Raw genomic sequence first — 43,745 nt, 5'->3', positions numbered from 1 at the left:
CTCCCGGGGCGGGCCCCTTCCCTTGGAGCGGCGGCGTGAAGCCGCCGCCCTCCCTTTCCCAGGCCGCCGCCCGCATCCCCGGGCGGCGGCCCTTTTGCATTTGGGGGGGATGATGCCCCGGTGCGGGGCCCGCCCGGACGCTTCGGGGGACGTGGCGCTATCTGTCCAGGTTTCGATTGGGATAAGGTTCTTCGGCCCGCGCGGCGCGTCCCGGACGCTTCGGGGACGTGGCGCCAGATGCCCGGCAGCCGGGCGCATGGCGCTACGTTCCCGAAGCGTCCGCTTGAAGCGCCCGGATGGACTCGAAAGCGCCTCGAAGCGGCCGCTTTGGGGAGTCCGGGCACATAGCGCTACGTCCCCGAAGCGTCCGGGGCGGTGACGGGCCGCTTCTTCTGCGGGCGGCAGCCCCGTCACCGTATTGCGCCTTTATCCTCCGAGGGAATGCCTCTTCTGGCCGTGGAGCTCGCGGATAATCGCACGTTTTGTCCAGCCGTGGCCAAAACGTGCGATTATTAGCAGCTTGCGGGGGCTGAAAAGCTGTTTTTGGCCCTGTTTCCCTGCTAAACGCCGAAGAATCGCGAGTTATGTCCGCTTTACGGTTTGGTTTGCGCGAAGAATCGCCTGTTTTGTCCTCAACTGGCCAAAACAGGCGATTCTTCGCGCAGGCAGCCCGCCGCCCGGCCTTCGCGCAGGCAGCCCGCCGCCCGGCCTTCGCGCAGGCAGCCCGCCGCGCGATCCTCGCGCTCGCAATCGTGTAGTCCGGGCGTTGTGTGCAATCGTGCCGCTCCTATGTCGTTGCTGGTGCAATCGTCGTGCGCGGCGTACCATGGATGTGTTCAAACCCGGGCTGTATTGCCGGCTTTTCTGTCCTGAAGGAGGATGCTATGGATGCAAAGGTGTACGAGCTGATCAACGATCAGATTCGCAAGGAGCTGTATTCGGCGTACCTGTACCTGTCGTTTGCCGATTACTATGAGGAAGAGGGCCTGGAGGGTTTCGCTCATTGGTACGAGATCCAGACGCAGGAGGAGCGCGACCATGCGCTCATCTTCCGCAAGTATCTGCACGAGAACGGCTGCAAGGTGAAGCTGCAGGCCATCGACCAGCCCGACAAGACTTTCAGCAACCACCTGGAGCCGCTTGAGGCCGCGCTGGAGCATGAGAAGTACATCACCAGCACCATCAACGACATCTACACCGCCGCCTTCGAGGCGAAGGACTATCGCACCATGAAGTTCCTGGATTGGTTCATCGAGGAGCAGCAGGAGGAAGAGGACAACGCCGAGAAGCAGGTGTCGCGCATGAGGCTGTTCGGCAGCGATGCCAAGGCGCTCTACGACCTTGACCGGGAAAATGCCGCTCGCGTGTACACCGTTCCCAGCCCGCTGGCCAACGCGTAGCTTCACGGCGAAGGCGGTCTTGCCGGGTTTGCGGGCGTTCCGTTCGGCTCCGGCACATGCGAAAGCACGCCGGCATGGCGTTCCGCTCTGGCGATTCCGGATGCCTGCTGGCATTGCGTTCGAGCCCGGCACATGCGAAAGCACGCCGACAAGGTGCTCGAACCCGGCGATTCCGAATGCATGCCGACATGGCGTTTCGCTGTGGCGATTCCAAATGCAAAGCTACAATGAAAAGACGCTCCGATGCGAATCGGGGCGTCTTTTGCGTTCGGGTCGAAACAGTTGAGGGTGCGCAGGAGGCAGCATACCCCGTTTCTTGGCGGGTACGGATCTTGCCGGGTACGGATCTTGAGGTTTGGAAGGCGTCGCGCTCGCGTTTCCTGCGACGGAGCGGCGGGTATCCCTTGCTTTTGCAGCTGAACACGTTGCATCATTCACGGGGCCTATCGATTGAGCGTCCTTTTGAGTGGTTTATGCATAAATCATGAAGTATTATGCATTTCTATAAAAACTCATAATTGCCAGTATCTATGGCTATAACACCAGGTCAAACGTCGAAAAATGACTATTTCAGCCGGGTAAACAGGTGATTTGAAAGGTTGCATGAAACAATATTGCATGCAAGAATATTCATTGTCCGACAGAAGACAAATTGCAAAACTCAAACGACTATCTTCGCCAAATCGACTGTCTCGGGTTTGCAGGTTCCGTCGCCAAGCGGAACGCGGGTTGCCAAGACCCCGCACATTGCCTGTCGGGATTCCTTTCGAAAGCCGGGTCCTTCCTACCCGGCTTTATTTTTTTCCTTGTGCACCTGCAAGAAATCGCTTCGCCTTGCGTCAGCGTTCGCTTCCGTCGAAAAAGGAGGGGACGATAGCGCGGCCGCGCTCGGAACATCTCATCTTCCTTTCGGTTGGTCATTCTGGAAGGCGGTTGCGTGACTCGCGCTCGTATGCCATGGTGCTGAGCGATTTGCGGCGTTGCAAAACCGCCTTTTATCGTACCGGGCATCGCGCAACTATCTATGGTGCTGGGGCGGTTATGCGACATCGCGCAGCTATCTATCGTGCTGGGCGGTTATGCGACATCGCTCAACTATCCTTTATCGCATGAGCGCGGCAATCTTCAGCCGATAGCGCCGGGCACCGGGTTCGCGCGTTATACTGAGCGCATCGTGCTGCTTGCGGGCGAAGGTGGGCGGCGCGGCATCCCGAAACCGAGGAAGGCGGTTCCCATGGAAGACTTCGAGTTCGTTTCCCCTACGCATTTCGTGTTCGGCCACGACGCCGAAAGCAAGGTCGGTCCCATGTTGGCCGAGCGCGGCGCGCGTAAGGTGCTGCTGCACTATGGCGGGCAGAGCGCCATCAAGTCGGGCCTCATCGACCGCGTGTGCGCATCGCTCGAGCAGGCCGGCATCGAGTACGTGAAGCTGGGCGGCGTGCGCCCCAATCCCGAGATCGGCCTGGTGCGCGAGGGCGTCGCGCTGTGCAAGGAAAACGGCGTGGACTGGGTGCTGGCCGTGGGCGGCGGCTCCGTGGTCGACTCCGCGAAGGCCATCGCCAACGGCGCCTGCATCGATTACGACGTGTGGGAGCTCATCACCAAGAAATACCCGAACACCGAGGTGCTGCCCATCGCCGTGGTGCTCACCATCCCGGCAGCCGGCAGCGAGGCGTCGAAGAACACCGTCATCAGCAACGACGAGCTGGGCATGAAGACCGGCTACGCGAGCAACTACCAGCGCCCGAAGCTGGCGTTCATGAACCCCGAGCTCACGTTCACGCTGCCGCCGTTCCAGACGGCCGCCGGCATCACCGACATGTTCTGCCATCTGCTCGAGCGATTCTTCGACGACGTGGGGGCCGTGCCCGTCACCGACGGCATGAACCTGTCCGTCATGCGCACCATCCGCGCCGAGGCCCCGCGCGTGCTGGCCGAGCCCGAGAACTACGATGCCCGCGCGAACATCATGTGGGCCGGCATGCTGTGCCATCAGGGTCTTTTGGGCATGGGCCGTCACGAGGACTGGGCGACGCATGGCCTAGAACACGAGCTGTCCGCCTATGACACCACCGTTACGCACGGCGCCGGCCTGGCCTGCCTGTTCCCGGCATGGATGGAATACGTCTACGACGCCAACCCGGCGCGCTTCGCGCAGTACGGCTACGAGGTGTTCGGCTTGGCGCCCACGGGCGACATCGAATCCGACGCGCTATCTGCCATCGACGAGACGCGCATGTTCTTCGCCAGCCTGGGCATGCCCATCAGCCTGGGCGAGCTCGGCCTGGACGAGGACAACATCGAGGACGCCATCGCCGAGATGATCCCCACCCTGCGCGAGAACAAGGGCGAGCCGTTCGGCAGCTTCAAGAAGCTGACCATGGAGGATGCCGCCGAGATCTACCGCTTGGCGTTGTAAGGGAAAACGTCCGCCTGCCGAATGCCGGCAGGCGGACGTTTGCGAATAGGGAAGGGCCCTGCGGCTCCCGCTCGCTTCTCAAGCCGCATGGCGTGGCCGGAAGGCCGGCGCCGTGGTTGGAGACGCATTCGGGGGCTGCAGGGCCCTTTGCGGTTTTCGGCGGGGTTTCCGGGGGCCGAGGCGGGGTTCGGATCCGCGGTTTCGGCCCGTTGCCTGCGTGCCGGGCCCCGAGTGCGCCCAGGGGAGCCGGGTGGGCCCCTGGTGGGCAACGGGTGTGCCAACGAAGCCGCGCGGCACACTACATAAAGCAGCCGGCGATTATCACGATGGCGGTGGTGAGCAGGCCCGATACGGCGATGCTCACGCCGGACATGGCGCCTTCCAGCTCGCCCATCTCAAGGGCTTTCGTGGTGCCCACCGCATGGCTGCAGGTGCCGATGGCCACGCCCTTGGCGATGCGGTTGTTCACGCGGAAGATCTTCGACATGAGCGGCGCGAAGATGGCGCCGAGGATGCCGGTGATGATGACGGCAGCCACGGTGATGGACGTGATGCCTCCCAGCTGCTCCGACACGGCGATGGCGATGGGGGTGGTCACGGATTTGGGGATGAACGATGTGGCCATCTCGTCGCCCAGGCCGAGCAGCTCGCAGAGCGTGTATGCGCTGATCATCGACACGACCGAGCCTACCAGGCAGCCGCAGAAGATGGGGATGAAGTGCTGCTTGAGGATCTGGCGTTGGCGGTAGACCGAATACGCCAAGGCGACCGTCGCCGGCCCCAGCAGAAACGAGACGAGCTGAACGCTGGACTCGTAGGAATCCAGCGGGATGTGGAAGACGCACAGGAGCGCGATGATGACCGCCACCGTCACCAGCAGCGGGTTGAGCAGCGGTGAACGCACCTTCTTGTACAGCGCCACAGCCAGCTTGAACACGATGAAGGAGATGACGGTGCCTAAAGCCAGGGTTGCGATGAGTTTCAGCATAGATTAAGCCTCCTTGCCGGAGACGGTGCCGAAGGCGCCGCCGGGCGTATGCGGATGATGCTTGCCGGCGCCCTCGCCATGCGCGTTGCCGGAATCGGCGTTTTTGATATTCGCCTTCGCCGCGTTCTCCGCCTCAACAGCGGGGGCCAGCGCGGTGTCCTTGCCCAGCTTCGCCATGATCCAGGACACGAACAATACCGTATAGGACGTGGCCAAGAACACGATGACGGTAGTGGCGATGCAGACGAACGCGAACTTCGCCGCCGCCGCTTCCAGCATGGAGAAGCAGCCCATGATGGCCACGCCGGCGGGAATGAAGAACACGGACATGTTGTCGATGAGGTAGTCGCACGCCTCGCTGATGTATTTCGTCTTCAGGATGTGCGTACCCAGCAGTACCAGCAGCAGCACCATGCCCAAGATGTTGCCGGGAAGCGTGATGGGCAACACGGATGCCAGTGCGCAACCGGCTGCGTATACGCCCATGATCAGGCATAACTGGGCCAGCAGCAGCAAACCGTGCTTGACGGAGCGCTGTAGGCGCTGTTTGGGGGTGTCGGCTCCCTGGAACATCTCGTCGTGCGTTTCCTTCAGGTCGCTTTTGACGGAGACGACGAATTCCTTGAAGTGCGCCCAGATTTTGCGCGCACAACACTTGACGCTTGCGGCGTCGTTATTCGATTTCATGATTCGTGGAACAACCCCTTGGTGGTTTTTGGGAATAGATACCGTTTGTGTAGAGTTTCATACTAGGACGCTTATCCGGCATTTCAAAAGTTTGCCGGGGAATCCACGCGACCGGCACAAGCCGTGCAACGGAACCCCACAAAACCCGGGCACGCGAAAGGGGGCGACGGGAGTCGTTTCCCATCGCCCCCTTCGAGAAGTTGGCGGATCGGTTGTCGGGTTCTCGGCGGGTTGATCGGCCGTCGGGCTCTCAGCCGGAGACTCGTTTTGCGTTCTCGGCTGACTGATCAGTTGCTGGGCGATCGGCCGGTAGATCGCCCATGCGTTCTCGGCCACAAGGCTGGTTGTCGGGCGCCTGGGTCGCGGCTTGATTGGCCGGTTTCCAGGCGTTCGGCCATCAGGCTGGCGGCGTTAGCGCTCCCGAGCCTTCCATCCCAGCGCGGCCGCGGCTATGACGAGCGCCGCCACCGTTGCCGCCAGGCCTATGGTGGGCGCCTTGTAGCCTACCAGCATGACCGCCGTGCCGAACAGCGCCATGACCAGGCACAGGATACTCAGCCATTTCATGTAACCCCGCGCGTCCATCTAATAGTTCACATCCTTATCGTCCAGACGCCCGCGGAAGACGCGGTACGCGATCACGTGGTACGCCAGCACCAGCGGCACGCCCACGCAAGCGATGCCGGTCATCCACGCCAGCGACGTATCGGAGGAAGCCGCGCTCATCAGCGTGATGGATGCGCCCACGCTGCCGGGAGCTGCCACCACCAGGTTGGGGAACAGCGTGACCGCGGCAAGCGCCACCAGGCATACGGCTGCAACCGATTGCAGAAGGAACGCCACCAGGTCGTTGCCCTTGCGGCCGAGCACGATCGATGCGACGACGCATACAAGGAACACCAGGGCGATCACCGCGCCGGCGGCGAACATGCCCGGCGCGAACACGGGTTTCACCACCGCGAACACCAGGGTCGTGGCAACGGCGAACAGCGCCAGGGCCGCGATTTGGCAGGGCACGCGCAGCTTCGCGACGCGCTTATGCACGGCGGAGCCGGCGGGCGCCTTCAACGCTACCCATGCCGAACCGGCGGAAAGGCACATGGCCAAGCCGAGCAGGCCGGCGACCAGGGTGAACGGCGACAGCAGGCCCAGCAGCGGCACGCCCGCGTAATCGCCGTTGGCGGCCATGGGGATGCCGGCGATCACATTGCCGAGCGCCACGCCCAGCAGCAGCGCCGGCAGGAACGAGCCGACAGTGAAGCAGACGTCCCATGCGCGCGCCCATTTCGGGTCGTGAGCGCGGAACTCAAGCGACACCGCGCGGACGATCAGGCCGAACAGCACCAGCATGACGGCCAGGTAGAAGCCAGAGAACGTGGTGGCGTACGCCGCGGGGAACGCCGCGAACAGCGCGCCGCCGGCGGTGAGCAGCCACACCTCGTTGCCGTCCCATACCGGGCCGATGCTGCGGCGCACGAGCGCCCGCTCGCGCTCGTCTTTGGCCAGCGCGCGGTACAGGACGCCCACGCCCAGGTCGAACCCGTCGAGCACGAAGTACCCGGCGATCAGCACGAAGATCAGAAAGAACCAAAGGACTGCAAGCGCGCTCATGGCTATTCCCCTTCCTTGACGGCGGCGGTTGCTTTGTCGGCGGAGCCGGCCGCGGGGGCGGCGTCGCCGACGGGCCCGCGCTTGATGAAGCCCGAGATCACGCGCGCCCATCCGACGAACAGGAACACGTACACGGCTGCGAACAGGGCCAGGGTCAGCAGAAGCTCAGGGGCGGAAACCGACTGCGAGATGGCGTTGTTCGTCAGCAGGCTCACGCCGTCGGGGCCGGACGTGGAAGGGTAGACGACCCAGGGTTGACGGCCGACTTCGGCGGTGATCCAGCCGACCTGGATGGCGATGAACGGGAACAGCGGGCTTACCAGCAGCAGCTTCTGCAGCCAGCGCATGGAGCGGATGCGGCCGCCGCGCAGGCTGAACACCACGGCCAGGATCGCCGTGATCATGATCAGGCCGTACATGGCAACCATAAGGTGATAGGACTGGAACACCAGGTTCACGGGCAGGTCGGCAACGTCCATGTCGCCGTACTTCTCGGTTTGCGCCAACGAGTTCAGGCCCTGGTACTGGGCGTCCCACGTGCCCGTTGCCAGGAAGCTGGTGCCGCCGGGGATGGAGAACGGGGTGACGACCTGCTGGTTCCCCTCGTCGACCCAGCCAAATGCGTACAGCGGGGGCACTTCGTCGTCGTACATTCCCTCCATCATGGCAAGCTTGGTGGGCTGCTCCTGCGACACCTCGACGGCGGAGGAGTGCGCGGTGACGATCAGGGCGCACGAGGCCACGATGCCCACGACGGCGCCTACGCGGATGGTCTTCATGGCGAAGTCGGCGTGCTTGCCGCGCAGCAGGTACCATGCGCCCACGGCTAGGGAGGCGAACGCGCCCAGGATCAGCAGCGCCACCACCACGTGGGTGTAGCGCGGCAGCGTGGACGGGTTGAACGCCGCAGCCAGGAAGTCGGTGATGACGGCCTTCGAGCCGTCGGCGGCCAGCTCGGCGCCGGCGGGCGTCTGCATCCACGAGTTCGCGATGAGGATCCACAGCGCGCTCAAGCACGAACCGGCCCACACCAGCCACGCGGACACGGTGTAGAACAGGCTGGACACCTTGTTGCGCCCGAACAGCAGCACGCCCAGGAACACCGATTCCAGGAAGAACGCGAACAGGGCCTCGGCGGCAAGCGGCGCGCCGAAGATGTCGCCCACGAAACGCGAGTAGTCGGCCCAGTTCGTGCCGAACGAGAACTCCATGGTGATGCCCGTGGCCACGCCGATGGCGAAGGTGGCGGTGAAGATGCGCACCCAGAAGCGCATGGCGTTGCCGTCGGCCTCGCTGCGGCTTCGATGGTACTTGGTGGCGAAGATGGCCAAGATCAGGCCCAGGCCGATGGATAACGGGACGAAGATGAAGTGGTACGCCACGGTCAGCGCGAATTGGATCCGCGAGAGCAGCGCGACGTCGGATAGCATATCCATGAGAACCCCCTCCTATGTTCATATGCTACTAAACTAGTAACATAATACGTCGCGAAACGAGAAAATGGAAGTATTAACAAGATTTTGTATCGATTATTTTTGCAAGAGCGCTCTGTCGGCCGTTCGTTTGAGCTCAGCGAGCCGCGCGCAGCGTTTCGGCGCGTGCGGCTTGCTGCGGGAGAGCGCAGCGTGGTGGGTTTTAGAGCTTGCTCGGGCAGCAGCGGGTTTGGCTTGCTTGGACGATGATCGGGGCAGCAGGGTAGTTGCCGGAGCCGCGTCCGGGCGCATCGTGACGCGCCCGGACGCGTTCGCCTAGTTGTCCGCGACGATGGAGTTCATGATGGCGGACACGATGCTGATGACGATGGACGCGAAAAACGCGCTGCCGAAGCTGGAGATGTAGAACCCCACGTTGAACATGCCGTTGCTCAGCCAGGCGGCCAGGTACAGCATGGCGGTGTTCACCACCAGGTAGAAGATGCCGAACGTCAGGCACGTGATAGGCAGGCTGAGCAGCTGCAACAGCGGTTTGATGCTCATGTCGATGAGCGATAGCGCCAGGCCGGTGATGGCCACGGCGATCCAGCTTTCGGTGGTGCCCAGCACGGCGATGCCAGGGACCAACCATACGGCGGCTCCTACGGCGACGGCGGTGGCCAGCCAACGGATGATGAATTGCATGGCGTCTCCTTTCGATGCGGTGGGGCATAGGGTCAAGGCGGTTCGCTTCCGATTATAGCCCCGCGTTGTGCGCAGCGCGCGTAGGGCGCCGCCGGACAATGCCCGGGTCGTGCGGGGTGCCGCCGGGCAATGCCGCGTGGCGTCGCGGCATTGCTGCAGGGGTGCCGCGGCACCCCTGCGCCGTTAGCGATCGTCGCCGCGCTGCAGCTCGTCGAGGGCTTTCGCCAGGTCGGCGATCTTGAACGGCTTGCCCACGTGGGCGTTCATGCCCGAGTCCAGCGCCTTCTTCACGTCGTCCGCGTAGGCGTTGGCGGTCAGCGCCACGATGGGCGTGGTCTGCGCGTCGGGGCGCGGCAGCTTGCGGATGGCGCGCGTGGCCTCGTAGCCGTCCATCACGGGCATCATGGCGTCCATGAGCACGGCGTCGAAGTGCTGCGGCTCGCTTTCGGCGAACAGCTCCACGGCTTCCTTGCCGTTTTGCGCCTGTTCGAGGGTCGCCCCGCGCTCGGTGAGCATCTCGGCTAGGATGATGCGGTTGATCTGGTTGTCTTCGGCAACCAGGTAGCGTCGGCCCTTGAACGCCTCGGTATAGGAGGGGCGCTTCTCGTTCGCGTCGCCCTTCGCGCGTCCGCGCTCGGCATCCTTGCCCGTTCGCTTGTCCTTGCCGGGGTCGTTCTCAGCGGCCTTGCACGGACAAGGCTTCGCGCCTTCGCCCTCGCCAAGCTTGAACTTCAGCTTCACGGTGAACGTGGTGCCGCGGCCCTCCTTGCTCTCCACATCGATGGTGCCGCCCATGGCGTCTACCAGGGCCTTCGTGATGGTCATGCCTAGGCCGGTGCCCTGGATGCCCTGCATTTGCCTACCTTCGGCGCGCTCGAACGGGGCGAAGACATGGTCGATGAACTCGGGCGGCATGCCCATGCCGTTGTCGCGCACGATGAAGCTCAGGCGCACGAAATTCGGGCTGGTCTGCTCGTGCTCCTCTACGTGCAGGGCCACCATGCCGCCGTCGGGCGTGTACTTCACCGCGTTCGACAGCAGGTTCAGCAGGATCTGGCGTACGCGCAGCTGGTCGGCGGCGAAGCTGCGGTGCTGCACGTTCACCGCGTCAAGCGTGAGCAGCTGCCCCTTTGCGGCGGTTTGCGGCCGCATGATGGCGTCCACGTCGCGCAGCAGCGTGTCCAGGTCGCAGCATTCCTCCTGCAGCTCGATGGCGCCGCTTTCGATCTTGGACATGTCGAGCACGTCGTTGATAAGGCTGAGCAGGTGTTGCGACGAGGTCTGGATGGTGGCGAGGCATTCGTCGGTCTTGTCCCAGTTGCCGGCGTTGTCGCGCGCTATCTGCGTCATGCCCATGATGGCGTTGATGGGGGTGCGGATATCGTGGGACATCTTCGCCAAGAACGTGCTCTTCGACTGGTTCGACTGCTTGGCTATGGCCAGTGCTTGCTGCAGGCGTTCGCGGCTCTCGGTCTCCTTCGTACGGTCGAACAGCACGTACACCAGCTTCTCGGTGTCGCCCACCTTCGCGCGGAACAGCGTCTCGTGGTACCAGCGCAGCTCGCCGGTCTCCTGGTGGCGTCGCGTGCTGTCGCCATCGCGGTGGTCGTTGCTGGGAAGCGAGTACATGTTGGTCTCGAGCAGGCTTACCGACCCCGGCTCCAGCGAGCGGTCGATGTTGCGCACGTCCTTGGCGATGTCGGCGGCGGGGATGCCCAGGATGCGCTGCGTGTTCGGGCTGACGTAGTCCACCGAGCCGTCGTCGGGGCTGAACATGATGAAGATGTTGTCGGTGCTGCCCGACAGCGCGCTGAACAGCTGCTCGCGGTATTTCACCTCCCGGACCTGCTGGTCGAGCACGCGGCGCCCGTGCTGCACCAGGATGACCACCACGAGCGCGGCGAGCGCGAACAGCACTACAGACACGGTGGCGATGGTGAGCAGCTGCACCTCCGACATGCTGGCGTTGACCACGTTGCTGGGGACCACGCCCACCATCACCCAGTCCTGGAACCCGACGGGCATGTAGGTGAGGTAGTACTGGTTGGTGGTGGTGGAGAACTGCGTGGTGCCGCTCTGACCTGCATTGATGTCGGATCGAATGGAATCCATGCCGTCGTCTGCGCCGAACGAGGCTATCTGGCCGAGCCAGTCGAGCAGGTTCGACGACTGCGAGTACTGGTCGGTGGCGGAGAACAGCAGGTTGCCGGCCGGCGTGATGACGAAGCAGCTGGACTGCCCGTCGAAGGCGTTCACGTCAAGGGCCGCTTCCATGTCGTGGTTGTTGTAGCTTATGGCGATGGCCGAGTATTCGAACCCGTCGAACGAGGCGGGGGCCACAGGCGTGGCGAACACCGTGAGCCCCGTGCCGCTGGTGGGGACGGTGTCCGCCACGATGCTGCTCCCGCCGTTCAGCTGATCGAGCTGTTGACCCAGGTTCAAGGTGCCGCGCTCGCCGTCGGGGGTGGCGTAGGCGCCCTGCGAGTTGATGAAGTAGAAGTCGGTGAAGCCCCATTTTGCCTGTTCGCCGTCTATGAACTCGCGCGCCTGCTCGGCGTCGTCGCCGGAAACGGAGCCGTCGGGCGAGTGGGCGGCGGATTCCTCGAACATGGTGTTCCAGGTGCTCAGGTGGTTCCAGTTGTCGGATACCAGCATGGAGAACGTGTTGTTGACCTGGGAATAGATCTCCTTCAGGTGGTCGGCGCTCTCGTCGTGCACCTTCTCTTGTATGAAGTGGACGTACAGGCCGCACACGCAGGCAAGCGTCACGATGACGATGCCGATGGCGGCGGCGAGGGATCGTCGTTGCATGGGACCTCGTTTCGGGCAAGCGCGGGCGATGCCCGCGCGGGGCGTATGGGTGGGTTTCGGCGGCCGGCGCCGGCGTATGCGCGCCGGGCCCGTCGCGCATACGAGCCTGGCGCGCATGCGTTGGGCGAGCCGTCGTCCGCACCATCATATGCGCTCCGGACGCGGCGTGCGGCGGCGCGGGCGAACGTGCGCCGAACCGTGCCGCGTCCGTTGCCGGCCCGTTACGGGCAGGCGTGGATTCTGCCTTGAGGTTGCCGGCGGCGCAGCCTCGCCGGCCGCGCATGTGCGTATACTGGGTAGTTACGGTTTTATGCAAGCGGACAAGGGGAGCTCATGAAGGAAAACGGCCAGAAGCGCGCAGGCGGGCAGGGCGGGAAGCGTCCGCGGCAGGCGGTACGGCCCCAGGCCGGTCCTCGGCGTCAGCGGGAGCGCAGGCAGGAGGGCAACGTGGCGGCAAACGGTCTGCCGCAGTGCCCGGTTGCGCGCCAGTGCGGCGCCTGCCAGCACGTCAACCAGCCCTACGATCAGCAGCTTGCGGCGAAAGACGAGCGCGTGGCCCAATTGTTTTCCCAGGTGGCGGACCCTGAGGCGCTGCGTCCCATCCTGGGCATGCGGGACCCGTATGCCTATCGCAACAAGGTGATGTCCCCGTTCGCCCCCGGCGCGCCGCGCAAGGCCGCGCCCGGCAAGCGCGGCGGCGGCAAGCGCCCCAGCCGCCCTGCCTCCCCGCAGCGCGACATCCTGTGCGGCATGTACGCCGCCGGCACGCACCGCATCATCGACACGGGGGAATGCCTGATCGAGAACGCCCAGGCCAAGCAGGTCATCCGCGCGGTGCGCAGCCTTATGTTGAAGTTCGGCATCCCGCCCTACGACGAGGACCGCGGCACCGGCTTCATGCGCCACGCCGTGGTGCGCGTGGGCCACACCACCGGCGAGGTGCTGGTCACGCTGGTCACCAACGGCCAGCAGTTCCCCGGCGCGAAGAGCTTCTGCCGCGAGCTGGTGCGCCGCTGCCCGTTCATCACCACGGTGGTGCAGAACATCAACGAGCGCCAGACCAACGTGGTGCTCGGCCAGCGCGAGCAGGTGCTCTACGGCCCCGGCTTCATCCTGGACAAGCTGTGCGGGCTGAGCTTCCGCATCTCGTCGCAGTCGTTCTACCAGGTGAACAGCGTGCAGACCGAGGTGCTGTACCGTCAGGCCATCGAGCTGGCGGGCTTCACCGGCGCCGAGCACGCCATCGACGCGTACTGCGGCACGGGCACCATCGGCCTGGTGGCGGCCTCCATGGGCGCGGCGCAGGTCACGGGCGTGGACTGCGTGGAATCCTCCATCCGCGACGCGCGACAGAACGCGCGCCACAACGGCGTGGACAACGCGCGCTTCGCGGTGGCCGACGCTGGCGCGTTCATGCGCGACATGGCGGCGCAGGCAGCGGCGGTAGGGCGCGCGGGCACCGACGAGGAGGGCCGCCCGCTCGTGTTGCTCATGGACCCGCCGCGCGCCGGCTCCACCGAGGAGTTTCTGCGCGCCGCGGTGCAGCTGGCGCCCGAGCGCATCGCCTACATCTCGTGCAATCCGGAAACACAGGTCCGCGACCTGGACTTTCTCAAGCAGTTCGGCTACGGCGTGCGAACGGTGCAGCCCGTGGACATGTTCCCGCACACCGACCACATCGAGACCATCGCGCTCATCGAGCGCATGTAGCGGCAACCATATATATAGGTAGGGAAGGAAATGGCAGAGCAACAGCGAACGGGGAACGAGCGCGCCGCGGCAAGCGATGCCGGGGTCGGCGCCGATGCGGCCGCGCGTCCCAAGGACGTGCTCGCCGCGGCGCGGCGCACCATCGAGCAACGCGGGCTGGCGAACGCCGACACGCCGGTGCTGCTCATGGTGTCGGGCGGCTCGGACTCCACGGCGTTGGCGTACGTTGCGCGCCAGCTGGCCGATGAAGGGTCCATCGGGCCCATCGCCATGCTGCACGTAAACCATCGGCTGCGTCCCGGCGCCGCCGATCAGGACGAGGCGTTCACGGCGCAGCTGGCGGAGCTGCTGGGAATCCCCCTGTTCAGCTGCCAGATCGACGTTGCCGGCCAGGCGCAGCGCGAGGGCGGCAACGTGGAGGCCGTCGCCCGCCGCGAGCGCTACCTCGCCGCCAACGAGGCGCTCGCAAGCCTGTGCCGCCATGCGGCCGCGCCGCTGTCCGAGGGCCGCATCTTCACCGCCCACACCGCCGACGATCGCGTGGAGAACTTCTACATGCGCTCCATGGTGGGCACCGGGCCGGGCGGCTTCCGCGCCATGAAGTACGCCAACGGCCCCGTCGTCCGCCCGCTGCTCGACGTCGGCCGCCAGGACCTGCGCGACTACGTGCAGCAGCGCGAGTACGAAGGCCTGCCCTGCGCATGCGATGCCGAGGGCTGCCTGTGGCGCGAGGACGCCACCAACGCGCACACCGACCGCTTCCGCGCCTACGTGCGCCACGAGGTCATCCCGCACGTGAAGGAGCGCAGCCCGCAGCTGCTCGAGGTGCTCGGGCGCACCATGAACCTGATCGCCGACGAGGACGACATGCTTGAGGAAATGGCATCCGACCTGGTGAAACGTCATATGGCATGGAACGAGGTGCTGCCCGATCGACCGCCGGCGTACGAGGAGGGCGGCGTGCTCGCCCCCGAGCTGGGCGTCCAACCCGTGCCGCTGCAGCGTCGCGCGGCCGTGCAGGTGCTGCAGGCCATGCTGGGCCCCGACGCACGCGTCGAGACCGCATCGGTCGATGCGGTGCTGGCGGCGTGGGACGAGCCCGGCACCCCGCAGGCCGCCCCGCACGGCGGGTATGTGGCCAACATCCAGGGCAACCTGGCAATCAGCGCGAACAAGCGCGGCGTGAGGCTCGAGCCCATGGCCGCATTCAGAGCAAGGAGAAGGAAATGAGCGAACAGCCCATGCCGCAAGATGCGGCGCAGGAGAACGAGCAGGCCGCAGCCGAGCAGGCGCAGGCCGCTGAGCAACCTATGACCGTCGATGTGATCCTTGCCAGCGGCAGCCCGCGTCGCAAGGAGCTTCTGGAGCGCGAGGGCGTGAGCTTCACCATCCGCGTATCCGAGGTGGACGAGTCGTTGGAGCCCGACCTTGAGGCCAACCCGCCCGAGGCGGTGAAGAAACTGGCCGAGCGCAAGGCCGGCGCCGTGGTGCAGGAGGTGCTCGGCGAGGGCTACACGGGCATGGCGGCCATCGTCGGCGCCGACACCATGGTGGTGTGCGACGGCGAGATCTTCGGCAAACCGGCCAGCATCTCCGACGCCAAGCGCATGCTGCGCCGCCTGCAGGGCAACACGCACGAGGTGCTCACCGGTGTGTCGGTGTGGCTGGTGTCCGCACCCAACGCCGAGGACGTGTCGCTGGGCTTCCGCACGTTCGTGGACCGCGCTGCCGTCACGTTCCATCCGCAGACCGACGAGCAGCTGACAGAGTACCTGAAGTGCGGCGAATCGTTCGACAAGGCGGGCGCATATGCCGCCCAGGGCAACGGCGCCAAGCTCATCAAGCACATTGAGGGCGACCTGGATACCGTCATCGGCCTTCCGGTGACGCGCCTGCTCAAGGAGTTTCCCGACCTGAAGTAACCGGCCCTGCCGTTTTCGCAAGCAGCGGGCCATCGGCATCCCGGGGCGCTGCGGCGCCCCGGTTCGCGTTTCGGGCCGCCGGCGCCTGCGCGGCATCATTCGCCGCCCCGTGCGGCGGGTTCGCGCCGCACGTCCGCTTCCGTGGTTTCGGCAGGTCCACGGGCGCTCGTATTTATGTGGCGTTACGGTATTGTCATGTGCCCGGTCGGGCCGAATGGTACACTTGTGCTCGTTCATATAAGGGCGCTCAGGGCGCTCTTCAGGCGAAATGCATCGAAGAGGTAATCATCGTGCACGAAAACATCGATCGCATCCTGTTCACCGAGGATGAAATCAAGCAGCGCGTCGCCGAGATCGGCGCGGGCATCACGCAGGACTATAAGGACGACCCCGACGGCGTTATCCTCATCTCCGTCCTGCGCGGCGCGGCCATCTTCATGGCCGACCTGGCACGTCAGATCCAGCTGCCGTGCGAGATGGACTACATGGCCGTCTCGTCCTACGGCAACGGCGTGAAAAGCTCCGGCGTGGTCCGCATCCTGAAGGACCTGTCCTCCCAGATCGAGGGCCGCAACGTGGTCATCGCCGAGGACGTCCTGGACTCTGGCCTCACGCTCACCTACCTGCTGAAAACGCTGAAGGCGCGCAACCCGAAGTCCATCGAGGTCGCCACGCTGCTGCGTAAGAAAACCCGCGCGCAGGCCAAGATCGACTGCGCATACGTGGGCTTCGAGTGCCCCGACGAGTTCATCGTGGGCTACGGCCTGGACTACGCCGAGCGCTACCGCAACCTGCCGTACATCGGCGTTCTGAAGCCCGAGCTCTACAACTAGGAAAGCAAGGCCTATGCCGCAAAACAACAAACCCCAGATCCAACAGCCCAACCCCCGGACAACCATCATCTCGGTTGTCCTTTTCCTGCTGGTGGCCTTCTTCGTGGGCCAGCAGTTCATGAGCATGTCGGAGTCTTCGCAGGGCACCACCGATAAGCTGGTGGCGTCCGAGTTCCTGCAGGCGGTCGACCAGAACCGCGTCACGGAGGTCACGTACAGCGCCGGTGACTATACCGTGTCCGGCACGTATTATCCCGCCGTCACGGCCGGCGATTCCGCCGCCGACGCGTTCAACAGCGCCATCGACGCCATGAACGCCGGCATGGCAACGCTGAAGGACCCGAACACGGGCAAGCCGCTCTCGGGCGTGGGCACGCAAGACATCGAATCCCAAACGCTCGGCCAGGAGCACAAGTTCACGTGCACCTGGGCCGGCAGCTCGCTGTCCGACCTGATGGCCCAGCACCCCGAGATCAAGTATGAGGTGAAGACCCCCAGCCCGTGGGGCGACATCCTCACCACGCTGCTGCCCATCATCCTCATCGGCGCAATGTTGTTCTTCCTGTTCAACCAAATGGCGAAGGCCAATAACTCGCAGATGAACTTCGGCAAGGCCAAGGCCAAGCAGAGCATCGAGGAGCGCCCCGACGTGCGCTTCGCCGATGTCGCCGGCGTGGACGAGGCCGTCGAGGAGATGCAGGAGATCAAGGACTTCCTGGCCAACCCCGCCAAGTACCAGTCCATGGGCGCGAAGATCCCGCGCGGCTGCCTGCTGGTGGGCCCTCCGGGCACTGGCAAGACGCTGCTGGCCCGCGCCGTGGCCGGTGAGGCGGGCGTGCCGTTCTTCAGCATCTCCGGCTCCGACTTCGTCGAGATGTTCGTGGGCGTGGGTGCCTCCCGCGTGCGCGACCTGTTCAAGCAGGCTAAAGAGGCAAGCCCCTCCATCGTCTTCATCGACGAGATCGACGCCGTTGGCCGTCAGCGCGGCACCGGCTTGGGCGGCGGCCACGACGAGCGCGAGCAGACGCTCAACCAGCTGCTCGTCGAGATGGACGGCTTCGAGGCCAACGACTCCGTGGTGCTCATCGCCGCCACGAACCGCGCCGACGTGCTCGACCCCGCGTTGCTGCGCCCCGGCCGCTTCGACCGCCAGATCGTGGTGGACGTGCCCGACGTGAAGGGCCGCGAGCGCATCCTGAACGTGCATGCGAAGAACAAGCCGCTCGGCAGCGACGTGGACCTGTCCTCCGTGGCAAAGCTTACGCCGGGCTTCTCCGGTGCCGACCTGGCCAACCTGCTCAACGAGGCTGCGCTTCTGACCGCTCGCCGCAACAAGAAGATCATCACGCAGCAAGAGGTCAGCGAGTCCATGGAGCGCGTCATCGCCGGTCCCGAGCGCAAGGGCCGCGTGATGGACGACCAGACCAAGCACACCATCGCGTACCATGAAAGCGGCCACGCCCTGGTGGGCCACCTGCTGCCGAAGGCCGATCCGGTGCACAAGATCAGCATCATCAGCCGCGGCCGCGCGCTGGGCTACACCCTGTCCATCCCCAAGGAGGACAAGGTCCTCAACACGGTGGGCGAGATGCGCGACGAGCTGGCAGTGTTCATGGGCGGCCGCGTCGCCGAGGAGATCTTCTGCGACGATGTGACCACCGGCGCCAGCAACGACCTGGAGCGCGCCACCAAGATGGCCCGCGCCATGGTCACGCAGTACGGCATGTCCGCCGAACTTGGCACGCAGGTGTTCGGCCAGCCCAATCATGAGGTGTTCCTGGGCCGCGACATGGGCAACACGCAGGACTACTCCGAGGAAACGGCTCGCCGCATCGACGACGAGGTCGCGCGCATCATGAAGGAAGCGCACGACCGCGCCTACGAGATTCTCAGCACGCACCGCGAGCAGATGGACCTCATGGCAAGTGTGCTGCTCGAGCGCGAAACCGTCGAGGGCGAGGCCTGCAAGGCGCTGCTGGACAACACATGGAACGACTATCTCCAGCGTGAAGGCGATATCATCGCCGCGAAGGAGGCCGAGGAGGCGGCGGCGCGTGCTCGCGACGAGCAGCTTGCCGACCCGAACTGGAACGGCCAGCAGGGCGGTCAGGTGCCGCCGGCGCAGTCGGGTTCTCCCGTGCAGCCGTCCGGCGTGCAGCAGCCGCAGGCTCCTGCAAACGGCGGTCAGCCGCCGGTTCCCCCCACGGGCGGTCAGCAGCCCCCGTACCCGCCGGCAGAGTAAGCCGGCGTGGTGCCGCGCCGCACCTTCGCGGTGGGCGGCGGGATCGTTTGCGCACGATGCGCCGGGCTTTTCGGCCTGGTGCGGCGGGCGCGATATGAAAACGTCAAGGTATAGCAAGAAGGCGGGCCGTCAGGCTCGCCTTCTTTTGAAAGAAAGGCATTCAGCATGATGTGGAAATGCGGCTCGTTCGAGTTCGATACGCGCAAACCGGTGATCATGGGCATCCTCAACGTCACGCCCGACAGCTTCAGCGACGGCGGCACGCACAACACGCCCGACGCGGCGCTGTCCTGGGCGCAGCAGATGATCGACGAGGGTGCGCACATGATCGACGTGGGCGGCGAGTCCACGCGTCCGGGGTCGGCCGAGGTGAGCGTCGAGGAGGAGACGGACCGCGTGCTTCCCGTGGTGCGCGCCCTTGCCGAGCAGGGCGTCTGCGTGAGCGTGGACACCCGTCATGCCGCCGTGGCTAAGGCGTGCGTGGAAGCCGGCGCCGCTGTCATCAACGACGTGTCGGGCTTCCGCGACCCGGCTATGGTGCAGGTTGCCGCCGAAAGCGATTGCGGCGTGGTGGTCATGCACATGAAGGGCGAGCCGGGCACCATGCAGCAGAACCCGCAGTACGACGACGTGGTTGCCGAGGTGCGTGACTACCTGCGCGACCAGGCGGCCATGCTCGAGGCCGCCGGCGTGGCGCCCGAGCGCATCTGCGTCGACCCGGGCCCGGGCTTCGGCAAGACGGCTTCGCAGACCCTCGAGCTCGTGCGCAACTTCCAGGAGTTTGCGCGCCTGGGCTACCCGGTCATGGTTGCCGTTTCCCGCAAAAGCTATCTGGGCTTCGCCTACGGCATCGACGACCCGGTCGAGCGCGACCATGTGAGCGCCGCCGAGGCGCTTATGGCGTGCGAGCTGGGCGCGGGCGTTGTGCGTGCGCACAACGTGGCCGAAACCGTGAAGGCGCTGTCCGACATGCGCCCGTACGCGTTCTTGGGCCTGGGTTGCAACGTGCCGTTGGTGGCAGAGCCCGGCGAGGAGCTTGAGGGCAAGATCGCCATGCTCAACCAGGCCATCACCGAGCTGTGCAGCCTTCCCGATTCGCAGATCATCGACATCTCCAGCTTCTACGAAAGCGAGCCGGCCTACTACGAGGACCAGGACACGTTCGTCAACGCCGTGGTGCTGCTGCGCACGGGCATCGCGCCGAAGGAGCTGCTGGGATATCTGCACGCCATCGAGAACAGCCTGGGCCGCGTCCGCGAGATCGAGAACGGCCCGCGCACGTGCGACCTGGACATCCTGGACTATCAGCTCTACGTCACGGACAACGACATGCTCACGTTGCCGCATCCGCGCATCCTCGAGCGCGACTTCGTGCTGAAGCCGCTGCTGGAGCTGCGCCCGAACCACGTGCTGGCCGACGACGTGCGCGTCGCGCAGGCGGCCAAGCCGGAATCCGAGCGCTACGGGAAAGCCGAGCGCATCAGCCGTTAAGCCGGGGAAAGCGGCGGCTTGCGGATGGTCGGATGGATTCCGGGGCGCAGGCTCTGAAATCGGGCTTGCGTCGGGTTTGCAGGGTCCGGGGCCGGGTTGTCGGCTTGGGCGATGGGTTGCGGTTCGCAGTGTCGCGGCGCTGGCTCAACGCGACTTTCCGTTGCTTTGCAACGGCTTTGCGCCGCGCCGTCATATGAGAAGGGAAAGGTGCTGGGATGCAGTTTCGCGTGGAATCGTTTGAGACCGTAACGTCCACGAACGACCTGATCAAACGTGCTATCGAGGAAGGCCAGCCCGAGGGGTTGGCCGTGCGCGGCCTGCGGCAGACCGCCGGCTACGGCAGGCAAGGACGCGCATGGGAAAGCCCGATCGGCGGCATGTACCAGTCGTTCTTGCTGCGCCCCGAAGTCCCGCCGGCGCAGCTCCCTACGCTCAGCTTGCTGGTGGGCCTGGCCGTTCGCCGCGCGATCGTGAGTCTCGTCCCCGAGCTCGAGGGTCGCGTGCAGGTGAAGTGGCCGAACGACATCGTGGTGGCCGAAGCGGGCGATTCCCTGCGCGGTGCTGCTTTCAGTGGCGCAATCGGCGAAGGTAGCGCATTGGGCGGTGCAGCCTCTGACGGCGACCGTCAACCCAAGCGTCCCTTCCATAAGCTGTGCGGCATCTCGACGGAGATGCATGCGCGGGCGCTTTGCGTGGGCGTGGGCGTCAACGTGGCCCGCCCGGCCGATACCGCATCCGCGCCGGCGGGAAAGAACATCCCGGTATACCTGGATGAACTGGGATTTTGCGAAGGCCCCGTGGAAGACCGCATCCATGCCGTGGCCGATGCGCTGTGCGACCAGCTTGCCATCGTGTACCCGCTGTGGTGCGAGCAGGGCTTTGAGCCCTTCCAAGCCGAGTTCGACGCGTGCTCCGCGCTGTCCGGGCGCTTTGTGCGCATGGAGGACCTTTCGGGCAACGTGCTGGCGGCGGGCACGGTGACGCGCGTGGCTTCGGACGGACGGCTGGTGCTGCGCACGCCGGAAGGCGCGGAGGCGTTCGCAAGCTCAGGCGAGGCCCATATCCGCTAGGCGGTATCCTTTCGCTCCTTAACTCGATATGCATGAACGATGGAATCCCGGCATGGGGTTCTTCTGCGTGTGCTCTCTACGGGTCGCCGGTCATACAATAGAGTGCTGACAAAATTTAGGTAGTTAAAGGTTTCGAAAGGCAGCATGCAAGCATGACGCAAGAGCAAGAAGCAAAGGGCACGTCCGCGGCGCCGTCTCATCCGGCGGATGCCCAGGGCAAGCCTGCAGTCTCCGGCCCCCAGGGCAAGCCCAAGCAGCACGACAAGGTGACGCGCATGGGTACGGAGTCCATCCCGCGCCTTATCACCGAGTTCGCCATCCCCTCTATCTTGGGCATGCTGGTCAACGGCGCGTACAACGTCATCGATTCCATCTTCCTGGGGCAGGCCATGGGTGAGATCGGCCTGTCCACCGCAACGGTGGCCATGCCCATCATGACGGTGTTCATGGCCATCGCCATGCTGGTGGGTAACGGCGGCAACGCCCTGGCCGCGCTGCGCATGGGCGAGGGCAAGCCCGAGGAGGCCGAGCGCAGCCTGGGCAACACGGTTACGCTTTCCCTTATCGCTTCCGTGGTGGTGGCCATCGTCATGTTCATCCCGGCCTGCATCGACGGACTGCTCAGCGTGTCGGGCGCTACTCCCGAGGACTGGGATTACGCCATGCAGTTCATCCGCATCATCAGCCTGGGCTTCATCTTCCAGTGCATCGGCATGGGCGTGAACAACTTCATCCGTACCGCCGGCGCACCGAACCGGGCGCTGGGCACCATGATCATCGGCGCCGTTGCGTGTACCGTGTTCAATGCCCTGTTCGTGCTGGTCATGGGCATGGGCGTCGTAGGCAGCGCGCTTGCCACCGTGTGCGGCCAGGCCATCTCGTGCGCCACGGTCCTGTGGTACTTCTGCCTGACGAAGGGCGTCCCCATGCGCCTGCGTCTGCATATGATGCCGTTGCACGCCGAGACGGTACGCCTGATCTTGTCGCTGGGCCTGGCAAGCTTCGCCGTCCAGGCGGGCATGGCCGCGGTGAACTTCGTGCTGAACAACCTGTTGAACATGTACGGCGCGCAAAGCCCCATCGGCGCAGAGGGCGCGTTGGCGTCTATCGGCGTGGTGCAGCGCGTGGCCTCGTTCGTGGTGCTGCCGCTCATCGGCATGTCGATCGCCATCCAGCCGCTGCTCGGCTTCAACTACGGCGCACATTTGTTCAAGCGCGTGAAGATGACGCTGGCATGGGGCATCGCGGGCAACACGGTTATCGCCGTGGTGCTGTGGGCGCTCGTGCACCTGTTCCCCACCCAGATCGTCGGCTTCTTCGGCATCACCGACCCGACCCTGCTTTCGTTCACGGTGTTCGCGCTGCAGGTGCAGCTGTTCCTTATCCCGTTCGTGGGCTTCCAGATCGTGGGCTCGAACTACTTCCAGGCAACGGGCCAGCCGGCGAAGTCGGTGTTTCTGTCCCTTACGCGCCAGATCCTGTTCCTGATCCCGCTCTATATCGGCCTGCCCATGGTCATGCCCGTATGGTTCCCGGGCTACACGGGTCTGGATGCGCTGTATTTCGCGTGCCCCGTGGCGGACTTCTTGGCCATCTTCACCACCGGCGTGTTCGTCTTGCTGGAGCTCAAGCGTCTGCGCAAACTGGAGAACGGCCAGCTGCAGGCCAAGTTCTAGCGGTTTGTTTCAGCCTTGCAACGTTTTTGCGCTGCAAGGCTTTTTTACGGCCGAAAGCGGTGAGGGAAATTGTGCGCATGCTACAATTCCGCTGTGGTTTGTAGGAAATAGGGTCGATGCGTTTGGCGCAGCGATCGCCGCGATGGTGTCGCGGATGGGCCTTCTGGATGAACCAGGGGGACAAGGAAGGGGAAGTTGTGGAACAGGTTCAGAAGAAGACGGCCGCCGGGTCGCGCACGCGTTCGATCGCGTTCGTCGCATTGACGGTCGCCATCACGGCGGTGTCGGCGTGGGTGACGGTGCCCCTGGGTCCCGTGCCGTTCACGTTGCAGATCTTCGCCGTGGCGTTCATGGTGCTGGTGCTGCAGCCGAAAGAGGCGATTGCGGCCATCACCGCGTACCTGGTTCTGGGCGCCGTGGGTGTGCCCGTGTTCAGTGGCATGCGCGGTGGTATCGGCGTTCTGGCCGGTGCGACCGGCGGCTTTTTGTGGGGCTACCTGCTGGGCGTGGGCCTGGCCGTGGCCGTGCGCTTCGGCCTGAAGGCCGTGCTGGCTCGCGATGGCCAGGCGAAGGGCGTCCGCGCGTTCGCGATCGATTTCCTGACCGGCTTGGTGTTCCTTGCCGTCGCCTATGTGTGCGGCTGGGCTCAGCTGATGGCCGTGGCTTCTATGACCCCCGCCGCCGCCTTCGCGGCCGGCGTTGCGCCGTTCATCCTGGTCGACCTGGCGAAGCTGGTCGCAGCCGTTATCTGCGCCCGCGCCGTCAACGCTGCCGTGGGACATCGCGCATAAGCGATTCCCGTATAACCCAAGCGTAATGAAGAGGCCCGCTTATGCGGGCCTCTTCGCGTTTCGTCGTAGTTTATGGGCGGTCAGCGCGGAGCTGTTCAATGGGTTTCAGCGGTATACGTGTGGTTACGCCTCGTACAGAACGGCGCCGCTGGTGAAGCCGCCGCCGAAGCCCACGAGCACCACCTTGTCGCCGGGATGGATGTTGCCGCTTTCGTACGCGTCGCACAGCGTCATGGGGATGCACGCCGACGACGAGTTGCCGCGATGCGCGATGGATACCTGGAAGCGTTCGAGCGGCAGGCCCATGCGCTTGGCGGCGTACTTGATGATGCGCAGGTTCGCCTGATGTGGGACGATGAACTGCACGTCGTCGATGGTCAGGTTCGCGCGGCGCAGCACCTCCTCGATGGCGGCGGGCATGACGCTGGTGGCGAACTTGAACACCTTCTGGCCGTTCATGTACAAGGCCTGGCGCGGCGCCCCTGCGGCTACACGTTCCGCGACGTCGAGCTCGGCGTCGATGGGGGCGGTGCCGGGGTCGGCCTGCTGCAACGCATCCGCATCGATGCCCTCGGCCGTGAAGGGCTGGGGCGCGTCGTAGGCGGAAGGGCAGGTGAGGGCGTTGGAATCGTCGTCATCGTTTTTGATGTACCACGACAGGATGCCGGGCTTGCGCTCGTCCCATTCCACCACGGCGGCGCCGGCGCCGTCGCCGAACAGCACGCACGTGTTGCGGTCGTTCCAATCGACGATGCGGGTCAGGCGTTCGCCGCCCACCACGAGCGCGCGTCGGATGGGGTTGCGGCCCGCCGCGCCCGCAGCGCCCGGGGCGCTGGCGGCCATCATGGTCTCGGCGATGGTCAAGCCGTAGATGAAGCCCGAGCATGCGGCGTTCATGTCGAATGCCGCGGCGTTGACCAGGCCCAAGCGTCGGCGCAGCATGGCGGCGCAGGTGGGGACCACCTCGTCGGGCGTGATGGTGGAGTAGATGATGAGGTCGATGTCCTCGGGAGCGATCTTGCGCTCGGAATAGCCGCCGTCTGCCCAGCCGAGCGCCTGGCGCGCAGCGCCTTCGGCCAGATCGACGTTGCCCTCGCTGACGCACACGCGGCGCGAGAGGATGCCCGTGCGCGTGGAAATCCATTCGTCGCTGGTGTCGACCAGCTTGGTCAGCTCTTCATTGGGCACGTCAAGTGCCGGCAGCTGCTTGCCGCAGCCGATGATGGTGCAACCCATGATGCTCCTTCGATGTGCGGGGCGATGCGCCCCGGAGATGATGCGTGTCGATTACGCTCGAGTATAGCATCGCGCGTTGCGGCCCCTGCGAATCCCCACGTCATGACCCCTGCCCGCACCGGAATCGATGCGCGGGTGAAGTAAACGCTTGGCGTCTGCGCAGCAACCATCAGCCCGGTTGCGCCAGCCTCCCCCTTAGGCGTTCTTCGTTTTCCCGTGGGGCTTCTTCACCGAGATGTCGGCGGGGATGGAGGGGATGGCGATCATGAAGCACGCTCCGCCCTCGGGGAGATTGACGGCCTCGACGGTGCCGTCGTGCGCCTCGGCGATGGATTTCACGATGGCAAGGCCCAAGCCCGTGCCGCCTGTGCCGCGCGTGCGGCTTGCGTCGGTGCGGTAGAAGCGGTCGAAGAGCAGCTTGGGGTCCACGTCGCCGAAGCCGCAGCCGTCGTCTTTCACGGCGATGATGGAGTTGCCGTTCATGCCGAATAGCTCAACGTTGATGTGGCCACCGGGCTTGATGAAGCGGCTGGCGTTCTCGACCAGGTTGGTGACGGCCTGGCGCAAGCTGTCGGGGTTGCCCAGCACGTCGGGAGCCTCGCCCGAGACGCTCGTGTTCGCCTGGCGGTCGTGCAGGATGGGGGACAGCGCGTCGACCACGCTGTTCGCCAGATCGTGCAGGTTCACGCGCTGCATGGTCTCGGGGATGGGGGAGCTTTCTATGCGCTGCAGGGTCAGAAGGTCGTGCGTCAAGCGGCTGAGGCGCTCGCTTTCGTTCACGATGATGCCGCAGAACTTCTCATGCAGCGAGGGCGGCAGATCGGGGTCGGCGAGCATCTCGGCGTTGCCGCGGATGGCCGTCAGCGGCGTGCGCAGCTCATGCGCGACGTCGCTGATGAACTCGTTCTGGCGGCGCTCTTTGATGGCGAGGTCGTGCTGCTGCTGGGTGGTGGTTTGCACGAGGCGCTTGAAGTCGCTGGTCAGCAGATCTGCCTCGTACATGCGGCCGTCGGGCTCGAACGTGACGGGCGCGCCGCTGCGGAACGCTGCCATCTTCTTCGCCAGGTCGCTAAGCGGCTCGGATAGGAAATGGCCGATAAGCAGGCTGATGCAGAAGATGATTATGCTGATGGGGATGAGCACCAGCAGGACCGCTATGGAAGCGTCGTACACGAGCATGCATACGACGGCCGTGACCACCGCAGCGAGCAGGCTGAGCAACGTGGCCAAGAGCGCGAAATATGTCTGCAGCCGTTTTATAGCTTGAACCTATATCCGTAACCTCGAACCGTTTCCACAAGGCCGGGATCGTAACCGGCTTGCTCGATCTTATCACGCAGGCGCTTGATGTGGGTGTCGACGGTCTTGGTTTCCGTGAGGTATTCCCAGCCCCAGGCATCGCGTAGCAGCTCCTCGCGTGAGACCACCTTGCCGGCGTTCTTCATGAGGCATGCCATCAGCTCGAACTCGCGGGGCGTCAGATCGATGTCGCCGGCCGGGCCGGTGGCGGTGTGCGCGTCCTCGTCGAGCGTGATGCCGCTGGCGGTGATGGCGTGGCTGTTCGGCGTGAGCTCGTTGCCCTGGCTGCGGCGCAGCAGCGCGCGGACGCGGGCGATGAGCTCGCGCACGCCGAAGGGCTTGGCCAGGTAATCATCGCCGCCGATCTCGAGCCCGACCACCTTGTCCAGCTCGGTGTCGCGCGCCGAGAGGAACAGCACGGGCGCCGACGTCTTGGTGCGCAGGCGGCGGCACAGCTCATAGCCGTCCATGCCGGGCAGCATGATATCCAGGACGAACAGGTCGTAGTCGTTTTCCTGGGCCATTGCCAGCGCGTCCTCGCCGTTGTCCACGACGTCGGGCTGGAAGCCCTCTTTCTTCAGGGCGTATCCGACGAACTCCGTGATGGAGGGCTCGTCGTCCACGACCAGGATGCGTGAAGGCGTTTCGTTCATGATGGGCCTCTTCTTTCCATTGCGAAAGCTGCTTGCGCGGCGTGCCGGGCCGCGCCGTTGTCGGGCGCCGGGCGCCGCAAGGAAGCAGCTGTTCCACGTTCTTGCGACAACTATACGCGTATCGGCCCGGCAGGTGGGCTTCCCGTCAAAAACACGTTACCTCCCCGGGGCAAAACCGCCCGGCATTTCCCCAATCCGCCCGTTCGGACACTTGGGGACGGAGGCTTATCTGCCAGGTTCCGCTCCGCCCTGCGCTAGGGTCCACCCCGCCCCGTGCCGGTGCGTCTCCACCCGAACCCCGCGCGAACCGTCAGGCGCGGACGCTTGGCGGGCGTATTCGGGCGCTTCCCGTATGCTTGCCGGTCGTCTGGCGGCCTGCTGCTATACTGATGCGCGGAAAAATCGGCCCCATCGCGATTGGCCGCGACGGGGGACATGAGAACGAGGGGAGCGGCGCCATGCTGCTGGCAATAGACGTGGGAAACACCCAGACCGTTTTGGGCGTGTACGAGAACAAGAAGCTGCGCTTCCGCTGGCGCGTGGCCACCAACAAGCTGCACACGTGCGACGAGCTGCGCGTGAAGCTCATCCCGCTGCTCAGCTCCGAGGGCGTCTCGTTCGACGATATCAGCGGCGTGGCGCTGGCGTCGGTGGTCCCGGCGCTCACCGAGGCGTGGTGCCAGGCGACCAAGCAGATGATCGGCGTGCGCGCGGTGGTGTGCACCGCCGAGAACGCCGCCGGGCTGTTCGACGCCGGCGACTACCCCAACCCGCGCGAGATCGGCGCCGACCGCATCGCCGACTGCGTGGCAGCGCGTATGCTGTACGGCTCGCCCGTGGTGGTGGTCGATTTCGGCACCGCCACTAATATGGAAGTGATCGACGGCAACGGCACGTTCGCCGGCGGCGTCATCGCGCCGGGCGTGGACACCAGCGCCCGCGCGCTGTTCAGCCACGCCACCAAGCTGGGCGCCATCGAGTTGGTCAACCCGCATACCTCCATCGGCCGCAACACCGCCCAGGCCATGCAGGTGGGCATCGTCTACGGCGAGGCGGATCGCGTGGACGGCCTGGTCAACCGCATCTTCGAGCAGCTCGGCTACAAGGCGGCCGTCGTGGCCACCGGCGGCCTGGCGCGCCGCGTGGCGCCGCTTTCGCGCACCATCACGCACGTGAACCAGGACCTGACCCTCGAGGGCCTTCGCCTGGTGTACGACAACTTCATGGACAACGACGTCACCGGCCTGTACGGCCGCCCCGACGAGGTATTGGAGTAGGGGAGCTCGCGCTCGGCGGCACGGCTCCGTCCGTCGTCGCGGCGCGCCCTCGCGTCCGGCGCCCCTGGCTTCGCCTTTAGCGCCTTGGGAAGCCGCCGGCAAGGCGGTTCCGTCGCCCGCTTCTCCACAATTGCAACAAATTTGGCCGCATTTTCGCCGTTGCCTTGAAATCTAGGTTTCTTAACAGGCGCCTGTCCCATGGCCGACACGGTGCGCCGCTACAATGACACCTACGTTCATGCGCCTCGCCAAAGGACGGGGCGCGTCCGCATCCAGACGAGAGAGAGGCCCCGACGTGTTGACCGACATCGAAATCGCCCAGGCAGCGACTCCGCAACCCATCAGCGCCATCGCGCAGAAGGCGGGTGTGCCCGAGCAGTACCTGGAGCAGTACGGAACCACGAAGGCTAAGGTGGACTACAACCTGCTGCGCGATGAGCAGCACACGCCGGGCAAACTGGTGCTCGTGACGGCCATCAACCCCACGCCGGCCGGCGAGGGCAAGACCACCACCACGGTGGGCCTGGCCGACGCGCTGCAGAAGCGCGGCAAGAACCCCGTCGTTGCGCTGCGCGAGCCCAGCCTGGGTCCCGTGTTCGGCATCAAGGGCGGTGCCGCGGGCGGCGGATACGCCCAGGTCATCCCCATGGAGGACATCAACCTGCACTTCACCGGCGACTTCCATGCCATCGGTGCGGCCAACAACCTGCTCGCCGCGCTGCTCGACGCCCACATCCACAACGGCAACGAGCTGGGCATCGATGTCCGTAAGATCACGTGGAAGCGCGTGGTGGACATGAACGACCGTCAGCTGCGCAACATCGTGTGCGGCCTGGGCGGCAGGGCCAACGGCGTGCCGCGCGAGGACGGCTTCGACATCACCGTGGCCAGCGAGATCATGGCCATCTTCTGCCTGGCCACCAGCATCACCGACCTGAAGGAGCGCCTCGGCCGCATCGTGGTCGGCTACACCTTCGACGACCAGCCCGTCACCGCGCACGACCTGCACGCCGAGGGCGCCATGGCCGCGCTGCTCAAGGACGCGCTCAAGCCCAACCTCGTGCAGACGCTCGAGGGCACGCCGGCGTTCGTGCACGGCGGCCCCTTCGCCAACATCGCTCACGGCTGCAACTCCATCATGGCCACGCAGATGGCCCGCGCGCTGGGCGACTACGCCATCACCGAGGCCGGCTTCGGCGCCGACCTGGGTGCGGAGAAGTTCCTGGACATCAAGTGCCGCCTGACCGGTCTGAAGCCCGACGCCGTCGTCGTGGTGGCAACGGTCCGCGCGCTCAAGAACCACGGCGGTGTGGCCAAGGACGCGCTTAACGATGAGAACCTGCAGGCGCTCGAGGCTGGCCTGCCCAACCTGCTGCAACACGTGGAGAACATCACGAACGTGTACAACCTGCCGTGCGTGGTTGCCATCAACCGCTTCCCCACCGACACCGAGGCCGAGCTGAAGCTCGTCGAGGACAAGTGCCGCGAGCTGGGCGTGAACGTGGCCCTGTCCGAGGTGTGGGCCAAGGGCGGCGAGGGCGGCCTGGCGCTGGCCGACGAGGTCGTGCGCCTGTGCGAGAACGGCGACGAGGCCGGCCGCAGCGCCGACACGTTCCAGTTCTCCTACGGCGACGACCTGAGCCTGCGCGAGAAGATCGAGGCCGTCGCGAAGAACGTCTACCGTGCCGACGGCGTCGACTTCGAGGCCAAGGCGGCCAAGGAGCTGGCGAAGCTGGAGAAGCTCGGCTTCGGCGACATGCCCGTGTGCATGGCCAAGACCCAGTACAGCTTCAGCGACGACCAGACGAAGCTGGGCGCTCCCCGCGGCTTCCGCATCACCGTGCGCGACGCCAAGGTCAGCGCCGGCGCCGGCTTCGTGGTGGCGCTCACCGGCAACATCATGACCATGCCGGGCCTGGGGAAGAACCCCGCGGCCTTCAAGATCGACGTCGACGAGACCGGTAAGATCACGGGGCTGTTCTAGTCCCGGACGCTGAGCGACTGGGTGGTGTCCAGTCGCTCAGACAGTCCTGCTTTGGCAAAAGCCCCACTGGGGCTTTTGCGTCGTGCGGAACTTGCTTTGCGGACACCACCCAGCCACTCAGCTGGGTAAACTGCTCGTAGGGTTGCCGGCTCCCAGCGTCGAGCTTGCAGACCGCTTGTGCGGTTAGCGATGGAAAGGAAGCGTATGGATACTTCGTTCGTCGAGGAGCTTGCCTCGGCGGCCCCCACGCCGGGCGGCGGCGGGGCCTCGGCGTATTGCGGCGCGCTGGCCTGCGCGCTGGCGTCCATGGTGGGCAACCTGACCGTGGGTAAGAAGACGTATGCCCAGGTCGAGCCCGAAGTGTACATGCGCTTGGAGAAACTGGCGGACCTGCGCGGGCGTCTGCTTTCCCTGGTGGGCGCCGACGCCGAGGCGTTCGGCCCGCTGGCGGCGGCGTATCGCATGCCCAAGGACACCCCCGAGCAGCTTGCGGCCAAGCAGGCGGCCATCCAGGATGCCCTCATCGGCGCCACCGAGGTGCCATTGGGCATCATGCGCACGGCGGCGGCGTGCGTGGAGCACGCCGATTTCCTGGCGCGCAACGGTAGCCGCATGGCGCGCAGCGATGCGGGCGTTTCCGTGACGTTCGCCCGGGCGGCCGTGGACGGCGCCAGCTTGAACGTGTACATTAACGCGGCGTCCATCGACGACGCTGAACGCGCCGCACGCTACCGCGACGAGGCGGATCGGCTCGTCGCGCAGACGCGAGAGCACTGCGACGAGGTGTTCGCGTTCGTGAAGGATGCGATCTCGTAAACGGCCTGCAGGCCGATAGATGAAGGTGGAGAAAACGTGGCAGAGTTGTTGAAGGGCAAGCCGGTCGTCGACCGCATGGCCGAGGATATGCGGGGGCGCATCGCCGCGCTCGAGGAGCAGGGCGTGAAACCCACGCTGGCGCTGGTGCGCCTGGGACAGCGTCCCGACGACCTCTCATACGAGCGCACGGCGGTCAAACGCGCCGCTGGCCTGGGCATCCACACCAAGCCCTACGTGCTCGACGAGTTCGCGCCCGAAGCCGCGCTCAAGGCAACGCTGCAGTCCATCAACTACGACAAGACGGTGCACGGCTGCCTGATGTTCCGCCCGCTGCCCACGTTCATGGACGAGAAGGCCATGTGCAACACGCTGACTGCGGAGAAGGACATCGACGGCATCTCGCTGGCGTCGCTTGCGGCGGTGTTCACCGATGCGCCGGACGGCTTCCCTCCTTGCACCGCGGCGGCGTGCGTCGCCATCTTGGAGCACTACAAGGTGCCCATCGCCGGCAAGCACGTGGTGGTCATCGGCCGCAGCCTGGTAGTGGGCAAGCCCGTTTCCATGATGCTGCTGCGCCGCAACGCCAGCGTCACCATCTGCCATAGCCGTACCGAGAACCTGCAGGAGATCAGCCGCTCGGCCGATATCGTCATCTGCGCCACGGGCCGCGCCCGCGCGTACGGCCGCGAGTACTTTCGCCCGGGTCAGACGGTGCTCGATGTGGGCATCAACTTCGACGTGCACGGCAAGTTGTGCGGCGACGTTGACTTCGACGAGGTGGAGCCCATCGTGGACGCCATCACCCCGGTGCCCGGCGGTGTTGGCACCGTCACCACCAGCATGACCATGCAGCACACCGTGGCCGCCGCCGAGGCCCAACTGAAGGAACGCCTGAAAGGCTAGCCGAACGCCCGCCCTTGTGAAGCCGTTTTCCCCTGCTTATCCGCCGTTTTCGTGGGTGGGGTGCATGTTTGCGCGCATTGGCGTATGATGTGCTGCATTATGGCTAACGGACTGACATACGCACGTAAAACCGCGTCCACGGAGGCGACGAAGCAGCTGGCCGAAACGCTGGCTCCGTACCTGCATCCGGGCGACGTGGTGGTGCTTTCGGGCGATTTGGGCGCCGGCAAAACCCAATTTGTGCAAGGCGTGGCCGCGGGCCTGGGCATTTCCGCCCAGGTCACCAGCCCCACGTTCAACATCCTGCTGGAGTACCACCAGGGGCGCATCCCGCTGTACCACTTCGACCTGTATCGCCTGGACGAGCAGGACGAGCTGGAGGACACGGGCTATTACGACACCATCGACGCCGATGGCGTGTCGTTCATCGAGTGGGGCGAGAAGTTCCCCGGCGCGCTGCCGTACGGCTACCTGGAGATCCGCATCCTGGTGACCGAGGACGGCGGCCGTCGCGTGCTTGCGCACGCGTTGGGAAACCGCGCCCGCCAGCTGCTCACCGTGTGGGCCAACGACTCGAAGGCGCGTCTGTCGAAGACCACGGCCAGCGCCGGCGGCTTCATCGTGCCAGGGGGCGCCCCCATGAACACGGGCTCCATCCCTCCGGTCAAGGTCGCGGAGGCCAAACCCGCCGATTCGCCTGCGGAAACGCTTTAAACGCCCGCTGTCGCGCCCGATGCGGCCCGGATGGGCGCCGCGCGGCAAGCGGTGCCTCGCAGCGAAACCGGCCATGTAGGAACCATATTCGAAAGCAAGGGGAGCACTGTGCCTGAAACCGCATATGCGTTGGCGTTCGATACGGCGAACGAGGTGATTTCCATCGGGCTGGGCCGTTTGAACGCCGCGGCATGCGCGGTGGAGCCGGTGGCTGCGGTGGAGGTGGCGGCGCACCGCGCGTCGAACACGCAGCTGCTCGTGCGGGTGGACGCCCTGCTGCGCGAAGCCGGCGTGGGGCGCGGCCAGCTGGCGTGCGTGTGCGTCGGCCGCGGCCCGGGATCGTTCACGGGCGTGCGCATCGCCATGGCCACTGCCAAGGGCGCGGCGCAGGCGCTCGGCGCCGCGCTGGTGGGCGTGTCGTCGCTCGACGTGGTGGCCTGGCATGCGTGGGCCTCGGGCGTGCGCGGTCGGCTGGCCGTGGTCGCCGACGCCATGCGCAAGGAGGTTTACCCGGTCCGTTACGCGCTCGATGAAGCGGGCGTGCATCGCCTTGAGGCCGACCGCGTGGTGAAAGCACAGGTGGCAGCCCAAGAATTGGTCGACGAAGCATCTTCCGGCGCTGCGGCGGACACGTTGCAGCTGACGGGCGATGGGCTTGCGAAGTACGCGGAGCTGTTCGCTCCCGCGGGCACGCTGCTGCCCGAGGAGCTGTGGGCGCCCACGGGTCGCGGGCTTCTGCTGGCGCTGCAGGACGCATGGCGCACGGCCGCGGCCGACCCGCTGGACGCGCAGCGTCACAACCCGGCGTTCTTGCTGCCGGTGTACACGCGCCTGTCCGATGCCGAGGAGAACGAGCGCATCCGTCTGGCGAAGAACGACCCGAAAAACCTTGCCACGGGCGTGCAGGACGCTGCGCCTCGCCGCGATCAGCGCGCCACCATGCACGATACGGCGGTGCTCAACGCGCGCCCCGACGAGCACGGTATCACGTACAAGCCGCTCGACGCCGCGCACGCTGAGGACGTTGCCGCCATGGAATCCAAGGTCATGGGCTCGGACGCCTGGAACGCCGCGCTGGTGGCCGATGAGCTTCCGCGCGCCGACCGCACCTGGTGGGCGGCCTATGCAAGCGGGGAAGGGCCCGATGCCGGCTCCGATGGCGCCTCTTCCGCACGCGGGAACGTGCTGGTCGGCTATGCCGGCGGCATGGTGATCGACGGGCAGGTGCAAATCCTCAAGATCGGCACCGATCCGGCGTGGCGCCGCCGCGGCATCGCGCGTCAGCTCATCTCGCGCGTGGCCTCCGACGCCCGCGACCTGGGCGCCACCACGTGCTCGCTCGAGGTGCGTGCTTCCAACGTCGGCGCGCAGGCGTTCTATGAATCGCTCGGCATGCATTCCATCGGCAAGCGCCCGCACTACTATTCCGACCGTGAAGACGCCGTCATCATGGAGGGCCCGCTGCAGGGCGTCATCGGCTCCTCGGCCGTCGGCGGCGCCGCCGACGCGAAGGCGCTGCGCGCCGTCACCGAGGATGCCGGCATTCAGGAATCCTCGGTCGACGTCGCCGGCATGACGCTGCGCGTGGACGAGGCGCATGATGCGCAGAAGGCAGCCCAGCCCGCCGCGCAACTCGAGCGCCCGCTCATCCTGGCCATCGAAAGCTCCTGCGACGAGACGGCCGCGGCCATCGTCGACGGCAAGGGCAACCTGCTCTCCGACGTGGTGGCAAGCCAGATCGACTTCCATTCCCGCTTCGGCGGCGTGGTCCCCGAGATCGCCAGCCGCAAACACATCGAGGCCATTTGCGGCGTGTGCGACGAATGTCTGGACGTTGCGGCGCAGCGCTTGGGTATGGAGCGTCTGACCTGGGCAGACCTTGACGGCGTGGGTGTCACGTACGCGCCGGGCCTGGTGGGCGCGCTGGTGGTGGGCGTGGCGTTCGCCAAGGGCGCGGCCTGGGCCGCCGACAAGCCGCTGGTTGGCGTGAACCACCTTGAGGGTCATATGTACGCAAATAAGATCGGCGCGCCCGATTTCGCCCCTCCAGCGGTGGTTTCCCTGGTCAGCGGCGGAAACACCATGCTCGTGCATATGCGCGGCTGGGGCGATTACCGCGTGCTGGGCGCCACCATCGACGACGCGGTGGGCGAGGCGTTCGACAAGGTTGCCAAGGCGCTCGGCCTGGGTTACCCGGGCGGCCCCGTGGTGTCGGCGCAGGGCGCCAAGGGCAATCCGAAGGCCATCGAGTTTCCCCGCGCCATGATGCATTCGGGCGACATGCGCTTCAGCCTTTCGGGTCTGAAGACCGCCGTGGTCACCTACATCAACAACGAGCGCGCCGCGGGCAGCGAGCTCAACGTGCCGGACATCTGCGCCAGCTTCGAGGCCGCCGTGGTGGACGTGCAGGTGAAGAAGGCCGAGATGGCGCTGCGCGAAACGGGTGCCCTCACGTTCTGCCTGGGCGGCGGCGTGGCCGCGAACCCTGTGTTGCGCGCGGCGTACGAGAAACTGTGCAAGAAGATGCATGTGCGCCTGGTCATGCCTCCGCTTTCCGCTTGCGGCGACAATGCCGGCATGATCGCGCTGGTAGCGCTCGACCGCTTCCGTCAGGGGAAGTTCTACGGCCTTGAAACCGATGCGCAGGCGCACGCGGACCTAGAGCAGGAGTACTAGCAGCTCGCGCTCCGAGGCTTTGCGAACACGGCTCTCGTCGGCGTTTTGCCTGATGGGCGTGACTTTGCCGCTTGCGCCTTGCGCGGGTTGCGCGGCCGCGCCCCTTTGTCGGTCGGCGACCGCTGCCGCTGTCGCCGCAGCTTGCGTGTTCGCTTCATGCCGAACGCGCGTCGCGGCTGCGCGAACGGCTATACTGGAATGTCGAACGAACGGCCCGCTCAGGGCCAGCTTGATGAACGCGCCCGGGTTCGCCGGGCGCGCACGATACGCAAGGAGCAGCACCGCATGGCCATCGACACCGCCACCGGCAAGGAAGCGCCGGCCGAGATCTCGTCCGAACGCGTGAAGGACATCTTCTCCACTATCGCGAAGAAGTACGAGCGCTTCAACGCCATCTCTAGCTTCGGCGCATACAAGATGTGGCTGGCGGGTATGATGAAACAGGCTCCCATCAGCGCAAATGATGACGTTCTGGACATTGCGGGCGGAACGGGCGACGTCAGCTTCACCGTGGCGCGCGCCAAGCACCCGCGCCATATCCAGTGCACCGACCTGGTCAACGAGATGCTTGACGTGGCCCGTGCGCACTACGCCGACGGTGCGGCCGACGGCGTGCCGGTGGATTTCGAGGTGGTGGACGCGCAGGAAATCCCGTACGCCGATGCCAGCTACGACGCCATCACCATGGCCTACGGCATCCGCAACATGCCCGACCGCCCGCGCGCGCTGTCGGAGATGTATCGCGTGCTCAAGCCCGGCGGCAGCCTGGTGTGCCTTGAGTTCAGCACCCCGCCCAATGCTGTTTGGCGCGCGCTGTACAACTTCTACCTGAAGCACCTCATCCCGTTCTGGGGTGGCCTGATCACGGGCGACCGCGACGGTTTCGTGTACCTTTCGAAGTCCATCAAGGCGTTCCCCAACCAGCAGGGCCTGGCCCGCATGATGGAGGACGCCGGCTTCACGGACGTCACCTGGAAGAACTACACCGGCGGCATCGCCGCGGTTCACGTGGCGAAAAAGCCCGAGTAGCGCCAATCACGGAAGATTCCGACTGCAACGATCGAAAGCCCGCCACCGGCGGGCTTTTGTGTTTCCGATCTCGGTTTCAGTCAACTTTAAGGGTGCCTTCGTAGTATCTAGCCTCGAAATGTTCCCCGAGCGTGGGCCGCTGGGCCCTTGGGAGGAAACGATGGCTTCATTCACCGACACCTTTGAACGCAAAGAGGTCAAATACCGCTTAAACGCGAAGCAGCATCGCGAAGTGCTCGACGCGCTGGCCGGGCGCATGGCCGCCGACGAGTATGGCCGCACGCGCATCACCAGCCTGTACTTCGACACGCCGACGCGCGACCTGATCGCGCGCAGTTTGGAAAAGCCCCTGTACAAGGAGAAGCTGCGCCTGCGTTGGTACGGCACGCCGACTTCGGGCGAGCGCGTGTACGTGGAGATCAAGAAGAAATACGACGGCATCGTGTACAAGCGCCGCGTGGGATGTTCGCTGACGGCGGCGTACGCGTACCTGATGGGGCGCGTGCCCTACGAGAACGCCTGCGTGCAAAACCCGCTGTCCGACCAGGTGCAACAGGACGAGGCGCTCACGCTGCACAGCATTCAGATCGCTCGCGAGATCGATGCGTTCACGGAGCGTTATCGCAACCTGCGGCCTTCCATGTACATCGTGTGCGAGCGCACGGCGTACGCCCCGATCCTGGGCGCCGATGCCGATGGGCTGCGCATCACGTTCGATTCGGGCGTCGCGTATCGCGATGTGCTGGCGGGCGAACGCGAGGCGGGCAGCACCTTCCATCCGCTTCTGGGTTTGGGCGAGACGATTATGGAGGTGAAGACCGCCGGCGCTTATCCGTCCTGGCTGGTCGAGGTGCTCGGCGGGTGCCAGGCGTATCCATCGTCGTTCAGCAAGTACGGCGCCGCCTATCAGGAGTGCGAGCGTGCTGCCGGCGCTGTGCGGGCTTCGAGTCGTGGGGCTTCACAGGCGGAAGGCGTTGCCGGGCACGAGCCGCTGCCGGCGGTTTCCCCGGCTCGGGCGGGGCACGCGATGCGAGGGGAGGTGGCGTCGCCTGTCGTGCCGCCTGCGGCTTCGGCATCGAAGGCGTGCGGCGCAGCGTGTTCTTCGCAGCGCGCGTCTGCACAGGCGGCTTCGCCTGTTGCGTCGCCTGCGGCCTCGGCGTCGAAAGTGCGTGGCGTGGCGCCTTCCGCGCGGCGCGCATTCGCGCAAGCCTCCTCGCAGGAAACGGCCGTCATCGACCGGCTCTCCCCGTCGTGCGATTCGCGTGCTCGCCGCGTTTCCGCTCCTGCGCCCGGCTCGCGCGTCCGTCGCGCCGCTTTCCCGTCCCTGACCTCCCGAAAGGATGATCGTTGTGCTTGATTCCGCCCTCTCCTCGGTTTTCGGAACGACTGATTCCCTGGTGGCAAGCGTGTCCACCGTGCAGTTCCTGATGTGCTGTGCCGCATCCATCGTGCTCGGCGCGGCCGTGGCCTGCATCTACATGTTCCGTCACAAGTACTCGAAGAACTTCGTGGTCACCTTGGCGCTGCTGCCGCTGATCGTGCAGATGGTGATCACCCTGGTCAACGGCAACCTTGGCGCGGGCATCGCCGTCATGGGCGTGTTCAATCTGGTGCGCTTCCGCAGCATCCCGGGCAGCGCGAAGGACATCGGCAGCGTGTTTTTCGCCATGGCCATCGGCTTGGCCACCGGCATGGGATTCATCGCGCTGGCCGTGTTGTTCACGTTCATCGTGGGCGTGGTGAATGTGGTGTACGTGCTGTCGCCGTTCGGGCGGCCGCAGCAGCCGGAGAAGGTGCTCCGCGTGACGGTGCCCGAGGACCTGGAGTTCGACGGTATGTTTGACGCCGTGCTGGCGCGCTACACCGCCGAGCATGAGCTGACCGAGGTTTCCACCACGAACATGGGCAGTTTGTACCAGCTTGAGTATCAGGTGCGCCTGGCGCAGCCCGGGATCGAGAAACGCCTGATGGACGAGGTGCGCTGCTTGAACGGGAACCTGAAAGTCAGCTTGAGCAACGCGCAGGTCTCCAGGGAGGTGCTCTAAATGGGTTGGTTTGCGAACCGACGCGCCCGAGCGGCGCGCGAAGCCGGGGCCGAAGGTTCCGGGGCGTTTTGCGGAGCTGCTGGCGAAGAGGAGGGGCGGGGTCCCGACGCCGTCGCGTCCGTTGCGGGCGGTTCCTCGGCGACGGAGCGCACCGACGTGCGCGGGCTGACGCGCCTGGCGTGCGGTGCGGTTGCCCTGCTGGCTTTGAGCGGCGTGCTTGCGATGGAGGGCTGCGCGGCGGTTTCGACGGATGCGGAAAACTCGGCCGCATCCGAGCAGGCCGCTGCGGCAAGCGCTTCCGACACGGAGTACGCATCGTTCGAGGAAGTTGCGGCTGCGTTTGATGAAAGCGCCCTTGACCTGGACTATTCCAAGCGCGACCTTGATGCTTCCTATGACGCGCCGTCGGCGACCGTCATCACGCTGTCGGGCGATTCGGCCAGCGTGCAGGGGGCGGGCGCCCAGGTGTCCGCCGACGGCGTGGTCATCTCGTCGGCGGGCACGTACGTGGTGTCGGGCGAGCTGACCGACAGCCAGCTGCTGGTCGATGCCGGCGACGACGATAAGGTGCAGCTGGTGCTGGCTGGCGCGACCATCCACAACGAGGACGGCCCGGCGATTTATGTGCGTAACGCGGACAAGTGCTTCGTCACCTTGGACGCGGGGACGGAGAACAGCCTGTCCGATGGATCGTTGTATGTGCTGGAAGATGATTCCGATGAGCCATACGCCACGCTGTTCAGCCGCTGCGACCTGACATTGAACGGGTCCGGGACGCTGAACGTGACGAGCGCGTACCGTCACGCTGTGTGCTCGAAGGACGACTTGGTCGTTGTATCTGGAACGTACAACGTCAGCGCTGTGGAAGATGGCCTGCGCGGCCGCGATTGCGTGAAGATCCGCGACGGCGTCTTCGCTATCGAGGCGGGCGGCGACGGTATCAAGTCGAACAAGGACGACGATCCTGCGAAGGGCTTCGTGAGCATCGACGGCGGCACGTTCGATATTCAGGCCGGTGACGATGCGGCGCAGGGTAAGACGCTCGTTCGCCTTGCGGGCGGCTCGCTGACGGTGGCGGCCAACGATGACGCGTTCCATTCCGATTTGGAGATGCACCTGCTGGGTTCTGTGATCGAGGTGAGCGCGGGCGATGACGCGTTCCATGCGGAGACGAAGCTGACCGTGGATGACGGAACCATGAACGTGACTAGCTGCAACGAGGGCTACGAAGCGGAGAAGGTCTACGTCAACGGCGGCGATACGCATATCGTGGCAAGCGATGACGGCGTGAACGCCAGTGCTGCCGACCTGTCCGATGATGCCGATGCCGATACGGTCAGCAGCACGTTGCCCAACGGCGGCACGCCCGGCGCGCCCGGCCAGGGCGGCGGGGTCGCGGCTCCGAATGCCGGTGGTCAGGCGCCCGCGGGCATGCAGCAGGGCGGTCAGGCCGCCGATGCCGCTGGCGCCCAGCAGGGCGGGCAAGCTCCCGATTCCGCCGTCCAGCAGGATGGGCAAGCCCCGGGCGCTGCAGGTGCCCAGCAGGGCGGAACCGCGTCCGGGCTGCCGGCGGGTGGTAACGTTGCCGGCGCAGGTAATGCGGGTGGAGCGGCTGGCGGTGCCGCCGATCCCGCGGCAGGCGGCGGCATGGGCCAGGCGGATAGCAACTGCCTTATCCAAATCAACGGCGGCTACTTGGTGGTGGATTCCGTCGGCGATGCCATCGACAGTAACGGCAACGTCGAGGTGACGGGCGGTGTGCTGCTGGTTTCCGGGCCCACCAGCGACGGCGACGGCGCGTTCGACTACGACGGCAGCGCGACCGTCAGCGGCGGCACCGTGCTCATGGTCGGCTCCACGGGTATGGCGCAAAACTTCACCAGCGGCACGCAGGCCTTCGCCATGACCTCGGCAAGCGGCGAGGCCGGCCAGAGCGTCTGCGTGGTCGACGGCAGTGGCAACGTGGTGGCGTCGTTCACGGCGACCAAGCGCTTCGGCATGGTGCTGGCGTCCAGTCCGGCTTTTGCGGAAGGCGGCGAATATACCCTGTTCATCGGCGGTGAGGTGGCGAATGCCAACGCCGACGGCTACACGGATTCCGGCACGGTGAGCGGTGGCGGCGAAACCGCGATCACGGCCAGCTGCACGGCATCTGCGGGCGTTGGCGGCATGGGTGGAGCCGGCGGTATGGGCACGGGCACGGCCGCGGCTGGCGGCAGGTAAGCCCGCGTCCCTAAGTGTCCGGCCGTTTGCGGCGAGGTTTGCGGAGTTCTCAAGCACTCCACCATGATGGAGTACAATGAAGGCAAAGGACCCGGTGAATCGGAAAGGCGATGCCGAATGAGCGAGCTGAGAACCCCCGAGGTGGAGGATCTGCTGACCGTTTTCTCAAAAATCCAGGACAAGGACGACATCTTCCTGCTGCTTGAAGATCTGTTCACCATCCGCGAGATCCGCGAAACCTCGCAGCGCCTGGCGGTTGCTCGTCAGCTCGATGCCGGCAATTCGTATGCTTCCATCGAGAAGGCCACGGGGGCGTCGGCAACAACCATCGCCCGCGTGTCGAAGTGCCTGAGTTACGGCGCCGGCGGCTACACCATGGCGCTCAACATCTTGGACGACGTCCGCAAAGGGAAGTGAGCCCCGAGCGGCAGGGCGGAACCGGAGCTTCCCGGCATGCCCCGCGTGGTGCTCTCTGCGCGGCAGGGTGGGGAATCGGCGCCCGCCGCGGTGTCCCTTGCGGCGCATCTGTCGCTAACGTATCTATGCGGTCGCGTCGAACCCGCCGTCCTCCTTCGAGGGCGGCGGGTTTTTGTGTTCTCGCGCGATTTCGCACCTCGCTTCGCCGTTCGCATTCTCCGCTTTGTCGCCTTTCGCTTCGTTCCCTTCCTTTCTTCGACGCTTCGCGCCTCTTCATCACTTGCGCCCCCGCTTCGCCGCCTGCCAGACCCCTGACATTGGGCGAACGCGCCGTTTGGATGCGCGAACCGCAGCTGATGCGGAACTTATGTGGGGGCGCTCCCGCGCAGTATCATCCTTGAGCGAGGATAAACTAGCATGGAGAAGCCGTGGCGTTGCGAATAAAAAGTTTACCATGTATTACAATGCCCGATGGCAAATTGCAATCAACGTGCCCGCAAGGGTGTTTCAGAGGTGTCACATGGTTCGTCCCCGCCCGCAAATCGATCGTCGCCTGTTCGTCTCGGCAGCTGCGCTGTTCGGCGCATCCACGGTGCTCGGCACCGTTCCCGCTTGGGCCGACGGTGAGGACGATAAAGAAAAGGACTCCGACGACAAGAAGGAGAACGACGAGCCCGATGCCGAGGAGAAGCTGGCGCAAGCCGATGCTGTGTATCAGCGCGTGGCGTCGCTGCAAAACGAGCTGGCAGAGGCGGCGCAGGCTTACTACCAGGCGCTTGACGAGCACGAGGCCGCGGTGAGCGCCGTCGACGACGCTCAGCGTCGCATCGACGAGGCCTCCACGCAGATCGACGCGCTGCAGGATCGCCTGGCCAAACGCGCCGTGGGCATGTACAAGGCCGGCAAGTTCACCGTCGTCGATTTGCTCATGGGCTCGGCGTCGTTCAAGGAGCTCGCCACGGGCCTGGACATGTACGATGCGCTCAACGAGAACGACGAGCGGATGATCGAGGAGACCAAGGCCCTGCGCGACCAGGTGGCCGCCGACAAGGAGCAGCTCGAGCTGCAGGAGCAGGCGGCGAAGGAGGCGGCGGAGGAGGCCGAGCGCGTCAAGAACGAGGCGCAGGAGAAGGTGGCCGCCATGCAGGCCATCCTGCAGCAGCTCGACGAAGAGGCGAAGGCAGCGCTGGAATCCATGCGGGATCGCGACCGCGCCGAGACGGCACAGGCATCGTCTGCGCAGGTCAGGCGCGCATATGCGTACAACATCCCGTCGGTGCCCATCCCTGCCAACGGCTCGGTGGTGGATTATGCGCTCTCTCGCATCGGCTGCCCGTATGTGTGGGGCGCCGAGGGCCCCGAGACCTTCGACTGCTCGGGGTTGGTGCGCTGGGCGTATCTGCAGGTGGGTATTTCGCTGCCGCATCAGACGGAGTCGCTGTACTATGCGGCCGCGGCGCAGCTGCCCGTGGAGGACGCGCAGCCTGGCGACGTGCTGTGGATCAGCTATGGTGACGGCTACAATGGCCACGTGGCCATCGCCTGCAACGAGGGCGGCACGCATTACGTGCACGCCCCCACGTTCGGCGCCTTCGTGCGCGACACCGACCCGCTGTCCTGGGCAGGCTTCACCCACGCGCTGCGCTTCGCGTAAAGCGCGAGCTATTTCTCGTTTCGCGCGAAAATCTCCAGCACCAGCTGCAGACGAGTGCCCAGTGGCAAGGGGTTCTGCTTCAGGAACCGCGGCACCTCGCGAAGCGGCAGCGTGAACACCTCGATAAGCTCGCCATACTCGGGATGGGCCGCTTCGTCCTTCTCCACCTGGGCGAACACCGTCTGCACACTCTCGTCGCTCATGCCGGTGGACGAGTGGCCGGCCTGCGGTAGCAGTTCCACGGCGCCTTCCGGAAGGCCGGTGCGCAGGCCATAGCCTGTTTCCTCGCGCAGCTCGCGGTCCACGGCCACGGTTAGGTCCTCGCCGGGCTCCACCAGGCCCGCGGGCAGGCCGACCACCCAGCTGTTCAGCGGATAGCGGAACTCGCGGATGAGCACCAGGTTGCCGTCGCGCGTGATGGGCACGATGGACACGGCGTCGGCCGTGCGCTTGCCGCTGGTGCCGGCCGCCTCTTCGGCTGCGGCAACGGCTGCGGCGCCGAAATCGTCGGCGCCTTCGTCGATGGCCGCGATGGCCGTGTTGCTGCGTTCCTCAAGGCGCGCCAGCTCGGCGCGATACGCCTCCAGGCCCTTGCGCGAGGCCGCTTCATATATATAGTCGCTGCCGTCGGGCAGCACGTACGTGAGAATGTACTTCTTGATCCAGCCGTCTGACACTTGCTCGATATGTTTCAGCTGCGGGGTTTCGCGCATGATAGGTTCCTTCCTGACGATTAACGACATGGTAGCGCAAGCGCGGCGACCTCGCGCGGCGCGCGCGGCAGGGTGGGGAAGCGCAGGGCGCGCCAAGCGGCGGGTTCGATCGCGGCGAGCCGATTTGCGCCCGCCCGTTTCCCCGCCTAAACGTAGGACCGCCGCGGTGGGAGGCCGCGGCGGTCCTCTGCGATGCGGGGAGGGAGACCCCGCGATGGGCTTCGCCGCCCCGGGATGGGAGACGAGGCGGCGAAGCGGCGCCGATGAGAAGGCGGCGCCATGGGAATCGGCGGGGGGCGGGGGGGGAAACCCCGCCCCCCGCCCCCGGCGGGGGGGGG

Annotated in this window: 34 protein-coding genes; 23 read left to right on the top strand and 11 right to left on the bottom strand. The window is 65.5% G+C overall.

Annotation, left to right across the window (positions count from 1 at the left end; genetic code table 11):
* The first annotated feature begins 884 nt into the window (after positions 1–884).
* A complete protein-coding gene (locus RDW26_RS06895; protein WP_296127877.1) occupies positions 885–1,400 on the top strand; it encodes a ferritin in 516 nt (171 codons plus the stop codon).
* Positions 1,401–2,634: 1,234 nt separating this feature from the next.
* A complete protein-coding gene (locus RDW26_RS06890; protein ID WP_307983025.1) occupies positions 2,635–3,819 on the top strand; it encodes an iron-containing alcohol dehydrogenase in 1,185 nt (394 codons plus the stop codon).
* Between the two features lie 298 nt (positions 3,820–4,117).
* Here the strand turns inward: RDW26_RS06890 and RDW26_RS06885 are convergent, their stop codons facing one another.
* The 7 genes from RDW26_RS06885 to RDW26_RS06855 form a co-directional block, all read right to left on the bottom strand.
* Positions 4,118–4,807: an LrgB family protein gene (locus RDW26_RS06885; protein ID WP_307983024.1), complete on the bottom strand. Its 690-nt coding sequence runs from the start codon at positions 4,805–4,807 to the stop codon at positions 4,118–4,120.
* 3 nt (positions 4,808–4,810) lie between these two features.
* Positions 4,811–5,494 (bottom strand): CidA/LrgA family protein, encoded by a 684-nt coding sequence (locus RDW26_RS06880; RefSeq protein WP_307983023.1) that lies wholly within the window; start codon positions 5,492–5,494, stop codon positions 4,811–4,813.
* A gap of 411 nt (positions 5,495–5,905) precedes the next feature.
* A complete protein-coding gene (locus RDW26_RS06875; protein WP_307983022.1) occupies positions 5,906–6,079 on the bottom strand; it encodes a hypothetical protein in 174 nt (57 codons plus the stop codon).
* On the bottom strand, positions 6,080–7,105 hold the full coding sequence (cydB, locus tag RDW26_RS06870) for a cytochrome d ubiquinol oxidase subunit II (RefSeq protein WP_307983021.1): 1,026 nt from the start codon (positions 7,103–7,105) through the stop codon (positions 6,080–6,082).
* A 2-nt stretch (positions 7,106–7,107) separates the two neighbouring features.
* On the bottom strand, positions 7,108–8,541 hold the full coding sequence (locus RDW26_RS06865) for a cytochrome ubiquinol oxidase subunit I (RefSeq protein WP_307983020.1): 1,434 nt from the start codon (positions 8,539–8,541) through the stop codon (positions 7,108–7,110).
* 312 nt (positions 8,542–8,853) lie between these two features.
* Complete coding sequence (locus tag RDW26_RS06860; RefSeq protein ID WP_042432458.1) at positions 8,854–9,222, bottom strand: phage holin family protein; 369 nt, start codon at positions 9,220–9,222, stop codon at positions 8,854–8,856.
* 183 nt (positions 9,223–9,405) lie between these two features.
* Positions 9,406–12,033 carry an ATP-binding protein gene (locus RDW26_RS06855; protein WP_307983019.1) on the bottom strand — a complete coding sequence of 876 codons (2,628 nt, stop codon included), beginning with the start codon at positions 12,031–12,033 and terminating at the stop codon, positions 9,406–9,408.
* A 333-nt stretch (positions 12,034–12,366) separates the two neighbouring features.
* Here RDW26_RS06855 and rlmD point away from each other — a divergent pair, with 333 nt between their 5' ends.
* From rlmD to RDW26_RS06810, 9 genes are all read left to right on the top strand, one after another.
* On the top strand, positions 12,367–13,743 hold the full coding sequence (rlmD, locus tag RDW26_RS06850; RefSeq protein WP_307983018.1) for a 23S rRNA (uracil(1939)-C(5))-methyltransferase RlmD: 1,377 nt from the start codon (positions 12,367–12,369) through the stop codon (positions 13,741–13,743).
* 30 nt (positions 13,744–13,773) lie between these two features.
* Positions 13,774–14,973, top strand: coding sequence for a tRNA lysidine(34) synthetase TilS (gene tilS / locus RDW26_RS06845; protein ID WP_307983017.1), 1,200 nt, complete (start codon positions 13,774–13,776; stop codon positions 14,971–14,973).
* A complete protein-coding gene (locus RDW26_RS06840; RefSeq protein WP_307983016.1) occupies positions 14,970–15,665 on the top strand; it encodes a Maf family protein in 696 nt (231 codons plus the stop codon). The genes tilS and RDW26_RS06840 overlap by 4 nt, the downstream gene beginning before the upstream one ends.
* Positions 15,666–15,955: 290 nt before the next feature.
* On the top strand, positions 15,956–16,498 hold the full coding sequence (gene hpt / locus RDW26_RS06835; protein ID WP_042432465.1) for a hypoxanthine phosphoribosyltransferase: 543 nt from the start codon (positions 15,956–15,958) through the stop codon (positions 16,496–16,498).
* A 13-nt stretch (positions 16,499–16,511) separates the two neighbouring features.
* A complete protein-coding gene (ftsH, locus tag RDW26_RS06830; RefSeq protein ID WP_307983015.1) occupies positions 16,512–18,740 on the top strand; it encodes an ATP-dependent zinc metalloprotease FtsH in 2,229 nt (742 codons plus the stop codon).
* 165 nt (positions 18,741–18,905) lie between these two features.
* The gene (gene folP, locus RDW26_RS06825) at positions 18,906–20,231 is read left to right on the top strand and encodes a dihydropteroate synthase (protein WP_307983014.1); all 1,326 of its coding nucleotides are present in this window, start codon (positions 18,906–18,908) and stop codon (positions 20,229–20,231) included.
* A 215-nt stretch (positions 20,232–20,446) separates the two neighbouring features.
* The gene (locus RDW26_RS06820) at positions 20,447–21,301 is read left to right on the top strand and encodes a biotin--[acetyl-CoA-carboxylase] ligase (protein ID WP_307983013.1); all 855 of its coding nucleotides are present in this window, start codon (positions 20,447–20,449) and stop codon (positions 21,299–21,301) included.
* A gap of 152 nt (positions 21,302–21,453) precedes the next feature.
* Positions 21,454–22,977: an MATE family efflux transporter gene (locus RDW26_RS06815; RefSeq protein WP_307983012.1), complete on the top strand. Its 1,524-nt coding sequence runs from the start codon at positions 21,454–21,456 to the stop codon at positions 22,975–22,977.
* 197 nt (positions 22,978–23,174) lie between these two features.
* Positions 23,175–23,768 carry a biotin transporter BioY gene (locus RDW26_RS06810; protein ID WP_307983011.1) on the top strand — a complete coding sequence of 198 codons (594 nt, stop codon included), beginning with the start codon at positions 23,175–23,177 and terminating at the stop codon, positions 23,766–23,768.
* 123 nt (positions 23,769–23,891) lie between these two features.
* Here RDW26_RS06810 and RDW26_RS06805 read toward each other — a convergent pair whose 3' ends face one another.
* The 3 genes from RDW26_RS06805 to RDW26_RS06795 form a co-directional block, all read right to left on the bottom strand.
* On the bottom strand, positions 23,892–25,004 hold the full coding sequence (locus tag RDW26_RS06805) for a beta-ketoacyl-ACP synthase III (RefSeq protein WP_307983010.1): 1,113 nt from the start codon (positions 25,002–25,004) through the stop codon (positions 23,892–23,894).
* Between the two features lie 195 nt (positions 25,005–25,199).
* Complete coding sequence (locus RDW26_RS06800; protein ID WP_298629126.1) at positions 25,200–26,234, bottom strand: cell wall metabolism sensor histidine kinase WalK; 1,035 nt, start codon at positions 26,232–26,234, stop codon at positions 25,200–25,202.
* Positions 26,235–26,260: 26 nt separating this feature from the next.
* Positions 26,261–26,956 (bottom strand): response regulator transcription factor, encoded by a 696-nt coding sequence (locus RDW26_RS06795; protein WP_042433509.1) that lies wholly within the window; start codon positions 26,954–26,956, stop codon positions 26,261–26,263.
* 458 nt (positions 26,957–27,414) lie between these two features.
* On the opposite strand from RDW26_RS06795, the gene RDW26_RS06790 reads away from it, so the two are divergent.
* The 12 genes from RDW26_RS06790 (at position 27,415) to RDW26_RS06735 (ending at position 42,694) form a co-directional block, all read left to right on the top strand.
* Complete coding sequence (locus RDW26_RS06790; protein ID WP_307983009.1) at positions 27,415–28,233, top strand: type III pantothenate kinase; 819 nt, start codon at positions 27,415–27,417, stop codon at positions 28,231–28,233.
* A 295-nt stretch (positions 28,234–28,528) separates the two neighbouring features.
* Positions 28,529–30,217 carry a formate--tetrahydrofolate ligase gene (locus RDW26_RS06785; protein ID WP_307983008.1) on the top strand — a complete coding sequence of 563 codons (1,689 nt, stop codon included), beginning with the start codon at positions 28,529–28,531 and terminating at the stop codon, positions 30,215–30,217.
* 204 nt (positions 30,218–30,421) lie between these two features.
* Complete coding sequence (locus RDW26_RS06780; protein WP_307983007.1) at positions 30,422–31,033, top strand: cyclodeaminase/cyclohydrolase family protein; 612 nt, start codon at positions 30,422–30,424, stop codon at positions 31,031–31,033.
* Positions 31,034–31,069: 36 nt separating this feature from the next.
* Positions 31,070–31,936: a bifunctional 5,10-methylenetetrahydrofolate dehydrogenase/5,10-methenyltetrahydrofolate cyclohydrolase gene (locus RDW26_RS06775; protein ID WP_307983006.1), complete on the top strand. Its 867-nt coding sequence runs from the start codon at positions 31,070–31,072 to the stop codon at positions 31,934–31,936.
* A 99-nt stretch (positions 31,937–32,035) separates the two neighbouring features.
* Positions 32,036–32,650 carry a tRNA (adenosine(37)-N6)-threonylcarbamoyltransferase complex ATPase subunit type 1 TsaE gene (tsaE, locus tag RDW26_RS06770; protein ID WP_118351058.1) on the top strand — a complete coding sequence of 205 codons (615 nt, stop codon included), beginning with the start codon at positions 32,036–32,038 and terminating at the stop codon, positions 32,648–32,650.
* Positions 32,651–32,758: 108 nt separating this feature from the next.
* The gene (tsaD, locus tag RDW26_RS06765) at positions 32,759–35,326 is read left to right on the top strand and encodes a tRNA (adenosine(37)-N6)-threonylcarbamoyltransferase complex transferase subunit TsaD (RefSeq protein ID WP_307983005.1); all 2,568 of its coding nucleotides are present in this window, start codon (positions 32,759–32,761) and stop codon (positions 35,324–35,326) included.
* 285 nt (positions 35,327–35,611) lie between these two features.
* A complete protein-coding gene (locus RDW26_RS06760) occupies positions 35,612–36,355 on the top strand; it encodes a class I SAM-dependent methyltransferase (protein WP_114620114.1) in 744 nt (247 codons plus the stop codon).
* Between the two features lie 160 nt (positions 36,356–36,515).
* Positions 36,516–37,712 carry a polyphosphate polymerase domain-containing protein gene (locus RDW26_RS06755; protein ID WP_307983004.1) on the top strand — a complete coding sequence of 399 codons (1,197 nt, stop codon included), beginning with the start codon at positions 36,516–36,518 and terminating at the stop codon, positions 37,710–37,712.
* Entirely contained in the window at positions 37,705–38,400 is a 696-nt protein-coding gene (locus tag RDW26_RS06750) for a DUF4956 domain-containing protein (protein ID WP_307983003.1), read from the top strand. The genes RDW26_RS06755 and RDW26_RS06750 overlap by 8 nt, the downstream gene beginning before the upstream one ends.
* Positions 38,401–40,623 (top strand): carbohydrate-binding domain-containing protein, encoded by a 2,223-nt coding sequence (locus RDW26_RS06745; protein WP_307983002.1) that lies wholly within the window; start codon positions 38,401–38,403, stop codon positions 40,621–40,623.
* Positions 40,624–40,740: 117 nt separating this feature from the next.
* A complete protein-coding gene (locus tag RDW26_RS06740; protein ID WP_294417795.1) occupies positions 40,741–41,040 on the top strand; it encodes a YerC/YecD family TrpR-related protein in 300 nt (99 codons plus the stop codon).
* 520 nt (positions 41,041–41,560) lie between these two features.
* The gene (locus RDW26_RS06735; protein WP_307983001.1) at positions 41,561–42,694 is read left to right on the top strand and encodes an NlpC/P60 family protein; all 1,134 of its coding nucleotides are present in this window, start codon (positions 41,561–41,563) and stop codon (positions 42,692–42,694) included.
* 8 nt (positions 42,695–42,702) lie between these two features.
* On the opposite strand, the gene RDW26_RS06730 is transcribed toward RDW26_RS06735, so the two are convergent.
* On the bottom strand, positions 42,703–43,407 hold the full coding sequence (locus tag RDW26_RS06730) for an NUDIX hydrolase (RefSeq protein ID WP_307983000.1): 705 nt from the start codon (positions 43,405–43,407) through the stop codon (positions 42,703–42,705).
* Positions 43,408–43,745: the final 338 nt, after the last annotated feature.

The organism is uncultured Senegalimassilia sp. (genome assembly GCF_902464545.1).
Classification (GTDB): domain Bacteria; phylum Actinomycetota; class Coriobacteriia; order Coriobacteriales; family Eggerthellaceae; genus Senegalimassilia.
Note: the sequence above shows the minus strand (reverse complement) of the source record. Positions and strands in the feature narration are given on the sequence as shown.

Coding starts and splice junctions, on each gene's coding strand:
- RDW26_RS06895 (WP_296127877.1), top strand. CDS start 885: ATGGATGCAAAGGTGTACGAGCTGATCAACGATCAGATTCGCAAGGAG.
- RDW26_RS06890 (WP_307983025.1), top strand. CDS start 2,635: ATGGAAGACTTCGAGTTCGTTTCCCCTACGCATTTCGTGTTCGGCCAC.
- RDW26_RS06885 (WP_307983024.1), bottom strand. CDS start 4,807: ATGCTGAAACTCATCGCAACCCTGGCTTTAGGCACCGTCATCTCCTTC.
- RDW26_RS06880 (WP_307983023.1), bottom strand. CDS start 5,494: ATGAAATCGAATAACGACGCCGCAAGCGTCAAGTGTTGTGCGCGCAAA.
- RDW26_RS06875 (WP_307983022.1), bottom strand. CDS start 6,079: ATGGACGCGCGGGGTTACATGAAATGGCTGAGTATCCTGTGCCTGGTC.
- cydB (WP_307983021.1), bottom strand. CDS start 7,105: ATGAGCGCGCTTGCAGTCCTTTGGTTCTTTCTGATCTTCGTGCTGATC.
- RDW26_RS06865 (WP_307983020.1), bottom strand. CDS start 8,541: ATGGATATGCTATCCGACGTCGCGCTGCTCTCGCGGATCCAATTCGCG.
- RDW26_RS06860 (WP_042432458.1), bottom strand. CDS start 9,222: ATGCAATTCATCATCCGTTGGCTGGCCACCGCCGTCGCCGTAGGAGCC.
- RDW26_RS06855 (WP_307983019.1), bottom strand. CDS start 12,033: ATGCAACGACGATCCCTCGCCGCCGCCATCGGCATCGTCATCGTGACG.
- rlmD (WP_307983018.1), top strand. CDS start 12,367: ATGAAGGAAAACGGCCAGAAGCGCGCAGGCGGGCAGGGCGGGAAGCGT.
- tilS (WP_307983017.1), top strand. CDS start 13,774: ATGGCAGAGCAACAGCGAACGGGGAACGAGCGCGCCGCGGCAAGCGAT.
- RDW26_RS06840 (WP_307983016.1), top strand. CDS start 14,970: ATGAGCGAACAGCCCATGCCGCAAGATGCGGCGCAGGAGAACGAGCAG.
- ftsH (WP_307983015.1), top strand. CDS start 16,512: ATGCCGCAAAACAACAAACCCCAGATCCAACAGCCCAACCCCCGGACA.
- folP (WP_307983014.1), top strand. CDS start 18,906: ATGATGTGGAAATGCGGCTCGTTCGAGTTCGATACGCGCAAACCGGTG.
- RDW26_RS06820 (WP_307983013.1), top strand. CDS start 20,447: ATGCAGTTTCGCGTGGAATCGTTTGAGACCGTAACGTCCACGAACGAC.
- RDW26_RS06815 (WP_307983012.1), top strand. CDS start 21,454: ATGACGCAAGAGCAAGAAGCAAAGGGCACGTCCGCGGCGCCGTCTCAT.
- RDW26_RS06805 (WP_307983010.1), bottom strand. CDS start 25,004: ATGGGTTGCACCATCATCGGCTGCGGCAAGCAGCTGCCGGCACTTGAC.
- RDW26_RS06795 (WP_042433509.1), bottom strand. CDS start 26,956: ATGAACGAAACGCCTTCACGCATCCTGGTCGTGGACGACGAGCCCTCC.
- RDW26_RS06790 (WP_307983009.1), top strand. CDS start 27,415: ATGCTGCTGGCAATAGACGTGGGAAACACCCAGACCGTTTTGGGCGTG.
- RDW26_RS06780 (WP_307983007.1), top strand. CDS start 30,422: ATGGATACTTCGTTCGTCGAGGAGCTTGCCTCGGCGGCCCCCACGCCG.
- tsaE (WP_118351058.1), top strand. CDS start 32,036: ATGGCTAACGGACTGACATACGCACGTAAAACCGCGTCCACGGAGGCG.
- RDW26_RS06760 (WP_114620114.1), top strand. CDS start 35,612: ATGGCCATCGACACCGCCACCGGCAAGGAAGCGCCGGCCGAGATCTCG.
- RDW26_RS06755 (WP_307983004.1), top strand. CDS start 36,516: ATGGCTTCATTCACCGACACCTTTGAACGCAAAGAGGTCAAATACCGC.
- RDW26_RS06745 (WP_307983002.1), top strand. CDS start 38,401: ATGGGTTGGTTTGCGAACCGACGCGCCCGAGCGGCGCGCGAAGCCGGG.
- RDW26_RS06740 (WP_294417795.1), top strand. CDS start 40,741: ATGAGCGAGCTGAGAACCCCCGAGGTGGAGGATCTGCTGACCGTTTTC.
- RDW26_RS06735 (WP_307983001.1), top strand. CDS start 41,561: ATGGTTCGTCCCCGCCCGCAAATCGATCGTCGCCTGTTCGTCTCGGCA.
- RDW26_RS06730 (WP_307983000.1), bottom strand. CDS start 43,407: ATGCGCGAAACCCCGCAGCTGAAACATATCGAGCAAGTGTCAGACGGC.